This is a genomic window from Aeromicrobium sp. SORGH_AS_0981 (assembly GCF_031453195.1).
In the GTDB taxonomy this organism is placed as follows: Bacteria; Actinomycetota; Actinomycetes; order Propionibacteriales; family Nocardioidaceae; genus Aeromicrobium.
Genome location: NZ_JAVIZD010000001.1, coordinates 1,457,924 through 1,512,586 on the forward strand (window position 1 = coordinate 1,457,924; position 54,663 = coordinate 1,512,586).

General features: G+C 73.0%; 64 protein-coding genes and 1 riboswitch (2 of these 65 only partly in view). Of the genes, 40 read left to right on the top strand and 24 right to left on the bottom strand.

From position 1 onward, the window contains the following. Both QE370_RS07420 and QE370_RS07425 read right to left on the bottom strand, forming a co-directional pair. On the bottom strand, nt 1–383 hold the 5' end (the start) of the coding sequence (locus tag QE370_RS07420; protein WP_253023655.1) for an NADP-dependent oxidoreductase. The gene continues 619 nt to the left of window position 1, outside the view; only the first 383 of its 1,002 coding nucleotides appear in the window; it begins with the start codon at nt 381–383; its stop codon lies beyond the left edge, outside the window. After that, nucleotides 380–874 carry a MaoC family dehydratase gene (locus QE370_RS07425; RefSeq protein WP_253023657.1) on the bottom strand — a complete coding sequence of 165 codons (495 nt, stop codon included), beginning with the start codon at nt 872–874 and terminating at the stop codon, nt 380–382. The genes QE370_RS07420 and QE370_RS07425 overlap by 4 nt, the downstream gene beginning before the upstream one ends. A 160-nt stretch (nt 875–1,034) precedes the next feature. Between QE370_RS07425 and QE370_RS07430 the strand changes: the two genes are divergently transcribed. Then, on the top strand, nt 1,035–1,994 hold the full coding sequence (locus tag QE370_RS07430; protein WP_253023659.1) for a phosphotriesterase: 960 nt from the start codon (nt 1,035–1,037) through the stop codon (nt 1,992–1,994). A 198-nt stretch (nt 1,995–2,192) separates the two neighbouring features. On the opposite strand, the gene QE370_RS07435 is transcribed toward QE370_RS07430, so the two are convergent. Next, on the bottom strand, nt 2,193–2,645 hold the full coding sequence (locus tag QE370_RS07435; RefSeq protein WP_067854014.1) for a C40 family peptidase: 453 nt from the start codon (nt 2,643–2,645) through the stop codon (nt 2,193–2,195). A gap of 454 nt (nt 2,646–3,099) precedes the next feature. Between QE370_RS07435 and QE370_RS07440 the strand changes: the two genes are divergently transcribed. From QE370_RS07440 to QE370_RS07450, 3 genes are all read left to right on the top strand, one after another. Next, nucleotides 3,100–4,314, top strand: coding sequence for a diguanylate cyclase (locus QE370_RS07440; protein ID WP_083516186.1), 1,215 nt, complete (start codon nt 3,100–3,102; stop codon nt 4,312–4,314). Beyond that, on the top strand, nt 4,311–4,649 hold the full coding sequence (locus QE370_RS07445; RefSeq protein WP_309633960.1) for a DUF1801 domain-containing protein: 339 nt from the start codon (nt 4,311–4,313) through the stop codon (nt 4,647–4,649). The genes QE370_RS07440 and QE370_RS07445 overlap by 4 nt, the downstream gene beginning before the upstream one ends. A 107-nt stretch (nt 4,650–4,756) precedes the next feature. Next, nucleotides 4,757–6,112, top strand: a complete 1,356-nt coding sequence (locus QE370_RS07450) for a hemolysin family protein (protein WP_309633961.1) — start codon at nt 4,757–4,759, stop codon at nt 6,110–6,112. Between the two features lie 16 nt (nt 6,113–6,128). On the opposite strand, the gene QE370_RS07455 is transcribed toward QE370_RS07450, so the two are convergent. Both QE370_RS07455 and QE370_RS07460 read right to left on the bottom strand, forming a co-directional pair. Further along, nucleotides 6,129–8,030, bottom strand: coding sequence for a LuxR C-terminal-related transcriptional regulator (locus tag QE370_RS07455; RefSeq protein WP_309633962.1), 1,902 nt, complete (start codon nt 8,028–8,030; stop codon nt 6,129–6,131). Beyond that, nucleotides 8,027–8,527: a hypothetical protein gene (locus tag QE370_RS07460; RefSeq protein WP_309633963.1), complete on the bottom strand. Its 501-nt coding sequence runs from the start codon at nt 8,525–8,527 to the stop codon at nt 8,027–8,029. Before QE370_RS07460 ends, QE370_RS07455 begins: the two co-directional genes overlap by 4 nt. A 266-nt stretch (nt 8,528–8,793) precedes the next feature. Here QE370_RS07460 and QE370_RS07465 point away from each other — a divergent pair, with 266 nt between their 5' ends. The 10 genes from QE370_RS07465 (at nt 8,794) to QE370_RS07510 (ending at nt 19,069) form a co-directional block, all read left to right on the top strand. Then, entirely contained in the window at nt 8,794–9,852 is a 1,059-nt protein-coding gene (locus QE370_RS07465) for an alpha/beta fold hydrolase (RefSeq protein ID WP_309633964.1), read from the top strand. Nucleotides 9,853–9,991: 139 nt separating this feature from the next. Next, a complete protein-coding gene (locus QE370_RS07470; RefSeq protein WP_309633965.1) occupies nt 9,992–12,097 on the top strand; it encodes a hypothetical protein in 2,106 nt (701 codons plus the stop codon). A 103-nt stretch (nt 12,098–12,200) separates the two neighbouring features. Next, nucleotides 12,201–12,944 carry a DUF5819 family protein gene (locus QE370_RS07475; protein WP_309633966.1) on the top strand — a complete coding sequence of 248 codons (744 nt, stop codon included), beginning with the start codon at nt 12,201–12,203 and terminating at the stop codon, nt 12,942–12,944. Continuing rightward, nucleotides 12,941–13,990, top strand: coding sequence for an HTTM domain-containing protein (locus QE370_RS07480; protein ID WP_309633967.1), 1,050 nt, complete (start codon nt 12,941–12,943; stop codon nt 13,988–13,990). Before QE370_RS07475 ends, QE370_RS07480 begins: the two co-directional genes overlap by 4 nt. Next, nucleotides 13,987–14,769 carry a hypothetical protein gene (locus QE370_RS07485; RefSeq protein WP_309633968.1) on the top strand — a complete coding sequence of 261 codons (783 nt, stop codon included), beginning with the start codon at nt 13,987–13,989 and terminating at the stop codon, nt 14,767–14,769. Before QE370_RS07480 ends, QE370_RS07485 begins: the two co-directional genes overlap by 4 nt. Beyond that, on the top strand, nt 14,766–15,308 hold the full coding sequence (locus QE370_RS07490; protein ID WP_309633969.1) for a hypothetical protein: 543 nt from the start codon (nt 14,766–14,768) through the stop codon (nt 15,306–15,308). Before QE370_RS07485 ends, QE370_RS07490 begins: the two co-directional genes overlap by 4 nt. 76 nt (nt 15,309–15,384) lie before the next feature. Next, nucleotides 15,385–16,641: a glycosyltransferase family 4 protein gene (locus QE370_RS07495; protein WP_309633970.1), complete on the top strand. Its 1,257-nt coding sequence runs from the start codon at nt 15,385–15,387 to the stop codon at nt 16,639–16,641. 1 nt (nt 16,642) lies between these two features. Then, nucleotides 16,643–17,359 (top strand): class I SAM-dependent methyltransferase, encoded by a 717-nt coding sequence (locus tag QE370_RS07500; RefSeq protein ID WP_067854050.1) that lies wholly within the window; start codon nt 16,643–16,645, stop codon nt 17,357–17,359. 1 nt (nt 17,360) lies between these two features. Then, nucleotides 17,361–18,446: a prenyltransferase gene (locus QE370_RS07505; RefSeq protein ID WP_309633971.1), complete on the top strand. Its 1,086-nt coding sequence runs from the start codon at nt 17,361–17,363 to the stop codon at nt 18,444–18,446. Continuing rightward, complete coding sequence (locus QE370_RS07510; RefSeq protein WP_309633972.1) at nt 18,443–19,069, top strand: class I SAM-dependent methyltransferase; 627 nt, start codon at nt 18,443–18,445, stop codon at nt 19,067–19,069. The genes QE370_RS07505 and QE370_RS07510 overlap by 4 nt, the downstream gene beginning before the upstream one ends. A 72-nt stretch (nt 19,070–19,141) precedes the next feature. Here the strand turns inward: QE370_RS07510 and QE370_RS07515 are convergent, their stop codons facing one another. Then, complete coding sequence (locus tag QE370_RS07515) at nt 19,142–20,878, bottom strand: ATP-binding protein (protein WP_309633973.1); 1,737 nt, start codon at nt 20,876–20,878, stop codon at nt 19,142–19,144. 105 nt (nt 20,879–20,983) lie between these two features. On the opposite strand from QE370_RS07515, the gene QE370_RS07520 reads away from it, so the two are divergent. After that, complete coding sequence (locus QE370_RS07520) at nt 20,984–21,769, top strand: TSUP family transporter (RefSeq protein ID WP_253025066.1); 786 nt, start codon at nt 20,984–20,986, stop codon at nt 21,767–21,769. A 116-nt stretch (nt 21,770–21,885) separates the two neighbouring features. On the opposite strand, the gene ykgO is transcribed toward QE370_RS07520, so the two are convergent. The 4 genes from ykgO to QE370_RS07540 are packed head-to-tail and all read right to left on the bottom strand — an operon-like array spanning nt 21,886 to nt 23,624. Beyond that, nucleotides 21,886–22,008: a type B 50S ribosomal protein L36 gene (gene ykgO / locus QE370_RS07525; RefSeq protein WP_023645249.1), complete on the bottom strand. Its 123-nt coding sequence runs from the start codon at nt 22,006–22,008 to the stop codon at nt 21,886–21,888. A 48-nt stretch (nt 22,009–22,056) separates the two neighbouring features. Then, nucleotides 22,057–22,221 carry a 50S ribosomal protein L32 gene (rpmF, locus tag QE370_RS07530; RefSeq protein WP_067854059.1) on the bottom strand — a complete coding sequence of 55 codons (165 nt, stop codon included), beginning with the start codon at nt 22,219–22,221 and terminating at the stop codon, nt 22,057–22,059. Nucleotides 22,222–22,230: 9 nt separating this feature from the next. Continuing rightward, complete coding sequence (locus tag QE370_RS07535; protein ID WP_309633974.1) at nt 22,231–23,364, bottom strand: GTP-binding protein; 1,134 nt, start codon at nt 23,362–23,364, stop codon at nt 22,231–22,233. Then, nucleotides 23,361–23,624, bottom strand: a complete 264-nt coding sequence (locus QE370_RS07540; RefSeq protein ID WP_253025069.1) for a type B 50S ribosomal protein L31 — start codon at nt 23,622–23,624, stop codon at nt 23,361–23,363. Before QE370_RS07540 ends, QE370_RS07535 begins: the two co-directional genes overlap by 4 nt. A gap of 55 nt (nt 23,625–23,679) precedes the next feature. On the opposite strand from QE370_RS07540, the gene rpmB reads away from it, so the two are divergent. From rpmB to rpsN, 3 genes are read left to right on the top strand one after another with little or no spacing between them, the layout of a single operon-like run. After that, nucleotides 23,680–23,916: a 50S ribosomal protein L28 gene (gene rpmB, locus QE370_RS07545; protein WP_067854070.1), complete on the top strand. Its 237-nt coding sequence runs from the start codon at nt 23,680–23,682 to the stop codon at nt 23,914–23,916. Next, complete coding sequence (gene rpmG, locus QE370_RS07550) at nt 23,916–24,086, top strand: 50S ribosomal protein L33 (RefSeq protein WP_067854075.1); 171 nt, start codon at nt 23,916–23,918, stop codon at nt 24,084–24,086. Before rpmB ends, rpmG begins: the two co-directional genes overlap by 1 nt. Continuing rightward, nucleotides 24,086–24,391 (top strand): 30S ribosomal protein S14, encoded by a 306-nt coding sequence (rpsN, locus tag QE370_RS07555; protein ID WP_253025073.1) that lies wholly within the window; start codon nt 24,086–24,088, stop codon nt 24,389–24,391. Before rpmG ends, rpsN begins: the two co-directional genes overlap by 1 nt. On the opposite strand, the gene QE370_RS07560 is transcribed toward rpsN, so the two are convergent. Genes QE370_RS07560 through QE370_RS07570 form a run of 3 tightly spaced genes read right to left on the bottom strand, consistent with a single transcriptional unit; the run spans nt 24,392 to nt 27,101 of the window. Beyond that, a complete protein-coding gene (locus QE370_RS07560; protein WP_309633975.1) occupies nt 24,392–25,297 on the bottom strand; it encodes a glucosyl-3-phosphoglycerate synthase in 906 nt (301 codons plus the stop codon). Beyond that, the gene (folP, locus tag QE370_RS07565) at nt 25,284–26,150 is read right to left on the bottom strand and encodes a dihydropteroate synthase (protein ID WP_309633976.1); all 867 of its coding nucleotides are present in this window, start codon (nt 26,148–26,150) and stop codon (nt 25,284–25,286) included. Before folP ends, QE370_RS07560 begins: the two co-directional genes overlap by 14 nt. Before the next feature lie 54 nt (nt 26,151–26,204). Next, nucleotides 26,205–27,101 carry a MerR family transcriptional regulator gene (locus QE370_RS07570; protein WP_309633977.1) on the bottom strand — a complete coding sequence of 299 codons (897 nt, stop codon included), beginning with the start codon at nt 27,099–27,101 and terminating at the stop codon, nt 26,205–26,207. Between the two features lie 119 nt (nt 27,102–27,220). Here QE370_RS07570 and QE370_RS07575 point away from each other — a divergent pair, with 119 nt between their 5' ends. Further along, the gene (locus QE370_RS07575; RefSeq protein ID WP_067854091.1) at nt 27,221–27,514 is read left to right on the top strand and encodes a WhiB family transcriptional regulator; all 294 of its coding nucleotides are present in this window, start codon (nt 27,221–27,223) and stop codon (nt 27,512–27,514) included. Nucleotides 27,515–27,524: 10 nt separating this feature from the next. Here the strand turns inward: QE370_RS07575 and QE370_RS07580 are convergent, their stop codons facing one another. Both QE370_RS07580 and QE370_RS07585 read right to left on the bottom strand, forming a co-directional pair. After that, nucleotides 27,525–28,676: an AI-2E family transporter gene (locus tag QE370_RS07580; RefSeq protein WP_309633978.1), complete on the bottom strand. Its 1,152-nt coding sequence runs from the start codon at nt 28,674–28,676 to the stop codon at nt 27,525–27,527. Nucleotides 28,677–28,686: 10 nt separating this feature from the next. Continuing rightward, a complete protein-coding gene (locus QE370_RS07585) occupies nt 28,687–29,382 on the bottom strand; it encodes a uracil-DNA glycosylase (RefSeq protein WP_309633979.1) in 696 nt (231 codons plus the stop codon). A gap of 136 nt (nt 29,383–29,518) precedes the next feature. On the opposite strand from QE370_RS07585, the gene QE370_RS07590 reads away from it, so the two are divergent. Then, nucleotides 29,519–30,742 (top strand): MFS transporter, encoded by a 1,224-nt coding sequence (locus QE370_RS07590; protein ID WP_309633980.1) that lies wholly within the window; start codon nt 29,519–29,521, stop codon nt 30,740–30,742. Between the two features lie 77 nt (nt 30,743–30,819). Next, on the top strand, nt 30,820–31,527 hold the full coding sequence (locus QE370_RS07595; RefSeq protein WP_309633981.1) for a GAP family protein: 708 nt from the start codon (nt 30,820–30,822) through the stop codon (nt 31,525–31,527). A gap of 25 nt (nt 31,528–31,552) precedes the next feature. Here the strand turns inward: QE370_RS07595 and QE370_RS07600 are convergent, their stop codons facing one another. Next, nucleotides 31,553–33,010: a trehalose-6-phosphate synthase gene (locus QE370_RS07600; protein WP_309633982.1), complete on the bottom strand. Its 1,458-nt coding sequence runs from the start codon at nt 33,008–33,010 to the stop codon at nt 31,553–31,555. A gap of 74 nt (nt 33,011–33,084) precedes the next feature. Next, nucleotides 33,085–34,113 (bottom strand): Gfo/Idh/MocA family oxidoreductase, encoded by a 1,029-nt coding sequence (locus QE370_RS07605; RefSeq protein WP_309633983.1) that lies wholly within the window; start codon nt 34,111–34,113, stop codon nt 33,085–33,087. Nucleotides 34,114–34,186: 73 nt separating this feature from the next. On the opposite strand from QE370_RS07605, the gene QE370_RS07610 reads away from it, so the two are divergent. The 4 genes from QE370_RS07610 to QE370_RS07625 are packed head-to-tail and all read left to right on the top strand — an operon-like array spanning nt 34,187 to nt 36,422. Further along, a complete protein-coding gene (locus tag QE370_RS07610) occupies nt 34,187–34,483 on the top strand; it encodes a DUF3263 domain-containing protein (protein ID WP_067854109.1) in 297 nt (98 codons plus the stop codon). 14 nt (nt 34,484–34,497) lie between these two features. After that, nucleotides 34,498–35,070 (top strand): LytR C-terminal domain-containing protein, encoded by a 573-nt coding sequence (locus tag QE370_RS07615; protein ID WP_309633984.1) that lies wholly within the window; start codon nt 34,498–34,500, stop codon nt 35,068–35,070. A gap of 48 nt (nt 35,071–35,118) precedes the next feature. Then, entirely contained in the window at nt 35,119–35,937 is an 819-nt protein-coding gene (otsB, locus tag QE370_RS07620) for a trehalose-phosphatase (RefSeq protein WP_309633985.1), read from the top strand. Beyond that, complete coding sequence (locus QE370_RS07625; RefSeq protein ID WP_253025436.1) at nt 35,934–36,422, top strand: hypothetical protein; 489 nt, start codon at nt 35,934–35,936, stop codon at nt 36,420–36,422. Before otsB ends, QE370_RS07625 begins: the two co-directional genes overlap by 4 nt. Nucleotides 36,423–36,461: 39 nt before the next feature. Here the strand turns inward: QE370_RS07625 and QE370_RS07630 are convergent, their stop codons facing one another. Next, nucleotides 36,462–37,919, bottom strand: a complete 1,458-nt coding sequence (locus QE370_RS07630) for an MFS transporter (RefSeq protein WP_309633986.1) — start codon at nt 37,917–37,919, stop codon at nt 36,462–36,464. A gap of 98 nt (nt 37,920–38,017) precedes the next feature. On the opposite strand from QE370_RS07630, the gene QE370_RS07635 reads away from it, so the two are divergent. Next, a complete protein-coding gene (locus tag QE370_RS07635; protein ID WP_309633987.1) occupies nt 38,018–38,635 on the top strand; it encodes a TetR/AcrR family transcriptional regulator in 618 nt (205 codons plus the stop codon). 23 nt (nt 38,636–38,658) lie between these two features. Here QE370_RS07635 and QE370_RS07640 read toward each other — a convergent pair whose 3' ends face one another. Next, nucleotides 38,659–38,994, bottom strand: a complete 336-nt coding sequence (locus QE370_RS07640) for a hypothetical protein (protein WP_309633988.1) — start codon at nt 38,992–38,994, stop codon at nt 38,659–38,661. Between the two features lie 227 nt (nt 38,995–39,221). Beyond that, nucleotides 39,222–39,347, top strand: a riboswitch (SAM riboswitch). 79 nt (nt 39,348–39,426) lie between these two features. Here QE370_RS07640 and thrC point away from each other — a divergent pair. Beyond that, nucleotides 39,427–40,680 carry a threonine synthase gene (gene thrC, locus QE370_RS07645; protein ID WP_309635246.1) on the top strand — a complete coding sequence of 418 codons (1,254 nt, stop codon included), beginning with the start codon at nt 39,427–39,429 and terminating at the stop codon, nt 40,678–40,680. 39 nt (nt 40,681–40,719) lie between these two features. After that, nucleotides 40,720–40,998 (top strand): ubiquitin-like small modifier protein 1, encoded by a 279-nt coding sequence (locus QE370_RS07650; protein WP_067854124.1) that lies wholly within the window; start codon nt 40,720–40,722, stop codon nt 40,996–40,998. A 24-nt stretch (nt 40,999–41,022) separates the two neighbouring features. Here the strand turns inward: QE370_RS07650 and QE370_RS07655 are convergent, their stop codons facing one another. After that, on the bottom strand, nt 41,023–41,439 hold the full coding sequence (locus tag QE370_RS07655) for a DUF4870 domain-containing protein (protein ID WP_253025426.1): 417 nt from the start codon (nt 41,437–41,439) through the stop codon (nt 41,023–41,025). A 235-nt stretch (nt 41,440–41,674) separates the two neighbouring features. On the opposite strand from QE370_RS07655, the gene QE370_RS07660 reads away from it, so the two are divergent. The 12 genes from QE370_RS07660 to QE370_RS07715 all read left to right on the top strand — a co-directional run bounded on the left by QE370_RS07660 (nt 41,675) and on the right by QE370_RS07715 (nt 52,189). After that, the gene (locus QE370_RS07660) at nt 41,675–41,875 is read left to right on the top strand and encodes a cold shock domain-containing protein (RefSeq protein WP_253025424.1); all 201 of its coding nucleotides are present in this window, start codon (nt 41,675–41,677) and stop codon (nt 41,873–41,875) included. Nucleotides 41,876–41,978: 103 nt separating this feature from the next. Next, entirely contained in the window at nt 41,979–43,859 is a 1,881-nt protein-coding gene (locus tag QE370_RS07665; protein WP_253025422.1) for a hypothetical protein, read from the top strand. Then, nucleotides 43,856–44,065 carry a hypothetical protein gene (locus QE370_RS07670; protein ID WP_253025420.1) on the top strand — a complete coding sequence of 70 codons (210 nt, stop codon included), beginning with the start codon at nt 43,856–43,858 and terminating at the stop codon, nt 44,063–44,065. Before QE370_RS07665 ends, QE370_RS07670 begins: the two co-directional genes overlap by 4 nt. Continuing rightward, nucleotides 44,062–44,490: a hypothetical protein gene (locus QE370_RS07675; protein ID WP_309633989.1), complete on the top strand. Its 429-nt coding sequence runs from the start codon at nt 44,062–44,064 to the stop codon at nt 44,488–44,490. The genes QE370_RS07670 and QE370_RS07675 overlap by 4 nt, the downstream gene beginning before the upstream one ends. Nucleotides 44,491–44,492: 2 nt before the next feature. Beyond that, nucleotides 44,493–45,836: a hypothetical protein gene (locus QE370_RS07680; RefSeq protein WP_309633990.1), complete on the top strand. Its 1,344-nt coding sequence runs from the start codon at nt 44,493–44,495 to the stop codon at nt 45,834–45,836. A gap of 35 nt (nt 45,837–45,871) precedes the next feature. Beyond that, on the top strand, nt 45,872–46,123 hold the full coding sequence (locus tag QE370_RS07685) for a hypothetical protein (RefSeq protein ID WP_309633991.1): 252 nt from the start codon (nt 45,872–45,874) through the stop codon (nt 46,121–46,123). A gap of 293 nt (nt 46,124–46,416) precedes the next feature. Then, entirely contained in the window at nt 46,417–48,048 is a 1,632-nt protein-coding gene (gene groL / locus QE370_RS07690; RefSeq protein ID WP_067854150.1) for a chaperonin GroEL, read from the top strand. 163 nt (nt 48,049–48,211) lie between these two features. After that, the gene (locus QE370_RS07695; RefSeq protein WP_309633992.1) at nt 48,212–48,589 is read left to right on the top strand and encodes an MmcQ/YjbR family DNA-binding protein; all 378 of its coding nucleotides are present in this window, start codon (nt 48,212–48,214) and stop codon (nt 48,587–48,589) included. A 43-nt stretch (nt 48,590–48,632) separates the two neighbouring features. Then, on the top strand, nt 48,633–49,352 hold the full coding sequence (locus tag QE370_RS07700; protein ID WP_309633993.1) for a hypothetical protein: 720 nt from the start codon (nt 48,633–48,635) through the stop codon (nt 49,350–49,352). Nucleotides 49,353–49,510: 158 nt separating this feature from the next. Beyond that, nucleotides 49,511–50,443, top strand: a complete 933-nt coding sequence (locus QE370_RS07705; protein WP_309633994.1) for a MetQ/NlpA family ABC transporter substrate-binding protein — start codon at nt 49,511–49,513, stop codon at nt 50,441–50,443. A gap of 58 nt (nt 50,444–50,501) precedes the next feature. Continuing rightward, nucleotides 50,502–51,530: a methionine ABC transporter ATP-binding protein gene (locus tag QE370_RS07710; protein ID WP_309633995.1), complete on the top strand. Its 1,029-nt coding sequence runs from the start codon at nt 50,502–50,504 to the stop codon at nt 51,528–51,530. Then, nucleotides 51,530–52,189 (top strand): ABC transporter permease subunit, encoded by a 660-nt coding sequence (locus QE370_RS07715; RefSeq protein WP_309633996.1) that lies wholly within the window; start codon nt 51,530–51,532, stop codon nt 52,187–52,189. The genes QE370_RS07710 and QE370_RS07715 overlap by 1 nt, the downstream gene beginning before the upstream one ends. A 44-nt stretch (nt 52,190–52,233) precedes the next feature. On the opposite strand, the gene QE370_RS07720 is transcribed toward QE370_RS07715, so the two are convergent. The 4 genes in view from QE370_RS07720 to QE370_RS07735 are tightly spaced (at most 25 nt apart) and all read right to left on the bottom strand, a layout consistent with a single transcriptional unit that may run on beyond the window. Continuing rightward, nucleotides 52,234–53,070 (bottom strand): tryptophan 2,3-dioxygenase, encoded by an 837-nt coding sequence (locus QE370_RS07720; RefSeq protein ID WP_253025388.1) that lies wholly within the window; start codon nt 53,068–53,070, stop codon nt 52,234–52,236. 25 nt (nt 53,071–53,095) lie between these two features. Then, entirely contained in the window at nt 53,096–53,956 is an 861-nt protein-coding gene (locus QE370_RS07725; RefSeq protein WP_309633997.1) for a biotin-dependent carboxyltransferase family protein, read from the bottom strand. Next, a complete protein-coding gene (locus tag QE370_RS07730; protein ID WP_309633998.1) occupies nt 53,953–54,618 on the bottom strand; it encodes an allophanate hydrolase subunit 1 in 666 nt (221 codons plus the stop codon). Before QE370_RS07730 ends, QE370_RS07725 begins: the two co-directional genes overlap by 4 nt. A gap of 16 nt (nt 54,619–54,634) precedes the next feature. After that, nucleotides 54,635–54,663 carry the 3' end of a 5-oxoprolinase subunit PxpA gene (locus tag QE370_RS07735; protein WP_309633999.1) on the bottom strand. The gene runs 661 nt beyond the window's last position, so only the last 29 of its 690 coding nucleotides appear in the window; its start codon lies off the right edge, out of view; it ends in the stop codon at nt 54,635–54,637.

Consider the following 54,663-nt stretch of genomic DNA (forward strand, 5'->3'; position numbering starts at 1 on the left):
ATGCTGAGTGCGCCGAGCCACGTGGGAGCCGGGGCGGCGTCGAGGTCGACGGGGGAGAGGTCGCTGCCGCGCACGACGGCGTGGTCGGCCACGCCGGTGAGACCGCTGACGGCGTCGCCGACCGCGTGCTCGCGCGAGCGGGACTCCAGGACCGTGCCGACGCCGAACGCGCGCATGACCTCGCCGACGCCGACGGGCGGCACGTAGGAGCGGACGTCGTTCAACCAGCCGCGCATGGCGGGGTCGAGGGACAGGTGCGTCACGCGGACCAGCACCTCGCCGTCGCCGAGCGCGGGGAGCTCGGAGTCGACCACGTCCCAGGTGTCGGCGTCGGGCAGTCCGACGGGGCGGGCGCGCAGGCGGACCTGCCGTGCGACGGTCATCGGCCGCTGCCCCCGGGGTACTCGGTGAAGCGACCGACCGAGTGCGCGACGCAGATCGGCTTGTCCGACCCCTCGCGCTCGAACGTCTGGCGCGTGACGATGTGGGCCGACCCGCCGCCGACGTCGTCGACCGAGACGACCGTGGCGTGCATGCGGATGCGGGAGCCCACCGGGAGCGGCGCCGGGAAGCGCACCTTCTCGTAGCCGTAGTTGAGGCTGTGGGCGAACCCGTCGAAGGCCATCAGGTCCTCCATGAACCGGGGGCCGAGCGAGAGGCTGTACAGCCCGTGGGCGATGGTGCCGCCGAACGCGCTGTCGGCGGCGCGCGCCGGGTCGACGTGGATCCACTGGTGGTCGCCGGTCAGCTCCGCGAACGCGTCGACGCGCTCCTGCGTGATGTCGTGCCACGCGGTCGGGCCGAGGTCGGAACCGACGAGGTCCTGCAGCTCCTGGATCGACGTGGGACGGGGGACGGCGGGGGTCGTGGTCATGGTCGGGGTGCTCCTCGGGTCAGGTCCCCGCAGCGTAGATGAACCTGAATCCGGATTCAAGTCAGCCCGTGGCATCGGCTGCTTGACGGTGACCTGTGACCTGGGACACGCTGTACCCCAGCTTGGACCTGAACCTGAGTTCAACTCCGAAGGGACCCCGATGACCACCGTCCAGACCGTGACCGGACCGATCGACGCCAGCGAGCTGGGCCGGACGCTCGTCCACGAGCACGTATTCGTGCTGAACACCGAGTACAACCAGAACTACCAGGACGACTGGGACGAGGAGGAGCGCATCCGCGACGCCGTGGAGAAGCTCACCGAGCTCAAGGGACTCGGCATCGACTCGATCATGGACCCGACCGTGCTCGGGCTCGGACGCTACATCCCCCGCATCCAGCGCATCGCCGCCCAGGTCGACCTGCAGATCGTCGTGGCCACCGGGCTCTACACCTACAACGACGTGCCCCACCAGTTCGAGCACCGCGGGCCGGGCCTCCTGGTCGACATGCCCGAGCCGCTCACCGAGATGTTCGTGCAGGACATCCAGGAGGGCATCGCCGGCACCGGCGTGCGGGCGGGCATCCTCAAGTGCGCCATCGAGCTCGCCGGCCTCACGCCTGGCGTCGAGCGCGTCATGCGGGCCGTCGGGCAGGCTCACGTGCAGACGGGCGCCCCGATCACGGTGCACACCAACCCGGCCAACGAGTCGGGGCTCGTCGCCCAGCAGGTGCTGAAGGAGGAGGGCGTCGACCTGTCGAAGGTGATCATCGGCCACTCGGGCGACACCAACGACGTCGACTACCTCTGCCGGCTGGCCGAGGCCGGGTCGATGCTCGGCATGGACCGGTTCGGCCTCGACCTGTTCAACCCGATGCAGGAGCGCGTCGGGACGATCATCGAGCTCGTGCGGCGCGGGTACGTCGAGCACGTGACCCTCGCCCACGACGCGAACTGCTTCATCGACTACTTCAGCGCCGACGCGAAGGCCCACGCCGCGCCGAACTGGCACTTCCGGCACATCAGCGAGGACGTCATCCCGGCGCTGCTCGAGGGTGGTCTGACGGAGGCCGACGTCGAGACGATCCTCGTCGACAACCCCCGCCGGCACTTCGAGTAGATCGCCAGCGCGGGCCCGTTTGCGTGGGGCCCCACGCAAACGGGCTCGCCCCCACGCAACCGTGCGCCGGATCTGCGCGTTTGCGTGGGGCCCCACGCAAACGCGCACGGGGGAGCGGGTCGAGCGGGGGAGCGGGGACGCCACGGGCCGGCGGCGTCGAGGACGCTCGCCGGCCCGGTGGGGGTGCTGCGGGGCGGGTCAGCCCATGCGGCGGACCTTGTACGAGCTCGTCCAGATGCGCTCGCGCTTGACCGACTGGCCGGTGCGCGGCGAGTGCCAGATCGTGTTGTCGCCCGCGTAGATGCCGACGTGGTAGGCGCCGTTGCCGCCGTAGAAGACGATCAGGTCGCCGACACGCTTGCGGTACTTCGAGATCTTGATGCCCTGCTTCGCCTGCTGGCCCGCGGTGCGGCCGAGCGTGGTGACGTGGGCCTTGCGGAAGACGTAGCGGGTGTAGCCCGTGCAGTCGAAGCCCGAGCGCGACGTGCCGCCCCACTTGTAGGGCGTGCCCCGCAGGGACTTCGCGATCTTCATGACCTTCTTGTTCTCCTGCGGCGTGAGCGCGGAGGCGCTGCCGGCAGCGAGCGTGGTGCCGAAGGAGAGGGACAGCAGGAGCATGGCGACGCCGAGGGCGCGCGTGACGTGACGCATGTGGTTCCTTCACGACGCTTGCGGAACGTGACCTGTCGGGCTCGTGCTGGAAGGTGCACGCCACACGTGGTGGTGAGCCCCGAGCGCCTCGGGGAGGCGCGGACTGCTCGGCGGTCCCGCTCCACCCTGGATGTGTTCAGCGGATCGCACGGGAGAGGGTGGACTCAGCGCACCCGTGCGCGGGCCTCCCTTGTCTGAGGCCTCGGCGAGCATAGGTGCTCGCCGGGCCGGACGGGGGCCGAATGGCCGTTCCGGTGTCTCTGGAGGAACCTCCAGGAACACCGTTCTCGCCTTGCTTTGCAGCCCAGAACGCCCTCCCCCCGATCTGGCCCCCGCAGCGCCGGTGCGGCGAAGGTCACGGCGTGCGACGGGCCGGGGGGACGCGATACCCGTCCCTCGGACCCGCTTCCGTGAAAGGATCGACGCAGTTTCGTCGTACCGTCCAGGGGCCAGCATGCTCGACGTCGTCTCGTTGCGCGTCTCCTTCGCCGTCGTGGCGGTCACGCTGCTCGCGCTGTTCTACTTCGTGGCCTACCGCTCGACCCGGTCCGCCTACGCGGGCTGGTGGTGCGTGGCCCTCGGCGCGTTCCTCGCGGGTTCGGCTGCCTACCTCCTCGACGGCACGTCGCAGCAGTGGTGGGGCAACCCGCTCGGCAACGTCTGCATCGTGGCCGGGGCCGCCTCCGTCTGGGCCGGTGCACGGGCGGTCAGCGGGCTGCGCGTCAGCTGGCTGGCGGTCGCAGCGTCGCTGGTCGTGCTGCTGGTCGCGTCGGCCCTCGACCACCCGGGCCGCAACGACTGGTCCGGCGGCCCGTTCTTCCTCGGGCTGATGACCGTCTACCTGGCGCTCGCGGCGACGGAGCTGCACCGCGCCTGGAGACGGCTGCCCGCCCCGGGGCCACGCGCCCGCGTGTACCGACCGATCCTGCGCTCGCTCACGCTCATGTGCACCGGCGTCGCGGCCTTCTACCTGGCGCGCTTCGTCGCCTTCCTCGCCGTCGGCCAGGACGGCCGCCTGTTCGACGTGTTCCTCGGCAGCCAGGTCACCACCCTCGTCACCACCGTCATGCTGGCGACCGTGTCGTTCAGCATGACGGCACTCAGCTACGCCGACGACACGATCGACCTGCGCGCCCGCGCGACCCGCGACGGTCTGACCGGCCTGCTCAACCGCGACGAGCTGATGCAGCAGCTGGCCCAGCGGTGGAACGCGCACCGGCGACGCGCGGTGCACGGCGTCGTCGTGATGGCCGACCTCGACCACTTCAAGCGAGTCAACGACGTGCACGGGCACGCGGCCGGCGACTTCGCGCTGCAGATGTTCGCCGCCGCCTGTCGCTCGGCGCTCGGGCCGGAGGACCTCGCCGGTCGCGTCGGGGGCGAGGAGTTCGTGCTCTACCTCGACCGGGCCGACCTCGACGACGCCCGCCAGGCGGTCGAGCAGGTCAGCTCGATGCTGCAGCACGGGTCGCTGCCCGACGGCACCGTCCTGCCGACGGTGAGCTACGGGCTCACCGTCGCGCGCCGCGGCGACGACCCCGACGTGGCGATCGGTCGCGCCGACCGCGCGCTCTACGTCGCCAAGAGCGAGGGCCGGGACCGGGTGGCCGTGGCCGACGGCGACGAGAAGGCCCCCGCGGCCCCGCGACCGCCTACGATCGCGCCATGAGCGACTGGCGTGCCGATCGGGTGCAGCAGGTGCGCGACCTCGTGCGGGCGGCGGCGCCCGACGCGCTCGAGGAGGTCAAGTGGCGCAAGCCGTCGAACCCCGACGGGGTGCCGACATTCTCGTGCGACGGGCTGCTCTGCACCGTGGAGACCTACAAGGACAAGGTGAAGGTGACGTTCGCGCGCGGGGCGTCGCTCGACGACCCGGCCCACGTGTTCAACGCCAGCCTCGACGCGGGCACCCGCCGGGCGGTCGACCTGCGCGAGGACGACACGCTCGACGCCGACGCGTTCACCGCCCTGGTGAGCGCGGCCGTGGCCCACAACCGCGCCTGACCGGCTCGGGGGCTGGCCCCGTCGCCGCTCGTCCCTAGACTGGCCGACGTGGACCATCCTCCGAGTACCAGCCGCGACCTCCCCCCGTCCGTCGACGGGAGGTCGTGATGGACACCGGCACCCTGCTCAACCTGGCGCTCGTCATGGTCTTCGTCCTCGTGGGCGGCGTGTTCGCGGCCACCGAGCTGGCCCTGGTCTCGCTGCGCGAGAGCCAGCTCGGCCAGATGGAGCGCAGCGGCTCGCGCGGTCGCAAGGTCGCGGAGCTCGCCCGTGATCCCAACACCTTCCTCGCGGCCGTCCAGATCGGGGTGACCGTCGCGGGCTTCCTGTCCGCCGCCTACGGCGCCTCGACCCTCGCCCCCGACGTCGCACCGTCGCTGGAGGCGCTGGGGCTGAGCCCGGGCGCGGCCTCGAGCCTCGCCCTCGTCGGCATGACGCTGCTCATCGCCTACCTGTCGCTCGTCTTCGGCGAGCTCGTGCCCAAGCGGTTCGCGCTGCAGAAGTCGGGCACCATCGCCCTGCTCGTGGCGCCGCCGCTGTCGCGCTTCGCGACGCTCATGCGCCCGGTCATCTGGCTGCTGTCGTTGTCGACGAACGTCGTCGTGCGGCTGCTCGGCGGCAACCCGCACGCGACGAGCGAGGAGATGACCGAGGACGAGCTGCGCGACCTGGTGGGTGCGCACGAGAGCCTCGAGGACGACGAGCGCCAGATCCTGCAGGACGTGTTCACGGCGACCGACCGGACGCTGCGCGAGGTGATGCGACCGCGGGGCGCCGTCGACTTCCTCGACGGCGGCATGAGCCTGGCCGAGGCCGCGGGTGCCGCCCTCGCCATGCCACACTCGCGCTACCCGGTCACCCGGCGGCGCTCCAGCGACGACGTCATCGGCTTCGTGCACGTGCGCGACCTGCTGGCCGTGCCGACCGACTCCGACGCGAAGGTCGTCGCCGACATCGTGCGCGAGATCCCGGTGCTGCCGAGCACGAACCGGATCCTGCCCGCCATGGCGCAGATGCGCAGCGAGGGCGTGCACATCGCGCTCGTGGTCGACGAGTACGGCGGCACCGACGGGATCGTCACCCTCGAGGACATCATCGAGGAGCTCGTGGGCGAGATCCGCGACGAGTACGACCTGGCCGAGAAGGCCGAGCTGCTGCACTCCCCGGAGGGCGACGACCTCGACGCCGGCATGCACCTCGACGACCTCGAGGAGCTGACCGGGCTGGAGCTGCTCCACGAGTCCGGCCACTACTCGACGGTCGCGGGTCTGGTGCTCGAGCGGCTCGGGCACATCCCGCAGGTGGGCGAGACGGTCGACATCGGTCCGTACCGCCTGACGGTGACCGCGGTCGACGGCCGCCGCATCGACCGCGTCACGCTGACGACGCGCCCGAGCGACGAGCCGTCCGCGGACGGTGCCGACGTCGAGGCGGAGCGGCCGGACGGCGACGAGCGACGCTGACCGCTCCGCGCCGCCCTCAGAGGAGGTCGACCAGGCCGCGCAGCTCCGAGCGCCGGGTCACGCCCAGCTTCTTCATGGCGCGGTGCAGGTGCGACTCGACGGTGCGCACGCTCACGAACTGCTCGCGGGCGACCTCGGCGTTCGACCGTCCCTGCAGCACCGCCATCACGACCTCGCGCTCGCGCGCCGTCAGCGACGGCCCGGTCGTCGTCCGCTCCGCCACGAACACCGCCTCGGGATGGAGGCGACGGAGCTCGCCGAGCTCCGCCGCGAGCGCGCGGGCTGAAGCGCCGGGCGGTGCCAGCCGAGAGGCGGCGAGCGTCAGGCGATAGGCGCCGACGACAGCGCCGTGCTCGAGCATGTCGTGCCGCAGGCTCGTCATCGCCTCGACGTCGCACGCGTCGCGGGCGGCGAGAGCCCGGAAGTAGAGCGCCGTGATCGGGCTTTCCACCTCCCCGGAGCACGTCTCCGCGAGCTCCCGTGAGCGTGGCGTCGAGCAGATGTCCCTGGCATGGATCGCCAGGATGGCCGCGGTGCTCAGCCATCCTCGACGGCGGGCGTCCTCGGCGTGGTCGAGGAGGGTCTCCGAGGCCGCCTCGGGCCGCCCTGACGACCGGAGGACGGCGGTGTGCCGCCAGGCGGCCGTGTCGTACGGATCAGGGCCCAGCTCAGGACCTTCGGGCGCCCAGGTGTGGAGCGCCGAGGCGAGCGCGGGGTCGTCGTCCCACAGCGAGAGGACGGCGGCCAGCTGCGGCGTGGACACGCTGTCCTGGGCCGCCCCCTCCCAGGGGAGCGCCAGCGCCGTCTCCACGTACCGTCGGGCGAGACCGAGCTGTCCGCCGACGAGCAGGAGCACGCCCACGCTCGACCCGACGTAGGCCACCTGGTCGAGCCTGCCGCTGGCGACCGCGTCGTCCACCGTCTGCGTCACGACGGCGCGGGTCGTCCGCAGGTCGCCGCGGAACGCGGTCACCAGGCTCTGCAGGCCGCGCAGGCGCGGGACGAGGCGCACGACGTCGGCGGACTCGCCGGACAGGGTCGACGCCAGGGCGAGGTCGTCGTCGGTCGCCGCGAACCGGCCGGTGGCGAGGGCGTCGTAGAGGCGCGCCTCGCAGCCCTTCGCCCGGGCCAGGGCATGGGCGCGGGGGTCGTCGGCCGGTGGGTCGTGACGCTGGGCGACCCCGGCCTTCACCTCCAGGACGGTGGTGGCCGCGGACAGCGCCAGACGCACGTCGTCGGACCCGTCGTCGAGCTGTGCGAGGTGCCGGACCGCCGACGTGAGGGCGTGCTCGTCGGACGTGAGTCGGGTCGACCGCTCCGCGAGACCGAGGATGCGGGGGAGGGCCGGACCCTCCGCCATGCTGCTCGAGACGAGCTGGGTCGAGAGGTCGTGCGGGTCCGGCGCCGCTGCCTGGCGGACGAGCTGGGCACGCCACCCGAGCTCGAGCGGGACGTGGCGGACCGCGCAGTCCGGCGTCGGTCCGTCGACCTTCACCGGTGGCACCCACATCGGCGGAGCCGCGGAACGGGCGACGGCGTCGGAGGTCCGGCGGACGTAGTCGGCGAGCAGGGCCGACACGAGGACGGCCCGGCCGTCGCCGCGTCGCACGGTCCGCACGTGCCCGAGGCTCTCCAGCCGGTCGACGGCGTCGAGCGCCGCGGGAGGAAGCGTGCCCAGGGTCGTGTGTCCGGCGGTCGCCAGCGTCGTGAGCCACTGGCAGTCGGTCGGCGCCAGCTCGCGCAGGAACGCCTGCCACAGTCCGTCGAGCGAGCGCGGGACGAGGGTCCTGCGGAGGTCCCACACCCCGTCGACCTGCGTGATCGAGCCGTCGAACACCCCGTCGTCCACGAGGTGCCCGGCGACGCCGACGACGCCGCCGGACAGGGCGAACACCTCGCTCAGCAGCCTGGCGCTCACCGCTCCGCCGAGCCGCTCCCGCAGGGTCGACAGCAGCGCGGTGGGTGCGAGGCTCGGGGCGTCGAAAGAAAAACCACGACCGGCGCCCCGCTCAGGACCCGGGGGGCCCCCCTGCCGGCGAGGTCGGTGCGGTACGCCGCCGCCACGACGAGACCGCGTCGCTCCAGGTGGCGCAGGACGGCGACCGACTGGGCGTCGAGGTGGTCGGCGTCGTCGACCAGCAACGCCGCTGGACCGCTGCTCGGCAGCCGACGCCGGACGGCCTCGACCGCCGCGCGCAACGGGTTGGGGCCCGCGAGCGCGGCGGACTCGAGCAGGCCGCTGATGAGCAGCGCCCCGAACGGGTGGTCGCGCAGGGGCTCGCTGCCCTCGACCCGTCGGTGGGGCACGCGGCGCGACGTGGAGAGCTCGGCCAGGTGGTCGAGGAGCGTGGTGCGTCCGCTGAGCCGGCGACCGCGGACCTCGATGCTGCGGCCCTCCTCGAGCGCCGTCGTCATGCTCTGATGTTGTCGCCCTGGCTCGTCCACGTCGCAGTCCCCCTGTCTCCTGTGACTTGTCGGTAAGCATGCTCCCCCTGCGGACGCAGGACCAAGCGCGCGACTACGCAAATGGGTGGACGACCTACGCAAGTTCGCGCCTCGCTGTGGACCGGGGCGGCGCAGGCCCACCAGGGTCTCCCGGGAGAGCAGCACCGCCCGCCGTGCACGTCGTGGACCGGCGGCACCGGGTGCCCGCACGCGGAGCAGGACGGAACGAGGTCACCGTGGGACTGACAGCAAGCATCGTGCGCAGCATGGTTCGCGGGGCAGCCTCTGCTGCCGTCGCCGTCGCCGTCGCCGTCGCGCTCGCGCTCGGGGTCGCGACGTCGCCCGCGTCAGCCGACGCCGCCCGTGCCGTCGCGTCGGACCGGGGAGACGCCACGAGCGTCTACGCCGACGGTCCGGGTCCGTACGAGGTGGCGTCGACCGCCACGCTCGGCGACTGCCGCCTCGTCCAGCGCTGGGTCCTGCAGCTCGCCATCGGCGACGCGGACCCCCGCTGCAGCAACGCCTTCCCCTACGGCTTCGACCAGCCGATCAGCTCGGTCGTCTACTACCCGCAGGACGTCCCGGGTGACGGTCGGCTGCCCGTCGTCGACTTCGTCGGCGGGATCTTCTCCGACGTCGGCAACTACGACACCCTCGCGCGGCACTGGGCGAGCCACGGGTTCGTGGTGACCGTCTCGTCGGACTTCGTGAACTCCAGCCCGGAGATGCACCTGCTCGGGCTGGCGACCGCCCGGCGGCTCGACGCCGACCCGACGTCGCCGCTGCACGACCGGGTCGACCTCGGCCGGGTGGTGCTCGCGGGTCACTCGGCGGGCGGGGCTGCCGCGCTGCAGACCGCGAGCGTGCCGGCCGACCTGCTGGCGCGGCTCGACCCGCGGCTGCGGGTCAGCGGGACGCTGGCGATCGAGCCTGGTCCCGGCGCTCTCGGCTCGACCGTGCGGACGCCGGTCCTCGTCCTCGCCGGCGCCCGGGACACGACGGTCCCGGCCGGCTCCTGGCCGCTGCTCACCCAGAGCGGACTCGTGCGGTCGGTCCCGGGCTGGTTCGCGACGGCACGGACCGCCAACCACTTCAGCCCGGTGCGCACGAACCTGGCGGACAACGAGTTCGCCGGCATCACCACCGCGTACCTGCTCTACCGCGGCACCGGCGACGCCGAGGCGAGCACCTTCTTCGAGGGCGCCGACTACCGGCTGGCCCGCGACAGCACCTTCATCACCGAGCGGCTGAACCCGCTGCACGTCCGCAGGAACGCCGCGGCAGGCGCGCTGTGAGCGAGCTGCGTCCCCACCGGGGGAGAGCGCGGTCGCCGGACCCCGACCCCGCCCACCGAGAGCTCCTCTCGGACGCCGCCGGAGGACGACCGACCGTCCTGCGGCACACGAGCACCACCGTCTTGAAAGGACGACACCGATGACGCAGGACACGACACGACAACGACGACAGCGGCGCAGGCGGACGACCATCGCCGGCACCGCCCTCATGGGCCTGGGCCTGACGATGGCGGCGCAGTCCGCGATGGCCGAGGACGAGCCGGGGGCCTTCAGCGGCGCCGTGCGCAACTACGGCGTGTTCGCGGGCGCCTCGCTGCTGGACAACCGCATCAACCTGCGCGCCAACGTCGCGGAGGGCGTCGCGGTGGCCGACAGTGCAGGCCTGAGCCCGTACCAGGGCACCGGGGTCGGCTCGTACGCCGTCCCGTCGACGATCGCGAACGACCCGGAGTCGCGCTCCTACGCCCGGGCCTCGCCCATCGGCGCCGGTGCCGTCGGGCTGAACCTGCAGATCGTGAAGGCCGAGTCGGCGGCGACCACCGTCGTCGACGGCCAGCGCGACGACCAGGACTTCGGCAACCTCACCATCCCGACCCTCGGGTCGCTCGAGGCCTTGACCGGCGCCGCGGAGGCGCGCTGGAACGCGCAGACCGTGGCCCAGGGTGGTCGTCTCTCCTACGCCGAGACGAACACCGGCAAGCTGACCCTCATCGACCCGACCCTCGGGTTCCCGCTGCCGGGCTCGATCTTCCCGGTCGGCGAGGCGGACCTGGGGCAGAACACGAGCGAGGTCAGCCTCGTGCCCGACAGCGCCATCTGCCCCGACGGGCTGGCGCTGCAGAGCGAGGCGACCTGGAACTTCGCCGACATCCAGCTGTTCGACGGGCTCGTGGCCGTGTCGTGGGGCGGTGACGCCGGTGGTCCCGACGACATCGCGCGGATCGTCGCGAAGGCGAACGGCAAGCCGGCGGGCGCCACGCTGGAGGTCCCGGAGCTGCCGGACATGCAGATCAAGATCGGTGACGCCGCGCTGAAGCTCGAGCCCGGTCTGTCGATCGAGCTCAGCCAGGTCTTCAACGGCTCGCCGGTGGGCGAGTCGCTCAGCCGGCTCGTCGACGGCGAGCTCAACTACGGCGGCATCACGAACGTGGTCGAGGCGTCCGACGGCACCCACGCCGCGGGGTCGATGAACGGGCTCACGGCCGACCTCACGATCGCGCCGATCCCGGGCGTCGCGCCGAACGGCCTGGGCTCCGCGGAGCTCGGGTTCGAGCGGGTCGACGTCGACGCCAAGGCCGCGTCGGGCGGCATCAACTGCACGGGCGGCACGGACAACTCCGGGACGGACAACTCGGGGACGGACAACTCGGGGACGGACAACTCGGGGACGGACAACTCGGGGACGGACAACTCGGGGACGGACAACTCGGGGACGGACAACTCGGGGACGGACAACTCGGGGACGGACAACTCGGGGACGGACAACTCGGGGACGGACAACTCGGGGACGGACAACTCGGGGACGGACAACTCGGGGACGGACAACTCGGGGACGGACAACTCGGGGACGGACAACTCGGGGACGGACAACTCGGGGACGGACAACTCGGGGACGGACAACTCGGGGACGGACAACTCGGGGACGGACAACTCGGGGACGGACAACTCGGGGACGGACAACTCGGGGACGGACAACTCGGGGACGGACAACTCCGGGACGGACAACTCCGGGACGGACAACTCCGGGACGGACAACTCCGGGACGGACAACTCCGGGACGGACAACTCGGGCACGGACAACTCCGGTCGGGACAACTCGGGCACGGACAACTCCGGTCGGGACAACTCGGGCACCGACAACTCCGGTCGGGACAACTCGGGCACGGACAACTCCGGTCGGGACAACTCGGGCACCGACAACTCCGGTCGGGACAACTCGGGTGCTGACAGCTCGGGCGCCAGCACGTCGGGTGACGACGACACGGGCGGCACCTCCGGCGCCGACACGTCGGGGGCCGGTCAGTCGGCCGGCAAGGACCAGATCGCCGGCGGTGCCAGCGGGATCGGGTTCAGCGCCTCGGCGTCCGGCATCAGCAGCGGCGCCGTCGGCGGCCCCCGCGGGGGCTACCTCCCGAACACGGGTGGTCCGGTCTCCGTGCCCCTGCTGCTGTGGGGGCTGGCGCTGACCGCCCTCGGTGGAGCCACCCTCGTGGCCGGTCGCCGCGGGCGAGGAGCCCGGGCCTAGTCGCCGGGACCAGCTCCCACCACCCGCCGAGCCGGGTCGGGGTCGGTGCCGTCGTCCGCGAGGACGCCACCGACCCCGACCCGCCTCCGACCCAGGAGTGCAGATGACGAGCGACCCGCAGCAGCCCGCCGGACCGCTACCGCGTGGCGTCCGAGGGGTCCTGGTGGCCGTGGCCGTCGCAGCCGTGGCGCACACGATGGTCGTGGCGTTGTGGATCCTCCCGGACAACCTCGTCTCCGAGCAGGTCTCCGGACGCTGGCTCGACGCCTACATCGAGCCGTTCTTCGAGCAGAGCTGGTCGGTCTTCGCGCCGATCCCGAAGCGCGGCACCATCGACCTCGAGGTGCGAGGTCGCGACGGCGACGGCTGGACCTCGCCCTGGGTGTCCCTCACGGTGCCCGAGCGCGACCAGATCCGCTTCTCGCTGGCGCCCAGCCGCTCCGCCCTGCTCACCCAGACCCTCGCGGGCTCGCTCAACGGCGCCTACGGCGGTCTGTCCGACGCCCAGCGCGACGTCGTCACGCAGCACGACACCGCGCGCACGCTGCGCACGGCCCTGCTCGCCGCCGACGGGGAACCGGCAGCGGCCCGCCGCTACCTGCGCACCGACGGGGTGCTGGCCCGGCTCGCGTCCGTCGCGGCGCAGACGTTGTGGGACGGCAGGGCGACCCAGGTCGAGCTGCGCACCGTCCGCCGTCAGGTCGTCGAGTACGGAACGGCCAAGGACGGGCGTCGTACCGTCACGTTCCGTCCGGTCCGCTACGGCTGGCGCGACGTGGTGCCCGTGCCGCAGCCCGACCGTGGCGTCCTGCAGGACCACCTGGCGCGGGTCGGGGTGCGGCCGTGAGGACGGTCGGCCAGCGGCGCATCGACCAGCGCCGGGAGACGTCGAGGGTGGCCGAGGTCGTCGATCGGCTGTGCGCCCGTCCGTACGGACTGCACAGCCTCGCGGCGTGCCGGATCCTGCTCGGCACGATGTACGTCGGGATCCTCCTGTCGAACCTGCGCGACCGACGGCTGCTCTGGGGGCCCGGGTCGTCCTGGATGACGCCGCTGCGGGAGGGCTACGGCTTCGACGGCTGGCTGGTGGGCCTGCAGCACCTGTCGGGCGGCTGGTTCGACCTGTTCTACCTCGCGGTCCTGGCGGCCGCGGTCTGCTTCACGCTCGGGCGTCTCACCCGCACGGCGGGCGTGCTGCTCCTGCTCGGCTCGATCCAGCTCGTCGAGTCCGCGCCCATGCTCGGCGACCAAGGCGACAACATCGCGCGGATCGGTCTGTTCTACCTGCTGTGGACCCGGTGCTCGGTCGTCTGGTCTTGGGACGCGCGGCTGCGGTGGGGCGGGTTGGACTCCACGCTCCAGTACCTCGTGTGGACACGCGCGGGGCTCGCCCGCGTGCTCGACCGCGACGCTGCACGGGCCGTCGGCACGTTCGTCAGCAACGTGGCGCTCGGGCTGCTCATGGCGCAGATCGTGATGGTCTACGTGACGGCGGGGCTGTTCAAGGCCCGGGGCGGGCCGTGGCAGTTCGGCACCGCGCTGTACTACCCGCTGTCGCTGCCCGAGTTCCGCCCGTTCGGGTTCCTCAACGACCTCCTCGTGGCGCAGCCGGTGCTCCTCGCGCTCGCCACCTGGTCGGTCGTGCTGCTGCAGGTCCTGTTCCCGCTGACGCTGCCGTGGGCGCCTGCGCGCCGCGTGGCGCTCGTCGGTATCGCGGGCATGCACCTCGGCATCGCCCTGCTGATGGGCCTGCCCTGGTTCTCGCTGTCCATGCTCGCCTTCGACACCCTCTTCGTCAGCGAGCGCACGCTGCTGCGCGTGCAGGCCTTCGCGGTCGACCGGTGGGACGACCTCGTCATCGCGGTGCAGAGCCGGGCACGGAGGACCGCATGACCCGCTGCGCCACGAGGGGGCGCTGCGTCCTGGTCGCCGCTGCCGTGGTCCTCCTCGCCGGCCCGTGCCTGGCGAGCTGCTCGGGACGCGACGGCGACGAGGCGCGGGAGGGCCTCCCCGCACCGAGTGCCGTCGCCTCCACCCCGTCACCGCAGGCGACACCATCGGCGAGCGCCACGACGGACCCCCAGGTCGGCGCCGCGCTCCAGCGGCTCCGCGCGGCGTCGCGAGCCGCGCAGGCGGCCGGTGCGACGAGCATGACCGGGAGCAGCAGCACCGCGGGGGAGCGCGGCACGGTGCGGGCGACGGGTGACCTGCGCAGCGGCGCCTGGGAGGCGACGGTCCGGGCACCGCGGACCCGGTTGGAGGTGCGCAGCCGCTACAACACCACGTGGGTGCACGCGGACCGCACGTTCTGGCTGCGGAGCGGGTACACGCCGGCGTCCGCGCGTGCGGGCGCCCGTGGCTGGGTGCTGATGGAGCCGTCGGCCGGGGACCGGCTCCGCGACCAGCTCGACCCCGGTCGGGTCCTGGGTCGCGCCGCCGCGCTGCGCCCGGCCGACGTCGCCCGGGTCCGTGCGGACGAGGACCGGTTCGAGGTGGACCTCGACGACGACTCCGGCGCCCGCACGACGTTCGTCGTGACGCGCCGAGGGACCCCCGCCCTGCGGTCCGTGCGGCTGCGCGGTGAGGGGGTCCGTGCCGACTTCGACCTGCGGCTCCTCCGCGAGCCGGTCGTGGTGGCGACACCCCGACCCGACGAGGTGGTGCGGCCGTGATCCGCGCCGACGACGCGCGGCCATCGGGCCGGGTCGTCACGCTCCTCGGAGCCACGCTCCTCCTCGTCGTGTCCCTGCTGGCCGGGTGCGGCGGTGACCGTGGACCCGCTCCGCGGCCCACGGCACGGGCGACCTTGAGCATCGCGCTGACGGACTACTGCGGGACGCTGGAGAGCCTGCGCGACGCGAACGCCCACCCGCCGCCCGCTCGGCAGGTGGCCCGCACCCTCGGCCAGCGCCTCGGGGTGCTCCAGCGTGCGTACGAGCACCTGGCGGGCCTGGAGACGGACCGGACGAGCGAGGCGGCCTACCGCGCCGTCGAGCGCGACCTGGGCAGCGCGCGCGGCGCCCTCGAGAGCGCGGGAGGCGACCTCTCGAACGAGGGTGTGCTGCTCGCGCTCGCGCAGATGCGCGACACCCTCGCGCGCTCGTTCGCGACCCTCGACCCACGCCTGCGTCGACGCTGCGGGATCACCGCGGCGGAGCTGGCGGGCACCCCGCTCGACCCACCGACCACCCCGGGGTCCGGCCGCGCATGACGCCCCGTGCCGCGTCTCGGATACCGTGGGTCTCTCAACTGCCGCCTCCCACGCGGCCGAGGCGGAAGGTGGTCACGTGCGCGTCGCCCTGTTGTCGTACCGCAGCAAGCAGCACGTGGGTGGCCAGGGCGTCTACGTCGAGCACCTGAGCCGCGGCCTCGTCGAGGCGGGCCACGACGTCGAGGTGATCTCCGGGCAGCCGTACCCCGTGGGCCTCGACCCGCGGGTCCGGCTCACGCGGCTGCCCAGCCTCGGCATCTACGACGAGCCCGACCCGTTCAAGCCGCCCGCGCCCTGGACGCTGCGCAGCGTGCCCGACGTCGTCGAGTGGGTCCTCAGCGTCACCGGTGCGTTCGGCGAGCCGCTCACCTTCACCCTGCGCGCCGACCGGCACCTGCGCGAGCGCCTCGGCGAGTTCGACGTCGTGCACGACAACCAGAGCCTCGGGTGGGGGCTGCTCGCGCTGCGTCGGCGGCTGCCGCTCGTGGCCACGATCCACCACCCCATCAGCCGCGACCGCAAGGTCGAGCTCGACGCCGCGCGCGGCTGGCGCAAGCTCTCGGTCGCCCGCTGGTACTCCTTCGTCGGCATGCAGGCCCGCGTGGCACGACGGCTGCCGTTCGTCGTCGGCGTGTCCACGGTCGCCACCGACGACACCGTCACCGACTTCGGCATCGACCCCGAGCGCATCCGCGTGGTGCCGCTCGGCGTCGACACCGATCTCTTCGCCCCCGCCGAGGCAGCCGACCGCGTGCCCGGGCGCATCGTCGCCGTCGCGAGCGCCGACAAGCCGCTCAAGGGCGTCGCCCACCTGCTCGACGCGCTGGCGAAGGTCCGGGTCGAGCACCCCGACGTGGAGCTGCAGCTCGTGTCGTCGGTGGAGCCCGGCGGCGCGACCGACCGACGCATCGACGCGCTCGGGCTGCGCGACTGCGTGACCACCCACAGCGGCGTGGAGTCCGAGGAGATCGCCGACCTGATGCGATCGGCCGAGGTCATGTGCGTCCCGTCGCTGTATGAGGGCTTCTCGCTGCCGACCGTCGAGGCGCTCGCCAGCGGCACCGCCGTCGTGGCCAGCCGGGCGGGCGCGATCCCCGAGGTCGTCGGCGACGGCGAGGACGGCGACCCGTGCGCCGTGCTCGTGGAGCCCGGCGACGCCGAGCAGCTCGCGGTGGCCATCTCGGCCCTCCTCGACGACCCCGACCGACGCGCCGCCCTCGGCGCCGCCGGCCGGGCCCGCGCCCTCGAGCGCTACAGCTGGACCTCGGTGGCGCGCGCCACCGCTGACGTGTACGACGAGGCGATCCGCAGGTTCGCCGGCAAGGAGCAGTGACGTGCTGACCGTCGACTTCGACCGCCTCCGCGTGGGCGCCCGCACCCGGTTCATCGACGTGGGTGCCGGTGCCGGCCGCCACAGCTACGAGGCACTGCGCCGCGGCGCCGACGTCACCGCCTTCGACCTCGACGAGGTCGAGCTGAAGGGCGTCGACGAGATGTTCGAGGCGATGCGTCTGGAGGGTCAGGTGCCGGAGTCGGGCCGCGGGACCGTGCAGGCCGGGACCATCCTCGACATGCCCTACGCCGACGGCAGCTTCGACGTCGTGCTCGCCTCGGAGATCCTCGAGCACGTCCCCGAGGACGTCCAGGCGATCAGCGAGCTCGTGCGGATCCTGGCGCCGGGCGGCACGCTCGCCGTCACGGTGCCCCGGCACTGGCCCGAGAAGGTCTGCTGGATGCTCTCCGACGAGTACCACGCCAACGAGGGCGGCCACATCCGCATCTACAAGGCCAGCGAGCTCGACGCGAAGCTGCGCGCGGAGGGCCTCGTGCACACGCACACCCACCACGCCCACGGCCTGCACGCGCCGTACTGGTGGATCAAGTGCGCCGTCGGCGTCGAGCGCGACCAGCACCCCGCGGTCCGCGCCTACCACCGGCTGCTGGTGTGGGACATGATGAAGGCGCCCCGCACGACGCGCGTGGCCGAGAAGGCGCTCAACCCGCTGCTCGGCAAGAGCGTCGCGCTGTACTACACCAAGCCGCTCGCCTGACGTGACGCTCCCGACCACCCGCTGGGGGCCGCTCCCGCCCGCGGGGACCGCGCTCGCCCTGCCGGGCGTGCTCGACGCCGAGCAGGTGCAGGCGACCGCCGACACCATCGTCGCCGTGCAGCGGCCCGACGGGTCGATCCCCTGGTTCGAGGGTCACCACCTCGACCCGTGGGACCACCTGCAGGCCGCGATGGGCCTGGCCGTCGCCGGACGTCGCGACGAGGCCGAGGCGGCGTACGCCTGGAGCCGCGCCGCGCAGCGGCCCGACGGGTCGTACGCGACCGAGTACGTCGACGGCGTGGTCACGGTGCCCGCCACCGACGCGAACTTCACCGCCTACGTCGCCACCGCGGTCTGGCACCACTGGCGCCTCACCGGCGACGTCGCGTTCGTCGAGGGGATGTGGCCGACGGTGCGCGCCGCGCTCGACGTCGTGCTCGAGCTGCAGGAGCCGGCCGGTCCGGTGCGCTGGTCGCGCGGGGCCGAGGGCGACGTCGCCGACGAGGCGCTCGTGACCGGCAACGCCAGCATCCACCTGAGCCTGCGCTGCGGGGTCGCGCTGGCCGCAGTCGTCGGCGAGGACGTGCCGGGCTGGCGCGACGCCGCCGTGCGGCTGCGTCGCGCGCTCGACCACGAGCCGCACCGCTTCGCCGACAAGGCCCGCTTCTCGATGGACTGGTACTACCCGGTGCTCGGCGGGGCCCTGCCCGACGCCGTCGCGGCGGCGCGCCTGGACGCCCGCTGGGACGACTTCGTCGTGCCCGGGTTCGGCGCCCGCTGCGTCGACGACAGCCCGTGGGTCACCGGTGGGGAGACCTGCGAGCTGGTGCTCGCGCTCGACGCGGTCGGCCGCGACGACGACGCGCGCCGCATCCTGCGCGAGATCCAGGTGCTGCGCCGCGACGACGCGAGCTACTGGACCGGCTACGTCTACCCGGACCAGACGTACTGGCCGGTCGAGCAGACCACCTGGACCGCCGGCACCGTGCTGCTCGCGGTCGACGCCGTCAGCCGCACCACGCCCGCGAACGGCCTGTTCCGCGGCGACGGCCTGCCGCCGCTGACCACCGACGAGGAGCGACCGTGACCGAGCTCGACCTGCCGACCGACGTGGGGGCGGTCGCCGACGACGTCCGCGGCTTCCTGCCCGACGACGAGGCCGACGCCCTGCGCGCGGCGGCCGGCGAGCACCTGCGGGCCGGGGGCGTGGCCGTCGAGATCGGCAGCTACTGCGGCAAGTCGGCCGTCCACCTCGGCCACGTCGCCCGGCTCCGGGGCGCGCGGCTGGTGACCATCGACCACCACCGCGGCTCCGAGGAGCAGCAGTCGGGGTGGGAGTACCACGACGCGTCGCTGGTGGGGCCCGACGGACGCATGGAGACGTTGCCGTTCCTGCGCGAGACGCTCGCACGCGCGGGGCTGGAGGACGTCGTCGACGTCGTCGTCGCGCGCTCGCCCGACGTCGCGTCGTGGTGGGGTCGCGAGCTCGACCTGGTGTTCGTCGACGGCGGCCACACCGACGAGCACGCGCAGGCCGACTACGACGGGTGGGCCCGCTGGGTGCGTCCCGGTGGGGCGCTCGTGATCCACGACGTCTTCCCCGACCCGGCCGACGGCGGCCAGGCGCCGTACCGGATCTACCGGCGCGCCCTCGGCGACGGCTTCACCGAGGTCGGCCACACCGGCTCCCTCCGCGTCCTCCGCCGCTGACCCCGTCCCCCACCCCGCTGAGCGTGACGTCTCGGGCCCGGATCACCGCGATCTGGGCCCGAAACGTCACGCTCAGCGGGGGAGGGGCGGGCCGAGGAGGGCGTTGAGGCGGTCGATGAGCTGCTGGAAGCGCTGCTTGGTGTCGGCGTCGACGGTCTCGAGGACCCGCGACCGCTCGCGCAGGAGGTGGGCGGCGGGCTGGAAGCGGTCGAAGCGGTGGCCCAGGACCGTCTCGGCCTGGTGGACGATGCGCCGACGTGGCGGGGTGCGCAGGAACCGCTTCCCGACGAGCCTGCGGTGCGAGACCGCGGGACCGCCGGACTCCGCCAGGAGCCGCAGGTACCACTCGGCGTCGAACAGGTCCTCCAGGTCGGCGTCGAGCGTGCCGGTGAGGTCGGTGAGCGGCACGAGGTGGTCGGCCGAGATCGCCCCCCGGTTCACGAGCTCCTCGACGGCGCCGCGCGACCCGGCCGGACCGTCCATCAGCACCGTCGCCGACGTCGCGGTGGTGCCGAGCAGGGCGAGCGTCGTCGGCAGGCCCGACGCGCCGCCCATCGGCGTCACCGTCCAGCGCGGGTCGAGGGCGCGGCCGCCCTCGGACCGCAGCAGGTCACCCATGACCGCGAGGTAGGTGACGTCGGACGGCGACGACACCAGCAGCTGGTGCGGACTGCTGACGAGCGTGCGGGCGAGGTCGGCACCGAGCGCGGCGAGCAGCGGCACCGTCGTCTCCGCGCCCGCGCTCCACAGCTCCGAGCTGACCGTGGTGCCGCGGTCGCCCACGTTCTCCAACACACGGCACCGGGAGAGCCGGCCCGCGTCGACGAGGTAGGGCGAGTGCGTCGAGTACACGACCTGGTGGCGAGGCTCGAGCTGCTCCTTCAGGTAGCGCAGCAGGTCGCCCTGGGCGTTCGCGTGCAGGTTCATGCCCGGCTCGTCGAGGAGCACGACCCGGCGGTCCTGCTCCGCGAACTCCGAGAAGGCGGCGAGGAAGGAGAAGAACCAGAGGAAGCCGCTCGAGCGCTCGGCGACGTTGAGACTCACGCCCCGACGCTCGTCGCGCACCCTGACGTGCAGCCACGGCTCCGGCGACGCCAGGCCCACCGTCTCCAGGTCGAGCTCGACCGACAGGTCGCGGTTCTGGCTCCAGTAGGCGAGCAGCTGGTCGGTCAGGCGCGCCGCGGCGGCCGCGAGCGCCGCCTCGTGCGCCTCGTGCTCGTCGGCGCCGAACGACGCGTCGGCGATGCCCGCGAGCCGCAGCAGGGCCAGTGCCGTGCGCTCCGACGGGTACAGGTCTGCCGCGTCGAGCTCCTGCAGGCGACGGATCGAGACGCTGCCCGGCAGCACGTTGTGGTCGTCGAAGTACTGGAAGCCCGGCAGCATGGCCGTGAGGTCAGCGAGTGTGCCCGGCGGGGCGTCGAGGGGCGTGCCGTCCTCGTCGACCGCCCAGTGCAGCGCGTCGTCGCCGTAGCGCCGGCTCGCGAACAGCGGTGTCGTCGGCAGCCGCTCGCCGCTGCGCTCCAGACGCTGGCGGTCCGCGTAGTCGAGCTCGACCTCGAGCGTCACGGGCCGGACGTCGTCGATCCGGTCGCGGTCGGGCCCGAGGTCGCGGCGCGGGTAGTCGCGGCGCGCCGCGAACGCCGTCGGGTGGCCGCTCGGCAGCGGGTTGGCGCGGTAGAGGGCCTGCAGCATGGCGGTCTTGCCCGACTCGTTCTTGCCGACGAGCGTGGTGAGGCCCTCGTCGAGCGCCAGTCGGCCCGAGTCCTGCACCGACATGACCTTGCGGACCCGTGCAGCGACCAGTCGCATGCCTCGAACCTCCCTGGGTGGTGCCGGCGGGACACAGGCTACTGGTCCGGAGGCCGTGAGGGTGGGGTGTGCGCGAGGTCGACGCGATCTCCGTAGCCTGGCGCGGTGGATGACGTGACCGCAGGCGTGCTGCTGTTCCTCGGCGCGGCGGCCTTCGTCGCGGGGTGGGTCGACGCGGTGGTCGGCGGTGGCGGGCTGGTGCAGCTGCCCGCGCTGCTCGTGGCGTTCCCCCAGGCGGCCCCGGTGCAGCTGCTCGCGACGAACAAGGTCGGGTCGATCGCCGGCACCACGACGTCGAGCCTGACCTACCTGCGTCGCGTGCGGCTCGACCTGCGCACGGCCGCCCCGCTGGCCGTGGCGGCGTTCGTCGGGTCGCTGCTCGGCGCGGTCGTGGCGTCGTGGATCCCGAGGGCGGCGTTCAACCCGGTGATCCTGGTGGTGCTCGTCGCCGTCGGCCTGTTCACCGTGCTGCGACCCGAGCTCGGCCAGGTGGCCGCGCTGCGCTTCGAGGGGCGTCGCCACTACGCGGCAGCGCTGTGCATCGGTGCCGCGGTCGGCTTCTACGACGGGGCGCTCGGGCCGGGGACGGGCTCGTTCTTCGTGTTCGCGCTGGTGGGGGTGCTGGGCTACGGGTTCCTCGAGGCCAGCGGGAAGGCGAAGCTGGCGAACTTCGCGACCAACCTGGCCGCCCTGGTCGTGTTCGTGCCGCAGGGTGTCGTGATGTGGCAGGTGGCCGCGGTGCTGGCGGTGTGCAACGTGGCCGGCGGCTACCTGGGCGCCCGGCTGGCGGTGGCGCGCGGCAGCAGCTTCGTGCGGGCGGTGTTCGTGGTGGTCGTGTGCGCCTTCACGCTGCGCATCGGCTGGGACACCTGGCACCAGCTCGTCGGCTGACCCGGCCGCCGGTCCCCCTCACCTGAGGGGAGCCAGCAGCCCACCGCGGGGGTCCCCCGCCCACCCCGGGAGCCGACCTCAGGGGAGTGAGGGTCTCCCGGGGTGGGTACGGCGGATCAGCCCTGGCGAGCCTTGAGCCGCGGGTTCTGCTTGTTGATGACGTAGGTGCGGCCGCGGCGGCGCACCACCTGCGAGCCGGGCTGGTTCTTCAGCGAGCGCAGCGAGTTGCGGACCTTCATGGTTCCTCCTGGGATCAGGTGGGTGGGTGGGTGTCGGCGGCGACGTGCTCAGACGTCGACGAGGCCGCGGTGCACGGCCTTGACGAGCCGTCGCGGCACGTGGACGGTGCGTCCGTCGACCGTGACCGGCACGAGGTCGGGCCGGGTGGCCTTCCACTGCGAGCGGCGGTGGCGGGTGTTGCTGCGCGAGGTCTTGCGCTTCGGGACTGCCATGGTTCCTCCTCAGGCGGCGCGGCGGACGTCGCCGAGCCAGGGTTCGAGGCCGTCCTCGACGACCTCCCAGTAGGGGCCGCGCTCGGCCATCTCGGTGTCGGTGAGCAGGCAGTGCTCGAAGGCGGCCTGCACGTCGTCGGGCGTGCTCGCGAGCGGCCCGGACACGAGTCCGTGCACGACGATGCGGGTGAGCGGGGCGGTCGCGCCCCACGGCGACGCCGTGCCGATGCTCAGCTGGCCGCCGGCACCGTCCCACACGCACACGTCGGCGGGCCGGCTGGGCAGCCAGAACGACCCACGCGAACGTCGGGGGCCGCCGCCGATGCGCTCGATGCTCTCGAGCAGGCGGTCGGGGTGGAAGGGGCGGTCCGAGCGCAGGTCGAGCGTCCACACGTGCTCGGACGCGTACCGCGGCAGCTCGCCGCGGCGCACGACGTCGACCCACGCCTCCGTCACGGCGTGCAGGTGGGCCCCGTCGACCAGCGGGCCCGCGTCGAGGGCCGACGGGTCGTCGACGACGGGCACCTGGGGCCGGGCGAGCGCACGGAGCAGGTCGCGGGCCTCGGGCGACGACGCGCCGGCCAGCACGACGGCGTCGGCGTACTCGACGATGGCGGCGGCGGTCTCGGCCACCCCGCGCGTGTCGTCGTCGCTGGTGTGCAGCGACCGCTCGTGCAGCAGGTCGTCGCCGAGCAGGTCGCCCAGCACCGTCTCGCCGTCGAGGGCCGCGACCACGGCGGCGACGTGCACGTGCGGCGCGACGTCGGCGTAGGACTCGATGACCCGGCACGCCTGCAGCGCCTCGGCGGCCACGGGCAGGTGCGCGACGACGGTGCCCCAGCGACCGCTGGCGGCGAGCCGCTCGAGCGTCGGCACGACGTCCTCGCGCAGCGCGCAGGCCACGCAGGCGTGCTCGAGCTCGTGCACGTGCCGCTCGACGACACCGGTGAGGTCGCTGACGACGCGGGTGAGCTGCTGGTTCTCCACGTCGAGGGTGTGGCGCACGACGACGGCGGAGGGCAGGTCGAACTGCAGGCCGACGGTGACCGCCTCCATGGCCGCGTCGCCGATGCCGGTCACCAGCACGGCGGGGACGCTGCGCTCGAGGATCCGACGGCGGCTGCGACGGGGGGCCGGGCTCATCGGCCGGCCTGCCCGTAGCGGCGGCGGAAGCGCTCGACGCGGCCCTCGGTGTCGACGACGCGACCCTTGCCCGTCCAGAACGGGTGGCTGGCGCTCGACACGTCGACGTCGACCACGGGCAGCGTGCGGCCGTCGACCTCGACGGTCTCGTGGTCGGCGGCGAGCCGCTCGGGGAGCGTGGAGCGCGTGACGAGCAGGAGGTCGCCGGAGCGGTCGCGGAAGGCGACCTCCTCGTAGCGCGGGTGCTGGTTCTTCTTCACGAAAGATCTCCGGTAGTCTGTTGCGAACGATTGTCATTCTACACAGGAGGTCGCCGTGTCGCGCACCTGCCAGGTCACCGGGGCCACCCCCGGCTTCGGCCACCACGTCTCGCACTCGCACCGTCGCACCAAGCGACGCTTCGACGTCAACGTCCAGAAGAAGCGGTACTGGGTGCCGAGCCTCGGCCGCCACGTCACGCTCACGCTCAGCGCGCGCGGCATCAAGACGGTCGACGTCCGCGGCATCGACGCCGTGGTCGCCGACATCCTCGCCCGTGGGGAGCGGCTCTGATGGCCAAGAGGGGCAACGAGCTGCGCCCGATCGTGAAGCTGCGCTCGACCGCCGGCACGGGCACGACCTACGTCACGCGCAAGAACCGCCGCAACGACCCCGACCGGCTGGTGCTGCGCAAGTACGACCCGAAGATCCGCAAGCACGTCGAGTTCAAGGAGGAGCGCTGATGGCCAAGCGCAGCAAGATCGTCGCCAACGAGCGACGCAAGGAGACCGTGGAGCGCTACCGCGACCGGCGCGACGCGCTGCGCGCGGCGTCGCGCGACACCACCCTGTCGATGGCGGAGCGGATGGAGGCCTCGCGTGCGCTGGCCCGCCTGCCGCGTGACTCCTCGCCCTCGCGCGTGCGCAACCGCGACCAGGTCGACGGACGGCCCCGGGGGCACCTGCGGGTCGCGGGGCTCTCGCGGATCCGCTTCCGCGAGGGTGCGCACCGCGGCGAGCTCCCCGGCATCACGAAGTCGAGCTGGTAGTCAGCCGTCGGCGCCGGGCGGGGGGAGCAGGCGCGTCTCCACCCGCTCGGCCACGAGGTCGGGCGTGCCGTCGGCCCGGCGCGTCGGCACCCAGCGCTCGTCGACCACGACGTCGCGGCCCTCGAGCACCAGGTCGAAGGCTGCCCGCACCTGCAGGGCCATCCGCCCGAGCGCGGTGAGCCCCTGGTGCTGGTGCTCGCGACGGCCGAGGTCGGCCTGCGCCGTGGCGTCGAGACCGTGCTTGCGCACGGCGTGCAGCAGCATGCCGACGTCGACGCCGTAGCCGCTCACGACGGGCAGGTCGACGAACGCGTCGCGCACGAACGCGCACTCCCCGGCGAGCGGCTGGACGAAGCCGCCGAGCTCGGGCGCCCGGCGGACGATCTCCGGGCGTGCCGCGAGCTCGGTCACCCGTCCGCCGCCGCCGTCGTGGGTGGGCCGGTCGTAGAAGGCCTTGACCAGCACCAGCGACGGCTCGCGGAGCAGGGGGCCGACGAGGCGCGCCACGAACGCCGGGTCGAAGCCGGTCACGTCGGCGTCGAGGAACACGCCGACGTCGCCCTGCATCCGCGCGATGCCGGTGCGCATGGCCGCGCCCTTGCCGCCGTCGAACGCGGGGTCGGGGTCGGCGACCGTGATGACGCTCGCGCCCGCGTCGCGCGCGACCTGGGCGGTCGCGTCGCCCGAGCGGGAGTCGACGACCACTACCTCGTCGACGAGGGGGACGAGGTCGCACAGGGCGGTGCGCACGCGTTGCACGATCGCGCCGATCGTCGCGGCCTCGTCGCGCGCGGGGAGGATCACCGTGACCCGGCGTCCCGCCTTGGCGTCCACGAGGTCGCCGAGCGGGCTCGACGCGTCGAAGGTGCGGGTCTCGAACCAGCGTCGTGCCTCAGACAAGTCCACGCACCGCCCGAGCGGGTGGACGCTCACCGCGGAGGGTCGCCGTCATCTCCAGGACGCGCCGGGTGGCGACGACGTCGTGGGTGCGGAACATCGCGCAACCGGCCGCTGCCGTCAGCGCGGTGGTGGCCAGCGTGCCCTCGAGACGGTCCTCGGGCGGCAGGCCCAACGTCTCGCCGATGAAGTCCTTCCGCGACAGCGCCATCAGCACGGGCCAGCCGGTGGCCACCAGCGTGTCGGCGCGCCGGGCGAGCTCGAGGCTGTGGAACGTGTTCTTGCCGAAGTCGTGGGTGGGGTCGACGAGGACGCCCTCGCGGGGCACCCCTGCAGCGACCGCGGCCTCGGCGGCACGCGTCGTGGTCGCGACGACGTCGGCCACCACGTCGTCGTAGCGCACCCGGTGCGGCCGGGTGCGGGGGAGTGCGCCGCCGGTGTGCGAGCACACGTACCCGAGACCGTGCTCGGCCGCCACGTGCACGACGTCGGGATCGTGACCGGCCCACGTGTCGTTGAGCAGGTCGGCCCCGGCGGCGGCGGCCGCCTGCGCGACGTCGGCGCGCCAGGTGTCGATGCTGACGACGACGTCGGGCTCGGCCTCGCGGACCGCCTCGATGAAGGGCACGGTCCGTCGCACCTCCTCGGCGGAGTCCACGGCGTCGCCCGGGCCGGCCTTGACGCCACCGATGTCGACGACCTCGGCCCCGTCGGCCACGGCACGACGGACGGCGTCGAGGGCGGTGGTCGGGTCGAACGTGGCCCCACGGTCGTAGAAGGAGTCCGGCGTGCGGTTGATGATCGCCATCACGAGGGCCCGGTCGCGGACGACGCGGCGTCCGCGGAAGGTCAGGTCGGCCACGACGTCATGCTCCCAGACGGACCCACGCGACGCTGCTCGACCAGGGCTCGCGGCTCACGCCCCGACGGGGTGGCGCACGATGGCCTGCTGCACGGCGTCGACGGCTGCCTGCAGGTCGGCGACGTGCGTTCCGCCCTCGACGCTCCAGCCGGGGCCGCCGAGCAGCACGTCGGTGCGGTCCGCCGCGGCGTCGAGGACGGAGGCCAGGGCGTTGCCGTCGAAGTGGACGATCGACGCCCAGAGGAAGACGGCGGCCGGCTCGAGCCGGATCGTCATGCCGGCGATCGCGCTGAACGGGGTGCGCTGCCCCAGCATGTGGCACCCGATCTCCTGGTCGGCGAGCGCGCACTGCAGCGCGAGCAGGGGGAGGACGTGGTGCTCGTCCTCCGCGCAGGCGAGCAGGACGGGCCGGTGGTCCTGGCCCTTGGTGCGGCGTGACGCGAGCCGCGCGCGGAGCGCGGTGTGCAGCGCGTCGCTCACGAGGTGCTCGCCGTCGACCCCCACGCTGCCGCGGTACCACTCCTCGCCCACGCGACGCATCGACGGCGCGATGTGGTCGGTCCAGGCGCGGATCGTGCCGAGGTCCTCGAGCTTGCGCACGAACAACGTCCGCAGGCCCTCGGCGTCGTAGGCGCGGGTCGCGGCGATGACGGCGTCGGCGAAGGCGTCGGCCCCCTCGGTGCGTTCCATCGGGTCGCCGCTGATGGCGGCGCGGGCGGCGGCTGCGGGACCGAGACCGCTCTCGACGAGCAGGTGCATGCGCTGCAGTCGCTCGACGTCGGCGGCGTCGTAACGGCGGTGTCCGCCGGCGCTGCGGGCGGACGGACCGAGCTCGTAGCGGCGCTCCCACGTGCGCAACGTGGAGGCGGGGACGCCGAGCTTCTCCGCGACCTCGCCCACGGACAGCAGGGTCACCTGCTGCGCCTGGGTGGTCGGATCGGTGGAAGCCATGGCCCCATCATAGAACTTGTTCACCCACTTGCCAACCTGAACAAGTTGTCGTTATGGTCTGAACAACAACGACCTCACCGGCACGAGTCCCCCGAGGCAGCTTCCCGAAGGAGTGCACGATGGCAAACCTCAAGAACCTCCCGCTCCCGCTTCAGGAGGTCTACGAGTGGCAGTACCAGGGCGCGTGCCAGGGTCTGGAGTCCGCGCGCTTCTTCTCGCCCGACGCCGAGCGCGGCTCGCGTCGGCGCGACCGTGAGTCCGCGGCGAAGGCGATCTGCGCGACCTGCCCCGTCATCAACGAGTGCCGCGAGCACGCGCTGGCCGCCCGCGAGCCCTACGGCGTCTGGGGCGGTCTGACCGAGCACGAGCGCACCGAGATCCTGGCGCAGTCGCAGCGCGACATCGCCTCCTGAACGACGGGGCTCAGTCGGGGTCGAGGGCCGTCCGGCCCTCGGCCAGCAGGTCCGCGGCGTGCTTGTCCTCGGTGGGGGCCTGCGGGTCGACGTTCCGGTCGATCTGCTCGTTGAGGTAGCGGAACAGCTCGGCCGACGCCGCCGCCACCGGTACGGCGAGGAACGCCCCGGTCACGCCGAACAGCGTGCCGCCCGCCGTGACCGACATGAGCACGACCCCGGCGTGCAGGTTCATGGTCTTTCCCTGGAGCCACGGTGACAGCACGTTGCCCTCGAGCTGCTGGACACCGATGACGATCAGGGCCGCGATGACCGCCGCCTTGAAGTCGTTGGTCACGAGCGTCACGAGCACGGCGAGGATGCCGCTGGCGAAGGCACCGATGATCGGGATGAACCCGCCGAAGAACGTGATGACGGCCAGCGGGATCGCCAGGGGGACACCGAGGATCGCCAGACCGATGCCGATGAGGACCGCGTCGATGAACGCGACGAGGCTCTGGGTGCGGATGAAGCCGCCGATCGTGCCCCAGACGCGACCGAGCAGCTCGCTCAGGTGCAGGCCGGCGCGCTGGCCGCCCAGCGTCGCCAGCCACGGCAGGAACCGGTGCCCGTCCTTGATGAAGAAGAACGTGAGCATGAGGATGAGCACGAGGTTCAGCACCGCGTTCGTCGCCGCGCTGAGCGTGGAGAAGATGCCCGAGCTGATGGCGGCGGCGCTGTCCTGGAGGCGGTCCTGGACCGCGGCGATCGCGCGGGTGATCTGCCCGTCGGACAACGAGAGCGGTCCGTCGGTGAGCCAGTTGCGCACCTCCTGCAGACCGCCGGACGCCTGCTTGGCGATGGCGGGCGCCTGACCGGCCACCTGTGGCGTGAGGATCGCGATGGTCGCCACGACGACGCCGAGGAACGTCAGCATCACGATCAGCGCGGCGAGGGTGCTGGGCACCTTGTGCCGGCGCAGCCAGCTGACGGGCGGGGAGAGCACGGTCGCGACCAGCAGCGCGATCGACAGCGGGAAGAAGACCATCCAGAGGCTGCCGACCACCCAGCCGAGCACGAAGAGGGCTGCCGCCACCACGACGAGGCGCAGTCCCCAGCGCTGCATGGTGGCGAAGGCTTCGTCGATGACGACGGCGCGGTCGCGGACGCGGGGGGTGCTCATGCTGCTCAGCCTAGGCGGACGGTTCTCCGACGGGCGGGAGCCGCCAGTCGACCGGCGCGGTGCCGAGCGTCGCGAGGTGCTCGTCGACCCGGCTGAACGGCCGCGAGCCGAAGAAGCCACGCGACGCCGACAACGGGCTGGGGTGCGGGCTCGCCACCACCGGCACGTCGCCGAGCAGCGGCTGCAGGTCCTGGGCCTGGCGCCCCCAGAGCACGGCGACCAGCGGTGCGTCGCGGGCGACGAGGGCGCGGATGGCCTGCTCGGTGACCTTCTCCCACCCCATCCCGCGGTGGCTGGCGGGGGCGCCGACGCCGACGGTGAGCACCCGGTTGAGCAGCAGCACGCCCTGCGCGGCCCAGGCGCTCAGGTCGCCGTGCGGTGAGCGGGGCACCCCGAGGTCGGCCTCCAGCTCGGTGAAGAGGTTCGCCAGGCTGCGCGGGACCGGCCGCACGTCGGGCTGCACCGAGAACGAGAGCCCCATGGGGTGCCCGGGCGTGGGATAGGGGTCCTGCCCGACGACGAGCACCCTGACGTCGGCGAACGGCTCGCGGAACGCGCGCAGGATCGCGTCGCCGGCCGGGAGCCACGGGCGACCCTCGGCCGTCTCGCGGCGCAGCACGTCGCCGAGGCGGTGGATCTCGTCCTCGACCGGGGCGAGGGCGTCGGCCCACCCGGGCCCGACGACGTCGCGGAGAGGTGGTGGCATGTCCCGCATTCCACCAGACGCGGGGCGACGTCGCCCTTCCTGTCGCCCTACCTCGTCGCCCCGCCCGTCGCCCTCCCCACCGTGCCGACGACCGCCCGCCTCCGACGTCGCGGCGACGTCTAGACTGCTCGGCGCAGTGTCAGCCATCACCGCGTACCGCACGCTGCTGCGGATCGTCGGGCCCGCCTACGTCGCCGTAGCCTTCCTCGGGCGAGTTCCGCTTGCCATGAGCCAGATGGGCACGCTGCTGCTGGTCAGTGCGGCGACGGGACGGTACGCGCTCGGCGGTGCCGCCGCGGGAGCCCTGGCCGTCGCGAACGCCATCGGGGCGCCGTTCTTCGGCTCGCTCGCCGACCGGGTCGGGCAACGACCGGTCGTCCTCGCGCAGTCGTGGGCGGGAGGCGCGGGACTCGCCGCGATCGTGTGGACCACGCAGGCGGGTGCGTCGCCGGCCGCCATCGTCGCCGTCGCCGCGCTGGCCGGGCTCGCGACGCCGCAGATCGGACCCCTCGCCCGGGTCCGGTGGCAGCCGATCACGAAGGACGCGCCCGACCAGCGTCGCCTCGTCGACGCGGCCTTCTCCTACGAGGGCGCCGCCGACGAGGTCTCGTTCGTGCTCGGGCCGGCCACCGTGGGCCTGCTCGCCGTCGTCGTGGCGCCGGGCGACGCGCTGCTCGTGGCGGGCGGGGTGCTGGTGGCCTTCGGCTCCTGGTTCGCGCTGCACCCCACAGCGGCGCTCACGCGGCCCGAGGTCGGCGCGACGCGGTCGACGGCGCCGGTGCTGACCGCCGTGCTCGGCGTGCTGGCCCTCGCACAGCTCTGCATCGGCATGGTCTTCGGCGCCACCCAGACGGGCTCGACGGTGCTGGCCACGGCGCAGGGCGAGCCGGGGCAGGCCGGCCTGATCCACGCGACCCTGGGCGTGGGCAGCGCGATCGCGGGTCTCGCGATCGCGGCGCTGCCGGAGCGGATCGGGTACCCGACGCGCATGGTCGCGTCGGCGGCCGCCCTGCTCGTCCTCTCGGCGCCGCTGCTGCTCGTGCAGTCGATCGGCCAGCTCGTCGCCGTCATCGCCCTGCTCGGCTTCGCGGTGGCGCCCTACATGATCAGCAACTTCGCCATGGCCGGCGAGGTCGTCGTGCCCGAGCGCGTGGGCACGGCCATGACGCTGCTGGCCGGCGCCACCGGGATCGGCTACGCGCTGGGCTCGACGCTCGCCGGCCGGCTCGCCGACCTCGGCGGCCACACCCCGGCCTTCGCGGTCACCGTCTCCGCGACCGCGCTCGCCCTCGTCGTCTCGGTCCTGTTCCGGGCTCGGCGCGGTCGTGGCGGGACGCGTCCGGACGTCCGTACGGCCTGAGAGGTCCGGGCCGCGCCCGGTTGCCACGTCCGGCACCGGATGTGGCACGGTCGTGACGTCGAGGGGAGGGAGGCGTCGTGACCTGGGCCGTGCTCGGTGGGCTGGTGCTGCTCGCCCTCGTCGACAGCACGAGCGCCGGCACGCTGCTGCTCCCGCTCTGGATGCTGGTCGCCCCGCGGGTGCGGCCGGCGCGGGTGCTGCTGTTCCTCGCCACGGTCGCCGTGTTCTACGCAGCGGTCGGCGTGGTGCTCCTGCTCGGCGTCGATGCCGTCCTCGACGCGGTGTCAGGCGCCGGCGACGCCCTCGCCCGCAACCGCCCGCTGGCCGTGGTGCAGCTGCTGGTCGGCGCGGCGCTGTTCTGGTGGAGCTGGCCGCTGGAGCGGCGTGCCAAGGAGCGCGGTGGTCCGAGCCCGCGCGCCGTGCGGTGGCGTGCGGCGCTGCAGGGCGAGGGGGTGCCGGTGCGCACGACGGTGCTCGTCGCGCTCGTGGCGACGGTCCTCGAGCTGGCGACGATGCTGCCCTACCTCGCCGCGATGGGCCTGCTGTCGCGGTCCGGCCTCGACCGACCCTGGCAGCTCCTCGTGCTGCTCGGGTACGTCGTCGTCATGGTGCTGCCGGCCCTGGTGCTGCTCGCGCTGCGCCTGGTGGCGGCGCGTCGGGTGGAGCCCTGGCTGGAGCGCGCCGACGCCTGGATGACGGCCCGCACTGGCGTCGCGGTGAGCTGGATCGTCGGCCTGGTGGGCTTCCTGGTCGGTGCCGACGCGCTGTCGCGACTGACGACCTGAGCCGCCCGCGACGTCGCCGTCCTCGTCAGCGGCGGCGCGTCGTCGTCTCGGGGTTGTCGCGGGCAGGTCGCGGCGTCTTGTCGTGCGTGTGGCGCACGGTGCGCAGGTCGTCGAGGAAGCGCGTGGCCCACAGCTCGATGTCGTTCTCGACCACCTGCTTGCGCATCGCCTTCATCCGGCGGGTGCGCTCCTTCTCGGGGGCGCGGATCGCCTCGAGCAGCGCCTCCTTGAGGCCGTTGATGTCGTAGGGGTTCACCCGGTACGCCTGGCGCAGCTCGGCGGCCGCTCCGGCGAACTCGCTCAGCACCAGGGCGCCGCCGTCGTCGTAGCGGCACGCCACGTACTCCTTGGCGACGAGGTTCATCCCGTCGCGCAGCGGCGTCACGACCATGACGTCGGCTGCGCGGTACAGCGCCGCCATCTCCTCGCGCGGGTAGGAGGCGTGCAGGTAGGTGATGGGCTGCGCGCCGATCCGCCCGACGTCGCCGTTGATGCGACCGACGAGGCGGTCGATGTCGTCGCGCAGCAGGCGGTACTGCTCGACGCGTTCGCGCGACGGCGTGGCCACCTGCACGAAGACGGCGTCCTCGACGTCGACCGCACCCTCGGTGACCAGCTCGCCGAACGCGCGGAGCCGCTGCCGCAGGCCCTTGGTGTAGTCGAGGCGGTCGATGCCGAGCAGCACGCACCGGGGGTTGCCGAGGCTCTCGCGGATCTCGGCGGCCCGGGCGACCACCTCGGGCCGGCGCGCCATCTCCTCGAACCCGGCCGCGTCGATCGAGATCGGGTAGGCGCGGGCCGTGACGGTCCGTCCGTCCTCGAGGTAGACGGTGTCGCGGTGCGTCTTGTGCCCGACGCGCTGACGCACCAGGCGGACGAAGTTCTGCGCCGCGCCCGGGAGCTGGAAGCCGACGAGGTCGGCGCCGAGCAGCCCCTCGAGGATGGAGCGGCGCCACGGCAGCTGCTGGAAGAGCTCGTTGGGCGGGAACGGGATGTGCAGGAAGAAGCCGATCCGCAGGTCGGGGCGCAGCTCGCGCAGCATCTGGGGGACGAGCTGCAGCTGGTAGTCCTGCACCCAGACGACGGCGTTGCGGCGCGCGATCCGTGCCGCCTTCTTGGCGAAGCGTCGGTTGACCTCGACGTAGGACTCCCACCACTCGCGGTGGAACTCCGGCGGGGCGACGACGTCGTGGTACAGCGGCCAGAGCGTCCCGTTGGAGAAGCCCTCGTAGTACTCCTCGTACTCCTGACCGGTCAGGTGCACCGGCACGAGGGTGATGCCGTCGTGCTCGAACGTGCGCAGCTTCTCGTCGGGTGCGCCGTGCCAGCCGATCCACGCGCCACCGTTGCGTCGCATGACGGGCTCGAGCGCGGTCACGAGACCGCCGGGGGAGGTGCGCCAGGTCGTGCTGCCGTCGGGCTGGACCACACGGTCGACGGGAAGCCGGTTGGCGATCACCACGAAGTCAGCCGTTGCCGCCATGCCCCCACCCTAGGGGGTCGCGCCGACGTCGCCCCTCGACGACGCGCGTCGACGTCACCCGCGTCGGGGTCGGGTCAGGCGGGCGTACGGACGCCGACCTGCTCGAGGATCGTGTCCATCAGCTCCTGCAGCTGCACGGTGGCGTCCAGCGGCAGCAGGTCGGACTCGGTGCGTCCCGCCCGCAGGCATGCGGCGACCTCGACGGCCTCGTGGGCGTAGCCCCGCCCGATCACGGGGACGTCGATCGTCTCGGCGTCGTCGCCGCGCACGAGGGTGAACGACGTGGGGTGGTGGAAGCGCCGCCCGATCTCGATGCGTCCCTCGGTCCCGGCCACGGAGGCCGTGTTGTCGGACTGCGCCAGCTGCGTCCAGGCCAGGCTCGAGACGGGCTCGACCCCGCGCTCGCCGCATCCCTCGTGCACGAGCGTGGCCCCGCCGGCCACGTCGAAGCCGCGCTCGTGCAGCGCCCCCGCGGCGGCGACGGTGTGCGGCTGGCCGAGCAGCAGGTGCGCGAACGTGAGCGGGTAGATGCCGATGTCCAGCAGCGCGCTCGCGCCGAGCTCGGGCTCCCACAGCCGGGCCACGTCGGGGTCCGCCACGAAGCCGAGCTCGGCCCGCACCTCGCCCAGCTCTCCCAGTGCGCCCTCGCCGACGAGGCGCTGCACCTCCCGGATCACGGGATTGGTGCGCATCCACATCGCCTCCGCGAGGAACAGGCCCCGCTCGCGTGCGTGCTCGACCAGCCGTCGGCCGGTCGTGGCGTCGAGGGTCAGCGCCTTCTCGCACAGCACCGCCTTGCCTGCGTCGAGGCAGAGCGTCGCGTCCTCCAGGTGGCGTCCGTGCGGGCTCGCCACGTAGACGACGTCGACCTCGGGGTCGGCGGCGAGCTCCTCGTAGCTGCCGTACCCGCGGGCGTCGGCGGTGCCGTGCTCGGCCACGAAGGCCCGCGCCCGCTCCACGTCGCGCGACCCCGCGGCCACGACCTCGTGGTCGTCCAGCAGCGCCAGGTCGCGCGCGAAGCTGCCGGCGATCTTGCCGGTCGCGAGCACGCCCCAGCGCAACGGGCGGTCGGCAGGGACGGGTGCGGCGGGGGTCGACGACATGTCCCACGCATACCAGACGATCCCGTCGCCGAAGCGAATGACAGGCGTGTGATTCCTGGGTTACGATCGGGCCATGAGTGCAGCGGAGCAGCCGACCCACGAGACGGCACGCCCCGGCGACACCCTGACCGAGCGCGATCTGGAGATGCTCGCGATGGAGCGTCTGTGGTGGCAGTTCGCGGGGGCCAAGGAGCAGGCCATCCGCGAGAAGTTCGACATGTCCGCCACGCGCTACTACCAGCTGCTCAACGCGCTGATCGACCGCGACGACGCCCTCGCCTTCGACCCGCTGCTGGTCAAGCGCCTGCGGCGGCTGCGGGCCCAGCGCCAGCGCAGCCGGTCGGCGCGACGCCTCGGCATCGACCTCTGAGACGCGGGCGGCTGGTGTCCGACCACCGACGCACGGTGACGCGCCGGGCGTTCGTCCTGCCGTCCTGGGCGCTCGTCGCGTCCGCCGTCCTCGTCCTGCTCGGTGCCGGGTGGCTCGGCTGGATCGTCGTCGACGGCGACGACACCGCCGCGGTCGCCGCGCCCACGTCGAGCCCGTCGAGCACGCCCAGCCCCACCGCCTCGGCCTCGACGAGCGCGTCGCCCCGTCCCACGCCGAGCCCGACGCCGACCAGGACGCCGAGCCCCAGCCCGTCGCCCACCCCGACCCCCACCCGGACCACGCCGCCGGTCGACCGTGCTGCCGTGCCGGTCTCGGTGCTCAACGCCACCCGGACGCCCGGACTGGCGCGCTCGGCCGGCGCCACCGTCACGGCACGAGGCTGGACCCTCGCCGGCGTCGGCAACTGGCGCGGCTACGTGCCGGCCAGCACCGTCTACTACCCGGCCGGCCGCGAGGCCGAGGCGCGCCAGCTCGCCGCCGACCTCGGCGTCTCGGCGGTGGCCCCGGCGCCCGCCGGCATCAACCAGCAACGCCTCACGCTCATCGTCGTGGCGCCCGTCACCTGACCCCAGGTCAGGCCCCGTGCGGCCCCGTCGGAGTGTCATGATGCTGGGGTGCCTGCGGCAGATCCCCTGACGACGTCCGACGTCCCGGCCTCCCTGCTCGTCGAGCCCGAGCGCATCCTCCTCGGGCTCGACTTCGACGGCACGCTCGCGCACGTCGTCGACGACCCCACGCAGGCGTTCGCGCACCCCGACGCGGTGTCGGCGGTCGCCCGGCTGGGCCACGTGCTGGGCCAGGTCGCGATCATCACCGGTCGCCCGGTCGACCAGGCGCTCGCGCTGAGCGGCTTCTCCGGCATGCGCGGCCTCGAGCACCTGGTGGTGTGCGGGCAGTACGGCGCCGAGCGGTGGGACGCGGCCACCGGCACGCACCTGCGGCCCGACCGCCCGGCGTCGGTGGCCCGGCTCGCGGAGGTGCTGCCCGGCTGGCTCGCCGCGCACGACGCCGCGCACGTGCGTGTCGAGGACAAGGGCCTCGCCGTCGCCGTCCACACGCGCGGCATCGACGCCGGACTCATCCACGCGCTCGACGCCCCGCTGCGGGCCCTGGCCGACGAGCTCGACCTCGAGGTCGAGCCGGGTCGTCAGGTGCTCGAGCTGCGCGGGCACGCGACCGACAAGGGCGTGGCGCTGCGCGGCCTGCTCGCGGAGACGGGCCTGCGGCGCGTGGTCTACGCCGGTGACGACCTCGGCGACCTGCCCGCCTACGACGCCGTCGACCAGCTGCGCGCCGAGGGTGGCGACGGGGTGCTCGTCGCGTCGGCGTCGGGGGAGCAGGACGCGCTCGTCGGTCGGTCCGACGTCGTGCTCGACGGCCCCGACGCGGTGGCGGCGTGGCTGACCGCGTGGGCGGACGCGCTCGACGCGTGAGCAACCGCGGCGCCGGCGACGGCCCGTGGGTGGGGCATGGGACGCACACCCGCTGGACGCGGCTGCGCACGGTCGTGAACTGGGTGAACCTCAGCACGCCGGTCGGGCTGCTGGCGGCACGAGCCGGCGGGGCGAGCGTGCACCCGATCGGGCGCGGCGTCCTGGTCGCCACCGGGTGGCGATGGCGGCGCGCCGGTGTCGACGCGACGACCGTCGGGTCGGTCGTGCTCACGCCGCGCGACGTCGCCTGGCTGCGGGCGCGGCCGGCGCTGGTGCGTCACGAGGACCGGCACGTCACCCAGTACGCCTGGCTGCTCGGTCCGGTGCTCCTGCCGCTGTACCTGCTCGCCGCCGCGGTCTCGTGGGTCGCCACCGGTGACACCGCGTCGTGGAACCCGTTCGAGCGGACGGCCGGGCTCGTCGACGGCGGGTACCGACCCGCGCGCACGCGGTGGTCCCGCCGTCGACGGTCGCCCAGCCCCTGACCGCCCAGCCCCTGACCGCCCGGCTCCTGACGGTCGGCCTCAGTCGACCGTGGCGCTGCGTCCGGCGCGGGCCGGCACCAGGAACGCGGCCGCGAGGGCGACGGCCACTGCGGCAGCGGCGGCGACGAGGGCCGGCCCGACCGCACCGGCGTACCCGTCCGGCGAGATCGTGCCACCGAAGCCCTGGAACACGGCCACGATGACGGCGATGCCCAGCGCGACGCCGAACTCGCGGATCGTGTTGTTGGCCGAGCTGGCCACGGCGAGGTCGTCGCCGGGCAGTCCGTCGAGCACGGCGGTCGACATCGGCGCGAACGTCAGACCCATGCCGATGCCGGCCAGGACGAGTGGGGCGACCAGGCCGCCGTAGCCGTCCCACTGCTCCACGACGGCGGCGAACCACAGCAGCGACCCGGTCTGCAGCGCGAGGCCGGCGACGAGCAGGGCGCGGGCGCCGAGGCGCGGGACGAGCGCGCCGGCCAGCGGTGCGACCACCATCGGGGCCGCGGTCCAGGGCAGCGTGCGCACGCCGGCCTCGAGGGGCGAGTAGCCCTGCACGACCTGCAGGTACTGCGACAGCAGGAACACGCTGCCGAACATGCCCAGGCTGAACAGGAGACCGACGACGTTCGCGGCGCCGAACGCGCGGCGACGGAACAGCCGGACCGGCAGGACGGCGTCGGCGTCGAGGCGGCCGGCGCGATCGAGCCGGCGGGCCCAGCCCACGTACGCCGCCAGCATCAGCCCTGCGGCGACCAACGGTCCGAGGACGCCGGCCGACGACCACCCGTCGTCGTTGCCGTGCACGATGCCCCACACGCCGGCCAGGACGGCACCACCGAGCAGCAGGGTGCCGACCGCGTCGAGACGCCCAGGGAGGGCGCTGCGCGACTCCGGTGTCGCGGCGAGCAGCAGCGGCACCGCGACGACGGCCACCGGCACGTTGATCCAGAAGATGGCCTGCCAGCTGAGTCCCTCCACCACGGCGCCGCCGACGACCGGCCCGACGGCCACGCCGAGCCCGGCCACGCCGCTCCAGACGCCGATCGCGGCAGCGCGGGCGCTCGGGGGCACCGCCGCGGCGAGCAGGGTGAGCGACAGCGGCACGATGGCCGCCGCCCCGATCCCCTGCAGCGCGCGGGCCGCGACGAGCGCCTCGGCGGAGCCGCTCAGCGCTGCGGCGACCGAGCCGAGGGTGAACACGCCGATGCCGGCGATCATCACGCGACGTCGGCCGACGCGGTCGCCGAACGTCGCCAGCGCCAGCATGAAGGTCGCGAAGGGGAGCGTGTAGGCGTTCATGAACCACGACAGCTGGGTGTCGGTGGCGCCGAGGTCGGCCTGCACGACGGGCAGCGCGCTGGTCATGACGAGGTTGTCGAGCGTGGCCATGAACATCGGCAGCGACGCCGCGACGAGGGCGAGCGCGAGGGCTCGCCGCGATCGTGGGACGGCGGTCGGTGCGTCGACCGCCGGTGGGGTGAGCGTGGTGGACATCGGCGTCTCCTGGAGGTGCGGCGGCGGGGGCCGCCGGTTGTATGCATCGAATGATTACTTATCGGGAGCGTAAGTAATCAGGTGATAACCTGTCAACCATGAGCCCCGCACCGACGTCGCGCCTGTCCGCGGAGGAACGGCGCGAACGGGTGCTCGAGGCCGCGACGCGTGCCTTCGGCCGGTCGGGCTACGCCGCCACCAGCACCGACGCCGTCGCGAAGGAGGCCGGCGTCTCCCAGCCCTACGTCGTCCGGATCTTCGGCACCAAGCTCGAGCTCTTCCTCGAGGTCGTCGACCGCGCGACGCGGCGGGTGCGCGACACGTTCGTCGAGGTGGTGGAGTCCGGCGAGGTGCACGTGGACGACGACGGCGGTCTCGGGCCGCTCGGCGACGCCTACGCCCGGCTCGTCCTGGCCGACCGCCCCGTCATGCAGGTGATGATGCACGGCTTCATGGCCTCCTCGGAGCCGGCCGTCGGGCAGCTGGCACGCCGCCGGATGGGCGAGATCCACGACGTCGTGATGCGCACGGGCTGCACGACGGACCAGGCTCGCGAGTTCATCGCCCAGGGGATGCTGCTGAACGTCATGCTCGCGATCGGCGCGCCGGAGCACCTCGACGAGTCGCCCGCGATCGAGGCGCTGACCATCTGCGCCTTCGGGCCGCTGCTCGACGCCGTGGTCGACAACCGCGACGACGAGGGCCGGACCCGCTGACGGCCCGGCCCCCGGTCGTCGCGCTACCGGTCGACGTCCCGCTGCGCCCATCCCAGGCTCAGCCGGAGGTCGTCCAGACCCGCGTAGCGCGTCTCGACCCGGGCCACGCACACCGCGACGTCCGTCGGGTCGTCGTGCTCCTCGCACTCCGCCGTCGCCTCCGACAGGGTCGGCGGGTGCTCGACGCCGCCGTCGAGCCGGGTGACCGAGAACCCGTGCCGGGCGTCGCCCTCCACGGCGACGATCGTGCTGCTGGGCCAGGGGTCGCTGGCGCCTGACGGGGTTCCCGACAGCGCGGGGCCGAGCAGCACGGGGGCCGCGAGGGCGGCGAGCAGGGCGGGGACGGGGGGAACGGGCACGGTTGACCTCCTGGTCGACGACGCCGGTCGGTCCGGCGTCGCTCAGGACATGACCGCTCGGGGCGGTCCGCGGGCCGCGGAACCAGCCGCTGTGGACGCGCGCTCGGTGGCGGGTCGTGCCACGCTCGGGCTGTGGACGACGGCCCCCCGATGCTCGACCCGCGGACGCGCGATCTCGTCATCCGGACCGAGTGGACACATGGTGAGACGCCTGCCTAGGCTGGTCTCGCTCATCCAGAGGGGTTCAGGGACACGGCCCGACGACGCCCCAGCAACCAGCTCCGCACGTCCGCCCGGACGCGGGAGCCAGGTGCTCATTCCGTCCCGACCACCGTGGTCGGGAAAGATGACCAGGAGGTTCTCGTGAGCATCACCGCCCCCACCCCCACCCCCACCGCCGCAGGCACGTCCGGCTCTCCCGACGACGCCGAGGTGGACGTCCGCGGCTCGCTCCGAGACGGCGCCTTCGGCCCGGCGACGGGCCTCGTCTGTCGCGAGTGCGGCGCGACGCGCGAGCTCGGCCCGCACTACGCCTGTCACGACTGCTTCGGCCCGCTCGAGGTCGCCTACGACTTCGGCACGGTCACCCGCGAGCAGATCGAGGCCGGCCCGCGCAACATCTGGCGCTACAAGGCCCTCCTGCCCGTCCCCGAGGACATCGAGTCCAGCCCCAACACCGAGCCCGGGTTCACGCGCCTGCTCGAGGCCCGCAACCTCGCCGACGAGCTCGGCATCGCGCGCCTGTGGGTCAAGGACGACAGCACGAACCCCACCAACTCCTTCAAGGACCGCGTCGTGGCCTGTGCGCTGAGCGCCGCCACCGAGCTCGGCGCCAAGGTCTTCGCGTGCCCCTCGACCGGCAACCTGGCCAACGCCGTCGCTGCGGCGGGCGCCCGCGCGGGCATCCGCACGGTGGTGTTCATCCCGAGCAACCTCGAGACGCCGAAGCAGGTCAACTCGGCCGTCTTCACCGACAACCTCGTCGCCGTCGAGGGCAACTACGACGACGTCAACAAGCTCGCCAGCGAGATCGCCGGTGAGGAGGACGGCTGGGCGTTCGTCAACGTCAACGTGCGTCCGTTCTACGCCGAGGGCTCCAAGACGCTCGGCTACGAGATCGCCGAGCAGCTGGGCTGGCGCCTGCCCGACCAGATCGTCATCCCCGTGGCGTCGGGCTCGCAGCTGACCAAGGTGCACAAGGCGTTCCAGGAGCTGATCGCGCTCGGCCTCGTCGAGGACAAGCCTTACAAGGTCTTCGGCGCCCAGGCCGAGGGCTGCAACCCGGTGGCCACGGCGTTCGCCGAGGGCCACGACGCGATCCGTCCGGTCAAGCCCGACACCATCGCCAAGTCGCTGGCCATCGGCAACCCCGCCGACGGCATCTACGTCCTCGACGTGACGCGCTCGACCGGCGGCGCCGTCGAGCAGGTCAGTGACGACGAGATCCGCGAGGCCATCGTGCTGCTCGCCCGCACCGAGGGCATCTTCACCGAGACGGCCGGCGGCACCACGCTCGCCACGCTCAAGAAGCTCGTCGCCACGGGCGCGCTCGACCCCGACCTCGAGACCGTCTTCATCAACACCGGTCACGGCCTGAAGACCCTCGACGCGGTGTCGGGCTCGGTCGGACCGGCCGCGACCATCGCCCCCACCTACGACGCGTTCGTGGCCTCCGGCCTCGCCTGAGCCCCGTCCGCCCAGCCCACCGACTCCAGGAGACCCACTGTGTCCGTGTCCGTCCGCATCCCCACCATCCTGCGCAGCTACACCGGCGACTCCTCCTCGGTCTCGGCCGAGGGTGCCACGCTGACCGAGGTGCTCGACTCCCTCGAGTCCAACCACCCCGGCATCAAGGCGCGCATCGTCGACGAGGACGGCAAGCTGCGTCGCTTCGTCAACGTCTACGTCGCCGAGGAGGACGTCCGGTTCGCGCAGGGCCTGGACACGCCCGTGAAGGACGGCAGCCAGGTCAGCATCATCCCCGCCGTCGCTGGCGGCGCCTGACCCCGAGGGCGCCCCGCGCCCGACCTACTTCACGAATCGTGGCGTCAGCGGCGGGTTCCACCAGACGCCGTTGCTGGAGCGGACGGCGCCGAGGACGTGCAGCACGACCGCGACGACGATCACCAGCGGGTACAGGACGAAGCCGATCAGGACCAGCATCAGCAGGGCCGAGATCACGAGGTAGATCAGCGTCGTGATCTGGATGTTCAGGGAGTTGGCGGCCTGACGTCGCGCGAACTCGCCCTTGTCCTTGTACATGAGGTAGATGACGAGCGAGGCGACGAAGCCCAGCGTCCCGGCGCTCACCACCAGTGCGGCGGCGGGGATGGCGTGGACGACGACGCCGACGTTGCGCTCGGTCGTGTCGGGGGTCGCGGCGCTGCCGCCGGACGGGGTGCCGTGGCTCTCCTGGTCGTCGGGCCAGCCGGGGTACGCGCTCATGGGTCCTCTTCTCATGACGGGTGCTCTGCGTCCAGCCAAGCACGCCCGACCCGCTCGCGCGACGCCTCCCGGGGTGGAGTCCGGGTCTCCCCGGGGACACGGGGGTCCGAACCCTGGGACGCCGGGGGATGTCCGGCGGGTGAACCGCACCCTTCTGCCGTTCGTCCGACGCGTATAGGCTCGGTGCCGGACCGGGCCGGTCCGGTGGTCGATCGCCGTCAGGTGGGAGTGCGTCATGGTGCAGGGCACCGTCAAGTGGTTCAACGCCGCGAAGGGCTACGGCTTCATCGAGGTGGAGGGCCAGGGCGACGTGTTCGTCCACTGGTCGCGCATCAAGTCCGACGGGTACAAGACGCTCGACGACGGCCAGGCGGTCGAGCTCGAGGTCGTCGACGGACCGAAGGGCCGCGAGGCGCACGAGGTCGTCGGACACTGATCCGGACGACGTCGGCGTGACCCTGCGGGCGCGCCGCCGGGACGCTCGCGGGCGGCTGTATCCGACACTTGCGGTGTCACATGGCCGCTGACATACTCCCGGAATGTTCCCCGCATCCCTCCGCGCCGCCGAGCCCTCCTCGGTCGGCGGGGCCGCCCTCGACCAGGTGCTCGGCCTCAGCGTCGGCGCCGCCGTCGTCACCGCGGTCCTCGTCTACGTCGCCTGGGCCCACCGCACCCACCGCATCGAGTGGTTCCAGCGTCTCGGCGACGCACTCCACGCCCGCACCGGCGAGCCCGGCTGGGCGTCGATCCCGGCCCTGTTCGTGGCCAGCTCGCTCGTCGTGGCCCTCCTCGGCTTCCTCTGGGACGTCAGCCTGCACGCCGGGCGAGGTCGCGACGAGGGGCCGCTCGCGAACCCCGCGCACTACCTGATCCTCTACGGGCTGTTCGCCCTCTTCGTCGCCGGCATGAGCGCGGTCGTGTTCCCGCGCGACGGCCAGAGGCCGGGCATCGCGTCGGTGCGGATCACCCGCCGCTGGTACGCACCGGTGGCCGGCATCTTCATCGCGGCCTGCGGCTTCTACGCCCTCATCGGCTTCCCGCTCGACGACGTCTGGCACCGGCTGTTCGGCCAGGACGTCACCCTCTGGGGCCCGACGCACCTCATGCTCATCGGCGGCGCCGGCCTGTCGACGGCCGGCATCATCCTGCTGCACCGCGAGGCTGAGTTCTCCGAGGAGTGGAAGCGCTCGGCCGACAACCACAGCGCCCGCACGCTGCACAAGCTGACCCTCTCGATGGCGTTCGGCGGCCTGCTCATCGGCCTCTCGGTGTTCCAGGCCGAGTTCGACTTCGGCATCGCGCAGTTCCGCATGGTGTTCGCGCCGCTCATGATCGCCGCGGCGGCCGCGCTCACGCTGGTCGCCGCCCGTCTGTACGCCGGCCCCGGTGCGGCCCTGTTCGCCGCGTTCTTCTTCGTCATCGTGCGCGGGGTGGTCTCCTTCATCGTCGGCGACGTGTTCGGCCAGGCGAACCACGTGTTCCCGCTCTACCTGGGCAGCGCCCTGCTCATCGAGCTGCTGGCGCTCAGCAGGCTCAAGGAGCGGCCGCTCGTCTTCGGCGCGGTCGGCGGCCTCCTCATCGGCACCGTCGGGTCCGTGATCGAGAAGTTCTGGAACGACGCCGTCTTCCAGTTCCCGTGGCCCCAGGACATCTGGTTGGAGAGCCTGCTCACGGTCGTTCCGGTCGCCGTCGGGGCGGGACTGTGCGGTGCGCTGTTCGCGGTGGGTCTCGACGGTCGGCTTCCCGTCAACCGCTGGGTCGGCCGCTCGATCGTGGTCGGGTCGATCCTCGTGACGTCGCTGGCCGTCGCCAACGGGCTGAACGCCACGGTCCCGGAGGACGCGCAGGTGCGGTTCACGGTGCAGCAGGTCGGCACGGAGGACGAGCCCGAGGTCATGGTGCAGGCCACCACCACCGAGGGTCTCGTCGACGCGCACCCGACCTGGGTGCAGATCACCGCCTGGCAGGGTGGCGGCGCGGGCGTGGTCACGCAGCAGCTGCGACGCACCGGGCCCGACTCGTGGGAGACCACGAGCCCGGTCCCGATCGGTGGCAGCTGGAAGACGCTCCTGCGCGTCCAGGACGGACGCATGCTCACCGCGGCCCCCATCTTCCTGCCCGCCGACGAGGCGCTGGGAGCGGAGGAGGTTCCGGCCGAGGCGGAGATGACGCGCGACTTCGTCCCCGAGATCACGATCCTGCAGCGCGAGCGCGAGCTCGACACGTCGCCCTGGCTCTGGGGCGCCGCGAACCTCGTCGTCCTCGTCTGCAGCCTGGCCATCCTGGCGGGCATCAGCGTGGCCGTGGCCCGGGTCTCCGGCGCGATCGCCCGCGAGGGGCGGCGGCGCCGCGAGGAGCTCGAGTCCGGACCCGGCGGCGGCGACGGTGTCGACGAGGGCAGCGGGGCCGGCCGGGCGTGACCCCCGGGGAGGTGCTGTGGGCGCACCACGCGGCCCTCGTCGCGATCCCGGCCTTCGTGCCGGCCATCGTGGTCGTGGCGGTCGTGCTCCACATCGCCCGGAAGGACCGTCGCGACGAGGCCGAGGAGCGTGAGCTGATCGAGCGTGCGTTCCGCCCCGACGACGACGCCCCCGACGAGACCGAGGACGACAGGAGAGATCGATGAGGACCACGTGGGCCGGGTGCCTGCTCGGTGCCCTGCTGCTCGCCGGCTGCGGCGCGGGGGAGGACGCCCCCGACGCGTCGGCGTCGTCCACCCCGTCGGCGACCGCGGCGGCGACGTCGTCCGGCACGCCCTCGACGAGCGCGACGCCGGACTCCGAGGGGGTGACGGTCGAGGTGCGGCTCACCGCCGACGGTCCCCAGCCGCGCGGCAGGCGGGTGGAGGTGAAGGTCGGCGAGCCGGTCACGCTGACCGTGACGGCCGAGGTGGCCGACGAGGTGCACGTGCACTCCGACCCGGAGGTGAGCATCGACGTGCAGCCGGGTGACACGGTGTCGCGCACCTTCACCCTCGAACGTCCGGGCCAGGTGGCGGTGGAGTCGCACGAGACCCACGCGACCATCGTCCAGCTCGTCGTCCGGCCCTGACCGTGCTCGACCTGCTGCCGCAGCACGGCGTGGGCGGCTCGACCGACCTGCCCGTGCCGTTCCTGTACGCCGTCGTCGGCGCGAGCTGGGCCCTGACGATCTCCTTCGCCGTGCTCGCGTTCGCCTGGAAGGAGCCGCGGCTGCAGCCGACGGCGGCGAAGCAGCCCGGCGGGGGTGCCGGGCCGTGGGCGGCGGAGCAGCCCGGCGGGGGTGCCGGGCCGTGGGCGGCGGAGCAGCCCGGCGGGGGTGCCGGGCAGGCGGAGCCCGCTCGTCGACCGTGGCTGGCCGTGCTCGGTGCGCTGCTGGCCGCGTGGTTCCTGGGTGCGCTCTTCCTGGGCCCCGACGACGCGTCGAACCCGGGCATCGGGGCGTTCTACGTCCTGGTGTGGGTGGGGTTGGTGCCGCTCGCGCTGCTGGCGGGGCACGTGTGGAAGGACCTGTCGCCGTGGCGGTCGGTCCAGTGGCTGGTGGGTCGGCTCACCGGTCGTCCCGACGGGTTCGCGGTCTACCGCCCGGCGTGGGGCTACTGGCCCGCGGCCGCTGGGCTGTTCGCGTTCGTGTGGCTCGAGCTGGCCTCCCCTGACGCCGGCTCCGTCGACGCGGTGCGCACCTGGGTGGCGGTCTACGTCGTCGTGACGGTGGCGGGTGGCGTCGCGTTCGGGCCGCGCTGGTTCGACCGTGCCGACCCGTTCGACGTCTACAGCGCGGTGGTGGCACGGCTCGCGCCGCTGGTGCGCGGGCGGCGCTTCGAGCCGCACAACCCGCTGCGCTCGCTCCCGCTGCTGCCGGTGGCGCCGGGGATCGTCGCGGCGGTGTCCGTGCTGCTCGGGTCGACGGCCTTCGACAGCTTCTCTGCGTCCGAGGCCTGGCAGTCGGCCGCGCACTCCACGCTCACCACGTCGCTCGTGCTGCTGCTGTTCTGCGTGGTGGTGGCGGTGGCCTTCGTGGCCGCCTCGGTCGCGACGGGCGGCGTGACGTCGGCGCAGCGTCGTGCGCTGCCGGGGCTGATGGCGCACTCGCTGGTGCCGATCGTCGTGGGCTACGTCTTCGCGCACTATCTGACCTACCTGGTCGAGCGCGGTCAGGGCGTGGTGATCGGCCTGCTGCAGCTGCTCGGCACGGGCGACGGGCTCACGGTGTCGTACGTGCTGTCCGAGCACCCCGACCTCCTCGCGGTCTACAAGGTGGGGTTCGTCGTGGCCGGGCACGTGGTGGCGGTGGTCGCGGCGCACGACAAGGCTCTGGAGGTGCTGCCGCGAGCGCACCGGCTCACCGGCCAGCTCGCGATGCTCGTGCTCATGGTCGGCTACACCTTCACCGGCATCTACCTGCTGCTCTCGGTCTGACCCCGCCCTCCGCCCACCGCTCGTAGACTGGCGCGATGGGAACGGGTGTCGCAGCGGTCGGGGAGCTGTCGGCGCACCCCGTGGCCGTCCTGGCCATCCCCGCGTTCATCCCCGTGGTCGGCATCGTCCTGACCATCCTCTGGATCGCCCGCCAGGACCGCCGGGCCGAGGCGGCCGAGGAGTCCGACGTCAGGGAGCCGCCGCCCGTGGAGGAGCCGGCCCCGCACCCCCGCCGCCCCTGGCGTGACCGCCTCCCCCGCCTCGTCATCGGCGACGACGACGCCTAGGTCTGCGCCGCGGTTTACCACGGTCCCGTGGTAAAGCGCGTCCTCCCCAGGGATCTTTGCCTTGGGAGGACGACGTTTCCCACGGTCCCGTGGTAAACCGCCACGTCCCAACTGGCACTCTCCCCACCCGATTGCCAGTCCTGGGTTAGCACTCTTATAGTGAGAGTGCTAGACATCCGACCGGCCCGGTGAGGGTCGGGACGGCGGCGGGAAGGGATCGCCGTGCGTCCTGGCTCGTCCGTCGCGGGCACCGACCGGTCACACCCGAACCACGTCGAACCGGAGAGTTCCACATGGCCAAGTCCATTGCGTTCAACGAGGAGGCCCGCCGCGGCCTCGAGCGCGGCATGAACCAGCTTGCCGACGCCGTCAAGGTGACGCTCGGCCCCAAGGGCCGCAACGTCGTGCTGGAGAAGAAGTGGGGCGCCCCCACGATCACCAACGACGGTGTGTCCATCGCCAAGGAGATCGAGCTCGAGGACCCCTACGAGAAGATCGGCGCCGAGCTCGTCAAGGAGGTCGCCAAGAAGACCGACGACGTCGCCGGCGACGGCACCACGACGGCCACCGTCCTGGCCCAGGCGCTCGTGCGCGAGGGTCTGCGCAACGTGGCCGCCGGCGCCAACCCGATGGGCCTGAAGAAGGGCATCGAGACCGCCGTCGAGGCCATCAGCAGCCAGCTGCTCGGCATGGCCAAGGACGTCGAGACCAAGGAGCAGATCGCCTCCACCGCGTCCATCTCGGCCGCCGACACCACGGTCGGCGAGATCATCGCCGAGGCCATGGACAAGGTCGGCAAGGAGGGCGTCATCACGGTCGAGGAGTCGAACACGTTCGGCCTCGACCTCGAGCTCACCGAGGGCATGCGCTTCGACAAGGGTCACCTGTCGGGCTACTTCGTCACCGACCCCGAGCGCATGGAGACGGTCCTCGAGGACCCCTACATCCTCATCGTCAACAGCAAGATCAGCTCGGTCAAGGACTTCGTCCCCGTGCTCGAGAAGGTCATGCAGTCGGGCAAGCCGCTCGCGATCATCGCCGAGGACGTCGAGGGCGAGGCGCTGGCCACCCTGATCGTCAACAAGATGCGCGGCACCTTCAAGTCCGTCGCCATCAAGGCCCCCGGCTTCGGTGACCGCCGCAAGGCCATGCTGGCCGACATCGCCATCCTCACGGGCGGCGAGGTCATCAGCGAGGAGGTCGGCCTCAAGCTCGAGAACGCCGACATCTCGCTGCTCGGCACCGCGCGCAAGGTCGTCACGACCAAGGACGAGACGACCATCGTCGAGGGCGGCGGCTCGCAGGACCAGATCGCCGGCCGGGTCAACCAGATCCGCGCGGAGATCGAGAACAGCGACTCCGACTACGACCGCGAGAAGCTGCAGGAGCGCCTCGCCAAGCTGGCCGGCGGCGTGGCCGTCATCAAGGTCGGCGCGGCCACCGAGGTCGAGCTCAAGGAGCGCAAGCACCGCATCGAGGACGCCGTGCGCAACGCCAAGGCGGCCGTCGAGGAGGGCATCGTCGCCGGTGGTGGCGTGGCGCTCGTCCAGGCCACCGCGGCCGTGTTCGAGAAGCTGCAGCTCGAGGGTGACGAGGCGACGGGTGCGAACATCGTGCGCACCGCCGCGTCGGCCCCGCTGAAGCAGATCGCCGTCAACGCCGGCCTCGAGGGCGGCGTCGTGGCGGAGAAGGTCGCCGGCCTCGAGCCGGGCCACGGCCTCAACGCCGCCACGGGCGAGTACGTCGACCTCATCGGCGAGGGCATCATCGACCCCGCCAAGGTCACGCGCTCCGCGCTGCAGAACGCCGCCTCGATCGCGGCGCTGTTCCTCACGACGGAGGCCGTCGTCGCCGACAAGCCGGAGCCCGCTCCGGCCGGTGGTGGCGCCCCCGACATGGGCGACATGGGCGGCATGGGCTTCTGAGACGTCCTCCGGACGTCCAGGTCGAGCAGCCGTCGGCGTAGCGAGACCTGAGCCAGCACCACCCCTGACGAGGGCCCCGACCGGTTCGCCGGTCGGGGCCCTCGCGCGTCGTGGGACAGGTCGTCGGTCACGACCGTCGGTGGTCCGTGCCAGGGTGAGGGGCGTGGCTCGTGCACCCGTCCCCGACGTCTGGCTCGAGCGCGTCGGGCGTGTGCTCGACCCGCTGCCCGACGCGCGGCGCGAGCGTGCCTGGACCGGCGTCCGCTGGGTCGTGCGGGGCGCCAACGTCGCGCACCTGTTCGGGGGCGAGGACGGCCTGCTCCGGGTCACGTTCCGTGCCCCGATGGACGAGGTGGCCGCCTTCGAGCACCTCGGCCCGCCGTACTTCCGGGTCGGGCGCAGCGGCGACGTCGTCGGCCTGGTGCTCGACGACGGCGTGCACGACCCCGACCTCGACGAGCTGCACGAGCTGCTGCTCGAGTCGTACTGCGTGCAGGCGCCGCAGGAGCTCGTCGCGCGGGTGGAGCGCCCGGCGCCGTGACCGCCCCGGACCGTGACTGCCCGTGCCCTGGCAGGATGCTCGGGTGGAACCGAACGCGGGTCTGGCCCCCGAGCACCGCGAGCGTCTGCGCGCCGCCGGGGCCGACGTCGACGCCGTCGACGCGCAGACCTGGACCCGGGTGCACGACGGGGTCCCGACGTGGTGGCACGACTGCGACAACGCGCTCTACCTCGCCGACGGTGCCCTGCTGCCCCCGAAGGTCCTCGAGCAGCTGACCCTGTTCCCCGTGCGCGACGTCGTCGTGGCCGTCGGGTCGGCGCTGCGCAGCATCGCGTCGCTCCTCGTCGGCGGCGACGGTGCCACCGTCTTCGTCGACGCCGGCTGCGAGCTGACGGCGGGCGAGCTGTTCTGCGGTGGCGGGTCGAGCATCGTCCTGCACGGTCCCCTCGTCGCCACCTGCTGCGCGGTCGTGGACGCGCGCAACGGCGGCAGCGTGGTGGCCCTGCCCGAGCAGCTGTGGGCGGCCGACGTGTACGTGGCCACCGACGACATGCACCGGCTCGAGGACCGGACGACGGGGGAGCGGCTCAACCCCTTCGGCGCGCGCGTGCGTCTCGGCCGCCACGTGTGGCTCTGCAAGGACGCCGTCGTCACGGGCCACGCCGACGTCGGCGACGGTGCCGTGGTGGGCATGCGTGCGGTGGTCCGGGGGCAGAAGGTGCCCGCCCACAGCGTCGTCGCGGGAACCCCCGCGCGGGTGGTGCGCGACGACGTGGCCTGGAGCTACGACGACCGTCCCTGAGCCGGCTCCTACCAACCGCCGGAGCCGGCCCAGCACCCTTCTCGCATGCTGGTCACCCGTCCGGACGGTGCAGCGCCCCGCCGTAGCGTGCACGGGTCGCCCCACCCCGGCGGCACGTCCCCCACCCCGTGCGGTCATCCCGCAGGAAGGAGCTCGTCGTGTCCGAGCCCACCCCCGTCATCGAGGCCCCGAAGCGTCGCGGCCGTCTTGTCGCGATCATCGTCGCGCTCGCCGTTGTCGTCGCCGCCGTCGTCATCTTCCTCGCCACCCGTGGCGGTGCCGACGAGTCCGCCGGCGACTCCAAGACCTGGCGGATCGGCGTCGTCGGCGCCAGCGACCCCTACTGGGCCGAGTACGAGAAGGCCGCCAAGAAGGCCGGTCTCGACGTCGACATCGTCGACTTCACCGACTACGCCCAGCCGAACCCCGCCGTCGCCGAGGGCGACCTGGACCTCAACCAGTTCCAGCACATCGTCTACCTCGCCGACTACAACGTCTCGAACGACCAGGACCTCGTGCCGGTCGGCGCCACGGCCATCTACCCGCTCGGCCTGTACTCCAAGAAGTACACCGACGTGGCCGACATCCCCGACGACGCGACCGTGGCCGTGCCGAACGACGCCAGCAACCAGGCCCGTGGCCTGCTCGTGCTGCAGTCGGCCGGACTCATCACGCTCAAGGACGGCGGCACGATCTTCTCCGACGTCGCCGACGTCGACACCAGCGCCTCGCGCGTGAAGGTGACGGCCCTGGACGCCAACGTGACCGCCACGTCGCTCGACGACGTCGCCGCCGCCATCGTCAACAACGACTTCGTCGAGAAGGCCGGCCTGAAGTTCTCCGACGCGATCGCGCAGGACGACCCGTCGGACCCGAACGCCCTGCCCTACGTCAACATCTTCGCCGCCCGTGCCGACGAGGCCGACGACCCGTCGGTCAAGAAGCTCGTCGAGGTCTACCAGGACACGAAGGCCGTGACCGACGGAGTGCAGGAGGTCTCCGGCGACACGGCCGTGCTGCTGAAGACCCCCGTCGACGAGCTCGTCGCCGCGCTGAAGAAGACCGAGCAGCAGACCGCCGACCAGAAGTGAGCCACGCACGGGTCCCGCGACGCGACGTCGCGGGGCCCGTCGTCGTGCAGGAGGAATGATGGCTCTCATCGAGATCCGGGACGTCACGAAGACGTACCCGCCGGCCCGCAAGGGTGCCGAGCCCGTGCACGCGGTGCGCGAGGTCGACCTGTCCGTCGAGGCCGGCGAGATCGTCGGCATCGTCGGCTACTCCGGCGCCGGGAAGTCGACGCTCGTGCGCCTCGTCAACGCGCTCGAGCCCGCCACGTCCGGCTCCATCCGCGTCGACGGCACCGAGATCGTCGGGCTGTCCGAGCGGAGGCTGCAGCAGGTGCGCCGCGGCATCGGCATGATCTTCCAGCAGTTCAACCTGTTCACGTCGCGCACCGTGTACGGCAACGTCGAGTACCCGCTCGTCGTCGCCGGGGTGCCGCGCGCGGAGCGGCACGAGCGGATCGTCGAGCTGCTGACGTTCGTCGGGCTCGCCGACAAGGCGCACACCCACGTCGAGCAGCTGTCGGGCGGGCAGAAGCAGCGCGTGGGCATCGCGCGTGCGCTCGCCACCCGGCCCGCGATCCTGCTCGCCGACGAGGCCACCAGCGCGCTCGACCCCGAGACGACGGTCGACGTGCTCAACCTGCTGCGGCGGGTCAACGCCGACCTCGGCGTCACCATCCTCGTCATCACCCACGAGATGGACGTCGTGCGATCCATCGCCGACCGGGTGGTCGTGATGGAGGCCGGTCGCGTGGTCGAGGAGGGCGACGCGTTCGGCGTCTTCTCACGGCCGCAGCACCCGGCCACGCAGCGGTTCGTGCGCACCCTCGTCGAGGACGTGCCCGACGAACGCACCGTCGAGGCCATCCGTCGACGCCACGACGGCCGCCTCGTGACGGTGTCCTTCCGCGACGAGAGCGTCAGCCAGAGCGCGGTGTTCGCCGAGCTCGTGCGGCGCGACGTCGAGTTCGAGCTCGTCCACGGCGGCGTCGAGCAGGTGCGCGGCCGCGCCTTCGGCCACCTCACGCTCGAGCTGCGCGGCGACCCGGCACGCGTCGACGAGGCGGTGGGCGCGGTGTCCGCGCTCGTCGAGACGCGGGAGGTGGCGTGATGGACCGCGTCCTGGAGCTCCGCTCCGAGCTGCTCACCGCCCTGTGGGAGACCCTCTACCTCGTTGCGGGAGGCCTGACGATCGGCGGGCTGCTCGGGCTCGTCATCGGCACGACCCTGTACGTCACCCGCGCCGGCGGGATCGCACCGAACCGCGTGGTCAACGTGCTGCTCAACGTCGTCGTCAACACCTTCCGACCGATCCCGTTCATCCTGCTCGCGGTGGGCCTGCAGCCCATCGCGCGCGCCGTGGTCGGCACGGGCATCGGCAACACGATGGCGATCATCGCCGTCGTCTTCGGCGCCGCGTTCGGCATCGGCCGCATCGTCGAGCAGAACCTCGTCAGCGTGCCGCCCGGTGTGCTCGAGGCCGCCCGGGCGATGGGTGCGAGCCGCACGCGCGTGGTGTTCACCGTCCTGCTGCCCGAGGCGTTCGGACCGCTCATCCTCGGCTACGCCTTCGCCTTCGTCGCGGTCGTCGACATGACGGCCGTCGTCGGCACCGTGGGCGGCGGCGGGCTGGGCAACTTCGCGCTCACCTACGGCTACCGTCAGTTCGACCCGTGGGTCACGTGGACGGCGATCGCCGTCGTCATCGTCCTGGTGCAGCTCGGCCAGTTCGCGGCCAACGCGGCCGCCCGCACGGTGCTGCGGCGCTGAGCTCTTCGCCGCCCGGGGCCCGGCACCCCCGCCGGGGGTGCCGGTCAGAGCGCGGTGCGGACGTCCTGGAGCTCCGGGAAGAACGTGAGCTCCAGGGCGCGCTGTAGGAACGTGGTGCCGCTCGAGCCCCCGGTGCCGCGCTTGTGGCCGATGATGCGCTGCACCGTCTTGAGGTGGCGGAAGCGCCAGAGGTGGAACCCCTCCTCGACGTCGACGAGCTCCTCGCAGGTCTCGTAGACCTCCCAGTGCGTCTCGGGGTCGGCGTACACGCGGCGGAAGACCTCCACGACGTCCGCGTGCGGCACGTACGGCTGCGTGAGGTCGCGGTCCAGCACCTCGCGCGGCACCGCGTGCCCGTGGCGCGAGAGGTAAGCCAGGACGGTGTCGTAGAGACTCGGGGCGGCGAGGTCGGCCGCGAGCTGGTCGCGCGTGACGGGCTCGTGGTCGAAGACCTTCACCATCGCCGGGTTCTTGTTGCCCAGCAGGAACTCCACGGTCCGGTACTGCGCCGACTGGAACCCCGACGCCCGCCCGAGGGCGTCGCGGAACTGCAGGTACTCGACGGGGGTCAGCGTCTCGAGCACGCCCCACTGCTCGAACATCTGCCGCTGCACCGCCTTCACGCGCGCGAGCCGCTTCAGTGCCGGGGCGAGCTGGTCGGCGTCGACCAGCGCGATCGCCGAGCGCAGCTCGTGCACCAGCTGCTTGAGCCACAGCTCGGTCACCTGGTGCTGGACGACGAACAACATCTCGTCGTGGTGGTCGGTCACCGGCTGCTGCGCCGCGAGCAGCAGGTCGAGCCGCAGGTAGGAGCCGTACGTCGACTCGCCGGCCAGGTCGGTCGCGACCCCGTCCTCGACGGGGCGGTGGGTGGGCCTCATGCTCCGATGGTGCCGCAGGGACCGCTCACGGCCCAGGGGCGCGCCGGAACCGCACCGTCTCGCCGGGTCGCACCTGCGCCAGGCGGTCCACGCCGTCACCGGTGACGACGCCCACGACGGGGTAGCCGCCGGTGACCGGGTGGTCGGGGCCGAGCACCACGGGCAGCCCGGCCGACGTCACCTGCACGCTGCCGCGCACGACGGGCTCGCTCGCCAGCTCGCCGTCGACCGCGCGCTCCAGCGGCGCGCCCTCGAGGCGGACGCCGATGCGGTCCGAGCGCGCCGAGACGGTCCAGGCCGTGCCCAGGAACCCGGCGAGCGCGGCGTGGGTGAACCAGTCGTCGCGGGGGCCGAGCACGACGTCGACCGTCGTGGTGCCTGGTGTGAGCAGGGGTGGGACGGGCAGGGCCTCGGGGAGGGTCCGCGGCGTGCCCACGCCGAGCACGTCGCCGTCGGCGAGAGCGTCCGGGCCCAGCCGGGCGAGCACGTCGGTGCTGCGCGAGCCCAGCGTCGGGGGGAGGTCGAGGCCGCCCGCGACCCCGACGTAGGTGCGCAGGCCGACCACCGGGTCGCCGACGTGCAGGAGCTGGCCGGCGCGCAGCCGTAGCGGTCGGCCGTGGTCGACGGGCGTGGTGTCGACGTGCAGCGGGCCGACCGCGCCGGTGACGCAGAGCGTGTGGTCGGCGTCGGCGCGCAGGACGAGCCCGCCCCCGAGTGCCTCGAGGACGGCGGTGCCGCGCCCGGCGTCGCCGACGACCGCCCGCGCCTGGTGCGTCGCCCGTCGGTCGAAGGCGCCGGAAGGTCCCACGCCCTGGCTCGCCAGGCCGGGTCGGCCGTCGTCCTGGACCAGCGTCAGCGGGCCCGCCGACACCACCGACAGGGTCACGACGCCTCCCCACCCCGCTGACCGTGACGATGTGGCCCCGGATCGGCGTCGTCGGGGGCCGGAACGTCACGGTCAGCGACGGTGAAGCGCACGGTGTCGCCCGGCGCGAGAAGGGCGGCGGGCGTGCGGTCGAGGTCGAAGAGGGCCACGTCGGTGGTGCCGAGCAGCTGCCAGCCGCCGGGGGACGCGCGGGGGTAGATGCCGCTGAACTCACCGGCGAGGCCGACGGCGCCCGCCGGGACGCTGGGGCGCGGCGTCGCGCGACGTGGCACGACGAGGCGGGGGTCGCCGCCCACCAGGTAGGCGAAGCCAGGGGCGAACCCGCCGAACGCGACCGTCCACGGCGTGCCCGTGTGCGCGGCCACCACGGCGTCCTCGTCGAGACCGGTGTGCTGTGCGACGTCGGCGAGGTCGGGGCCGTCGTAGCAGACGGGCACGACGTGCTCGCGGGCGTCGGGTGGTGCGACGTCGTCCGACGGCGGGGTGCTCCTGGCGAGCGTGCGCAGGGTCGCGGGGTGGCCGCGGAGCAGCACGGTGCGCGCGCCGAGCACCGCCTCGGTCACGTCGGGGTGGCCGGCGAGCGCCGCGTGGCGTCGTCGGGCGTCGTCGAGGTCGGCGCAGTCGAGCAGGACCGCGTCCTCCCCGCACGCCAGGACCCTCACGGCAGCACCGGCGCCCTCATGCGAAGGGGACGACCTCGTGACCGG

Bases quoted from the DNA above. Each gene is read 5' to 3' on its own strand.
- QE370_RS07425 (WP_253023657.1), bottom strand. From the start codon at position 874: ATGACCACGACCCCCGCCGTCCCCCGTCCCACGTCGATCCAGGAGCTG.
- QE370_RS07430 (WP_253023659.1), top strand. From the start codon at position 1,035: ATGACCACCGTCCAGACCGTGACCGGACCGATCGACGCCAGCGAGCTG.
- QE370_RS07435 (WP_067854014.1), bottom strand. From the start codon at position 2,645: ATGCGTCACGTCACGCGCGCCCTCGGCGTCGCCATGCTCCTGCTGTCC.
- QE370_RS07440 (WP_083516186.1), top strand. From the start codon at position 3,100: ATGCTCGACGTCGTCTCGTTGCGCGTCTCCTTCGCCGTCGTGGCGGTC.
- QE370_RS07445 (WP_309633960.1), top strand. From the start codon at position 4,311: ATGAGCGACTGGCGTGCCGATCGGGTGCAGCAGGTGCGCGACCTCGTG.
- QE370_RS07450 (WP_309633961.1), top strand. From the start codon at position 4,757: ATGGACACCGGCACCCTGCTCAACCTGGCGCTCGTCATGGTCTTCGTC.
- QE370_RS07460 (WP_309633963.1), bottom strand. From the start codon at position 8,527: ATGACGACGGCGCTCGAGGAGGGCCGCAGCATCGAGGTCCGCGGTCGC.
- QE370_RS07470 (WP_309633965.1), top strand. From the start codon at position 9,992: ATGACGCAGGACACGACACGACAACGACGACAGCGGCGCAGGCGGACG.
- QE370_RS07475 (WP_309633966.1), top strand. From the start codon at position 12,201: ATGACGAGCGACCCGCAGCAGCCCGCCGGACCGCTACCGCGTGGCGTC.
- QE370_RS07485 (WP_309633968.1), top strand. From the start codon at position 13,987: ATGACCCGCTGCGCCACGAGGGGGCGCTGCGTCCTGGTCGCCGCTGCC.
- QE370_RS07515 (WP_309633973.1), bottom strand. From the start codon at position 20,878: ATGCGACTGGTCGCTGCACGGGTCCGCAAGGTCATGTCGGTGCAGGAC.
- ykgO (WP_023645249.1), bottom strand. From the start codon at position 22,008: ATGAAGGTCCGCAACTCGCTGCGCTCGCTGAAGAACCAGCCCGGCTCG.
- rpmF (WP_067854059.1), bottom strand. From the start codon at position 22,221: ATGGCAGTCCCGAAGCGCAAGACCTCGCGCAGCAACACCCGCCACCGC.
- QE370_RS07535 (WP_309633974.1), bottom strand. From the start codon at position 23,364: ATGAGCCCGGCCCCCCGTCGCAGCCGCCGTCGGATCCTCGAGCGCAGC.
- rpmG (WP_067854075.1), top strand. From the start codon at position 23,916: ATGGCCAAGAGGGGCAACGAGCTGCGCCCGATCGTGAAGCTGCGCTCG.
- rpsN (WP_253025073.1), top strand. From the start codon at position 24,086: ATGGCCAAGCGCAGCAAGATCGTCGCCAACGAGCGACGCAAGGAGACC.
- QE370_RS07570 (WP_309633977.1), bottom strand. From the start codon at position 27,101: ATGGCTTCCACCGATCCGACCACCCAGGCGCAGCAGGTGACCCTGCTG.
- QE370_RS07575 (WP_067854091.1), top strand. From the start codon at position 27,221: ATGGCAAACCTCAAGAACCTCCCGCTCCCGCTTCAGGAGGTCTACGAG.
- QE370_RS07580 (WP_309633978.1), bottom strand. From the start codon at position 28,676: ATGAGCACCCCCCGCGTCCGCGACCGCGCCGTCGTCATCGACGAAGCC.
- QE370_RS07585 (WP_309633979.1), bottom strand. From the start codon at position 29,382: ATGCCACCACCTCTCCGCGACGTCGTCGGGCCCGGGTGGGCCGACGCC.
- QE370_RS07600 (WP_309633982.1), bottom strand. From the start codon at position 33,010: ATGGCGGCAACGGCTGACTTCGTGGTGATCGCCAACCGGCTTCCCGTC.
- QE370_RS07605 (WP_309633983.1), bottom strand. From the start codon at position 34,113: ATGTCGTCGACCCCCGCCGCACCCGTCCCTGCCGACCGCCCGTTGCGC.
- QE370_RS07610 (WP_067854109.1), top strand. From the start codon at position 34,187: ATGAGTGCAGCGGAGCAGCCGACCCACGAGACGGCACGCCCCGGCGAC.
- QE370_RS07630 (WP_309633986.1), bottom strand. From the start codon at position 37,919: ATGTCCACCACGCTCACCCCACCGGCGGTCGACGCACCGACCGCCGTC.
- QE370_RS07635 (WP_309633987.1), top strand. From the start codon at position 38,018: ATGAGCCCCGCACCGACGTCGCGCCTGTCCGCGGAGGAACGGCGCGAA.
- QE370_RS07655 (WP_253025426.1), bottom strand. From the start codon at position 41,439: ATGAGCGCGTACCCCGGCTGGCCCGACGACCAGGAGAGCCACGGCACC.
- QE370_RS07660 (WP_253025424.1), top strand. From the start codon at position 41,675: ATGGTGCAGGGCACCGTCAAGTGGTTCAACGCCGCGAAGGGCTACGGC.
- QE370_RS07665 (WP_253025422.1), top strand. From the start codon at position 41,979: ATGTTCCCCGCATCCCTCCGCGCCGCCGAGCCCTCCTCGGTCGGCGGG.
- QE370_RS07675 (WP_309633989.1), top strand. From the start codon at position 44,062: ATGAGGACCACGTGGGCCGGGTGCCTGCTCGGTGCCCTGCTGCTCGCC.
- QE370_RS07685 (WP_309633991.1), top strand. From the start codon at position 45,872: ATGGGAACGGGTGTCGCAGCGGTCGGGGAGCTGTCGGCGCACCCCGTG.
- groL (WP_067854150.1), top strand. From the start codon at position 46,417: ATGGCCAAGTCCATTGCGTTCAACGAGGAGGCCCGCCGCGGCCTCGAG.
- QE370_RS07710 (WP_309633995.1), top strand. From the start codon at position 50,502: ATGGCTCTCATCGAGATCCGGGACGTCACGAAGACGTACCCGCCGGCC.
- QE370_RS07715 (WP_309633996.1), top strand. From the start codon at position 51,530: ATGGACCGCGTCCTGGAGCTCCGCTCCGAGCTGCTCACCGCCCTGTGG.
- QE370_RS07720 (WP_253025388.1), bottom strand. From the start codon at position 53,070: ATGAGGCCCACCCACCGCCCCGTCGAGGACGGGGTCGCGACCGACCTG.